A 57,463-nucleotide genomic window follows, 5' to 3' on the forward strand; every position below is an offset into this window, starting at 1 on the left:
TCAATTATTTGCGTGAACATATTATCCCGGAAGCAAGGATTCATTATGCAATCACGAATGCGGGAGGATATTCCCCAAATGTCGTCCAGGCAGAAGCGGAAGTCTTCTATTATATCCGTGCCCCAAAAGTTTCCCAAGCCAGAGACCTTTTCAAAAGGGTTGCCGACATTGCCAGAGGTGCAGCATTAATGACAGGAACGGAAGCGGTTATTCCTTCTATTAGCGGATTATCGAACCTTGTACCAAACACTGTATTGAATCAAGTGATGTTTACACAATTGGATGCGTATGGTGCTCCGGCCTATAATGCCATGGAGCAACAGTTTGCTAGAGAGCTTCAATCTTCTTTATCGAAGGAAGATGTGGAGTTCGATATTAAATCATGTAAAGAACTAAGAATGAAGGCGCTGTCCGACATGGTTGAACCGTTCGAGGAAACGGATGCATGCATGTTTGGTTCGACGGATGTGGGCGATGTCAGCTGGGTAGTCCCGACAGCTCAATGCAATACTTCCACGTGGGTTTTGGGGACGCCTGCCCATACTTGGCAGGTTGTTGCCATCGGAACCACTTCAATCGCCCATAAAGGGATGCTGCTGGCCGGGAAGGTAATAGCCGCTACAGCATTGGAAGTGCTTGAACATCCTGAAATAATTGAAAAAGCGAAGCAGGAATTAAATGAACGCCTAGATGGTGAATCCTATGTATCACCGCTAAGCGACGATGTCTATATGTATAAAAAAGGACAAAAGCAATGAACCATGCTTCCTTTAAGCTCTGTAACTGAAGAATAAAATAGCTATTGATTTTGTAAGCAATCGAATAGAGGAAGGCCTTATATCTGATAGAAAGCTCTTGAAGATTATAAGGTCTTTTTTATTGTTGTTTTTAAGTTGCCGCAAGCCCTTCAGGGTCTCATTTGCTCCTCTGATTCCGAAGTTGTCTCGTATCTTCCATGCTAATAACTAATAATGCTAGAAACTGAAAGGTGATATAATGAAATGTTCATACGATGAGAAAAGGAGTACGGGAAGATGGACAAAAACACGACAATAGCTCTTTTAAAGCAATTAAAAGAGCTAGAATGTTCGCTTGAAGGGGATTTAAGTCGAATCCGCCTTATGATTAACGAATTGATCCTACAGATGGAACTCGAAGATGGATTGACGACCAAAGAAAAGAAAGAAAGAATAAGTCAGACCGATATTGAAAAGGATGAACACATCCATTTCTTGACTGAAGTGAAAGAAAGAATGAGTACGAAAGTAAGCAAGCCAAGTTATGAGACCTGGCTGGCAAATCTTTCATTCGTTTCTATAGAAGGGAATAAACTGACATTTGGCACTCCGAATGAATTTGCAAGAGATTGGCTGGAGGGCAGGTATACGCAGCTTTTATTGAGTGTAATATATCAGGTGACAGGTAAGGAGTTTTCATTACAATTTGTCGTTGTATAAAGAGGAACCACTATCTTCTTAATAGATGTCATATTAAACTAAAAGGGTGGCCCTTGTCCAAGAAGAACAGGAGCCACCCTTTTTATCCTTTTTAAGGCTGTAAGAAGTCTTTATCATTATAAGCTGGGTTTGGATACGTATAGAATCCTTCACCGGAGGCTATTCCCATCTTGCCTTTGTCAATGAACTCTGTTTTGACAAGGTCGGCGATTGCTTTGTATCCTTTTTGTTCCGGATGCTGTGCGGCCTTGGTGCTGACGATGTTATAGACGGTCTGCAGTCCGACGATATCGATAATGCCGAATGGGCCCATCGGTGCGCCTGTAGCGATCATCCATGTTTTGTCGATTGTTTGCGGATCGGCAACGCCCTTGCCCCATAGTCCTTGTGCGGCATCCAATAGCGGAACAAGCAGGCTGTTGAGGATATAGCCGGGCTGTTCTTTTTTGATATGGAGCGGTACCATGCCGATAGCAGCTGCAAATTCAAGCACCTCTTCGACCGCCTTTGGATCGGTTCCGGCATGCTCCATGACCTCGCCTGTATTATTCATCCATACACGGTTCGCAAAGTGGAGTGCAAGAAATTTTTCAGGGCGTCCGGTATACTCTGCGAACTGGCTTGGCAGCATGGTCGAAGAGTTGGTTGCGAAGATGGTATGGGCCGGAGCTACTTTTGCCAGTTCTTTGTAGAAGTCCTGTTTGATCTTTTCCACTTCTGGAATGGCTTCAATTACAAGATCAGCTTGTTTGACAGCAACCGCAAGATCAGATGCATATTGAATGCGCGATGGAGCAGTTTGAACGGCTTCCTGCTCATTTTTAAAATAAGCGGCATATGTCTTTTCAAGGCCTGTAATACGTTCCTTCGCTTTTTCAATGGCTCCTTCATTGATATCATAAATGGTCACATTGAATCCTTTGAATGCTGTTTGGAAGGCGATTTGGCTTCCTAGTACGCCGCTGCCTGCGATGGTGACATGTTTGAATTCCATGATTTCTATCCCCTTTGTTTTTATATAGAATCTGTTCAAAAATACGGTTGAACAGATTGCTTCACCCTTTTTTGAATGCTTTCATTCGTTCTCCCAATACTTCCACTTGTTCGGTCCATTTTTCGATTTGTTTATCAGTGAACGGCTCAGTGACAAAGGTTTGCAGTTCTTTTACTTTCTCATTGATTCTTTCGCAAAGAGATGCCCCTTCAGAAGTCAAAGATAAGTATTTTTCCCGTTTGTCACGCCCGCTCGTGAATTGGAGCAGGCCTTGTTCCTTTAGCTTGCGGACATAGTATGAAACGGTCGGTTTTTCAACGGACCATTCGTTTACGATATCCTTGCTGGTGCAGCCTTCGTGAAGGGAGATGTGATACATCACCAGCCATTGGACGGGCGTTGTTCCATAATCGGAACAAATCTCCTGCAGCCTTACAACGTACCACTTGTTAAAACGGTAGACAGTAGAATAAAGATCCATAGCGGCTCCCTCCCTATTTTTGTAAGTGTTATTTACAACGTAATATAGTTAGAATTTCTAACTATATTATCGCGCCTTTTTCAGAATTTGTACAATTATTTGCTTGGCGAAATAATCTGCTTTTAATAAATAAATGCAGGAAAATATGACAGGAAGAAGGAAGTTATTAAGACAGTGAATGACAGGGCATGAAGCAGAAGGAGAGTACTCAGCAAGAATCCAATTTCTCGATTGTATTCATCACTTTTGTCTTTATCTTATTTGTATTGATTGGTCTGCTGGAAGGGTAACGCAAATAAGTTGTATAAAAAAGAAAGCAGGTAAAAACGTGAAACCATTACTAAAGGATACGATCGTATCTATCATAGGAGATATAACCGGAAGCCGTATGCTGCCCCAGCAAGGCTGCACTTCGGTAGTGCAAGTCTTAGAGACGGCAAAAGGGGCCTACTTACTGAAAAGCTCATATAAGCAAAAATATCGGGAGTGGCTGAAAGAGGAAGCTGATGTGCTTAACCGATTGGGGGGATCGAAGGATATTAACACGCCGGTCTATTATGGATACTTCGAGGATGACGATAGCAGCCATTTAATCATGTCTTATGAAAAAGGCGCCAATTTGACCGAAGCCTTAAAAATAGCAGAAAATCCTGAGGAAAGACATAGATTGATCAGAGGGTTTGGCAACCTGTTGCAGCAGCTTCACGAAACAGATACTGACCTTTTATCGCAGGAGGAAAACTGGCTGGAAGAGCAGCTATCCAAGGCAGAAAAGTACGTGCAGCTTGGCGAAGCAGATGGCGATATGGAGCTTTTGGAAACATTAAAATCCAACAAGCCAATGAGAGTCAAGCATACGGTTATACACGGTGATTGTAATACGGATAACGTCCTGGTCACCGATAGTGAGGTGAAGATGTTTATTGATGTCGCAGGAATGGCCTATGGCGACCCACGCTATGATGAGTCACTGGCTATCAGGAAATTCAGTGAAGAGGAACGGCAGTCCTTCTATGAGGGATATAAGCGATATAAAGTATCGGAGGAAGAGTTCACCTATTTTAACAATGGATTGTATGAATTCTTTTAATCAGAAAAAGGGAGCAGGGAAACGATCATCTGTATGTTTCCCTGCTACTGGTTTTGTTTTATGGTAACTAATTCACTAGAAACAAAGCACAAATAGTTATGAGGGCGACACGTTTTACTAGATTCATACATCCTCCAAAAGCAATAGAATAGAAAATCTTTCCGTTTCTGATTCCACAGTATTGTCTTCTCCAATTAATCTGCTATTTTACCTGGCTAGTTCAATCAATCGATGAACATTTTGGGCGCTGTTATATACCGTAACGGAAGTCATCAAAACGATGAGCCATATTCTGCTTTCCCACACGGCTTCCCACAAATTTTTGCCATTCCGATAATGATGAATAGTTAGCCAAGTGCAGAATGTTGCAATTGTATAAAAAAGACTATACGTCTCTTTTTCCTGATTTATGGCTTTCTTCATGTCATCGACCGATACATATTCATATTTGGACAGGTGGAGTGTATAGTGGTGAGTCTTCATACCGAACGTATTCATCTGTTGGACGCTAACCACTTCGTCATGAATTGATTCAATACGGTATCCTCCCGGCAGAATGCATAAAACTTCCATATAAACATAGAAAAAAAGGATGATGAAAAGGATCATCACAAAAGAGTGGATGAATGCAATAGGTTTGTATATAAGCATGTAGATGCTCCTTTTGTATGGAATTCTAGAACTTGCTAGCGAATGAAGTAGGTTATATGTATAAACACTTTAGACTGTATTCTATAATTATCCAAAAAATATAAAGCGATAATAGGGCGGGTGCTTTAATAAGGGTCTCTGACTATATTAACATATTTATCTTCGAATGGTATTTTTAGGGTGTTGAATACGTTTGTTCAGTCTTTTTCTAACATGGATCCTATGAATATGTTTTGCCTATAGAATACCGGGTAGAGTATTAGAAGCCACATGAAAAACATGTAATGAGGATCAAATTAACAATCTACTATAAATATGGAACTAGTGAAGTGAAAGGAGCAACTTACTTATGTTATTGCGTTATTTTTATGATGAAAAACTGGCACATGCCTCTTATATGGTCGCTTGTCAGGCTACAGGCGAAGCGATGGTCATCGATCCGATGAGACATATCGATCCTTATCTGAAGGTAGCGAAGGAAGAAGGATTTAAGATTACTGGTGCAGTCGAGACACATATCCATGCCGATTTTGTATCGGGATCTCGTGAATTGGCCCATCATTGCGGTTCGACATTATACTTATCGGATGAAGGTGGTGAGGATTGGTCCTACAAAAATCTTGATGGTCTAAACGTGCAATTGTTAAAGGATGGAGATACATTCCGTATCGGCAAGGTGAAGTTCGATGTGGTCCATACACCTGGGCACACACCAGAAAGTTTATCCTTCCTTTTAACGGACGAAGGAGGAAAAGCCGATGAACCGATGGGCATTTTTACAGGCGATTTCATTTTCGTTGGAGATATCGGACGCCCTGATCTGTTGGAAAAAGCGGCAGGAGTGAAGGACTCCTCGCGCAAAGGGGCGGAAGATATGTTCCGTTCCATCCAGAACAGCAAGGAATACGCTGATTTCCTTCAAGTATGGCCAGCGCACGGAGCAGGAAGCGCCTGCGGTAAATCCCTTGGGGCAGTTCCTTCATCGACGATCGGCTATGAAAGAAGATTCAATTGGGCATTTCTTAATAATCAAAAAGAAGCATTCATTGATAAACTCTTGGATGGGCAGCCGGAGCCTCCGCACTATTTTGCACAAATGAAAAAAGTGAATAAGGAAGGTCCGGCTTTGATCCGCTCGCTGCCGGAGATACATCTTTTCCATTCCTATCAGGAGCTCGATCAATTGCTTACCGGTGAGACACAGGTGATAGATATCCGGCCTTCAATAGATTATGCCCAAAAGCATATTCATGGAACCATCAATATTCCGTTGAATAAAGGGTTTGCCAATTGGGCTGGATGGCTAGTTGAATATGAGAAACCGCTTTGTATAATCGGCCATGTACAGGATTTGGAGGAAGTCCGCACCGCCCTTTATTCTATTGGGGCAGACACATTCATGGCGTTCGGAGACATTGATCGTCTGCTTGCCGTTGCTCCAACTGCCGAAAGCTACCGCAATGTGGAGCCTAAAGAAGTGGTAGAGGAGGTAGATGGGCAACAAATCAATGTATTGGATGTCCGGACAAAGGCTGAGTGGAATGAAGGACATATTATGGGAGCGCAGCATATCATGCTTGGCGATTTGCCTGATCAGATTCATTCGGTTAATCACGATAAACCGCTTATGGTTCAATGCGGATCCGGTGTCCGTTCAGCTATCGCAACATCTATCCTTCAGGCCAATGGAATCCATGACGTGTTGAATCAACGGGGAGGCTATGCACGCTGGATTCACGATACGGAGTAATAATCAGCCTTATCCCACTATATAAAATAAAGAATCCATAAAAAACAAGAATGCGCATGTTATGGCATTCTTGTTTTTTATGGGGACGGATTTTGTGATTCTGTTGGATGCGATTAGCCTGCTCATGGAATAGCGATTTTTTTTCGTACAGAAAAAATAGGGCGGATTCATATGGCTCAGTAATCGAATCGATTAGCAGATAAAAAATACCTTCAAGTCGAAGGAAAGTAGTGTTGTCTTATTGACCGTTGAAACGGTTACAGTTGTTCTGCTTCTCTCTTTGTATTCAATCGATCTTCTAATATTTGGATCATATAAAGGAAATGCCCTGCTTCTCTTACTACATGGTCGGCCAAGAGGGGATTAATGACGCTTTTAATTTGGCAGGTTTGGATTAACTCCAAGCCTGCTTTCTTGAATTCCTGTAATTCTGTAGTTGCATTTTCACTATCTTTATTCATTTTGCCGATAATGGGGTATGTAGGCTGCTTTCGATATAGCATGGATTCTACATCTCTTGCTTGATTTAATAACGTTTCAAAGTCATCCCCAAACTTGAGGGCGGTTTTCACTAGATTTCGTTCGGATTGATCTAGTAAAGAACCGATAAAACGGGAATGTTCCATCATGATCCGCAACCAGAAAACATTTTCATTGATAATGGCATCCTGAATAGGCTCAAGGATGCCTTTGTTGAATTTTTGAAGTGTTTTCATGAAGTACTCGGCTTCCCGGGCAATATGGTCGACAAGCAAAGGAAAATTAAAGCCGCTTACTTTGCAATTGATGATTAGGATTAGTAGATTTCGTTTGAAATTGCGGAAACCGTATACTAATTCGATGCTCTCTTCATTCAGTTTTCTGACTAATTCTACATTATGTGCTGTCTTATACGCTTTCTTTTCCTGTTGCTCAAAATAGTGGTAAAAGCGCTGTGCTTGTTGAATCAGATTCTTGTCTTTTTGATTAAATCCTTCCCCCAGGAATAAGGCATGTTCCTTCATGATCCGCAGCCAGAATTGATTTTCAGTCAGTGATCGTTCTATAAATAATTGTTCGGTGAGTGATTCGGGCTTTGCGGCAAATGATTCTGGAGCAATTAACATTTGATTATATTGCTGCTCTGTAATATGGCCGGGTATCGAACCTTGGTTTGGCATAGAATTCCTCCTTCGTTCTACATAGATGAAAAGAATTGCTCAACAACCCATTAAAAAGGAGATGAATGAAATGTATGGTTACAGCTATACAATGAATAGGGATGTCAGGCAAATGACGTCACTCTATTTTCATGTTATTAGCAGCTCAACTGTTTTAGACCTTTCTAAACAAGTGAGCCAGACCTGATTTTTTCCCATATAAGACTATTTCGCAACTATTTTCCTGATAATTGTAAATTCTATTTTAACAACTAGTTCATAAATTATTACATAACCTCTAAAGTGCCTCAACATGAGCCCTTTATCATAAAGTATGGAGATTCGCTCCGTTTCGGGGTGAAAGGAGGCAAAAAATGCACGTATGGGAATGGAAAAGCTATTGAAGGAAAGCAGATAGTTCCTGAATTGAAAGGGGTGTTTAGGAATGAAGTCTTTGATTTTGGAGAATTTGCGGAAGAAGTATGACAGTGAAGAAGTGATTAAGGGCATTGATGTAAGGATTGAAGCAGGGGAATTCTTTGTGTTGGTCGGTCCGTCCGGATGCGGGAAAAGTACAGTTCTGCGGATGATTGCCGGTCTTGAGGAGATTACCGATGGTTCCCTGTGGATTGATGGTACATATGCCAATAAGCTTCAGGCCAATAAGCGCCAGCTGTCGATGGTGTTTCAAAACTATGCGCTGTTCCCGCATTTGAATGTGGAGCAGAATATTATGTTCGGGCTGTATACGAAAGGTTTATCAAAGGTAGAGCAGAGAGGCCGATGTTTGGAAACGGCGGAACTGCTGGGCTTAAGTGAATTACTGAAAAGAAAGCCTCGCCAGCTGTCGGGCGGACAGCGGCAGCGGGTTGCACTGGCCCGGGCGATTGTCACACAGTCGCCGATTTGTTTGATGGATGAGCCTTTGTCGAATCTGGATGCGAAGCTGCGGGCAAAAATGCGCTCGGAAATCCGCCAAATCCAACGCCGGTTTGGCTTGACGATGGTTTATGTGACGCATGATCAGGTGGAAGCGATGACGATGGCCGATCGGATGATGATTTTAAATCATGGGGTTGTCCAACAGGTGGGCAAGCCTTTGGATATTTACAATGAGCCGGCCAATACATTTGTAGCGTCGTTCATTGGCTCCCCACCAATGAATTTGAGTGATGCAGCATTCGAGGAGGGGAGATGGCGGCTCCCCTCCGGACAGGCACTTTTGGCAAGCGGAAGGGCCGGGCAGCGCGGAAAGCTTGGCGTCCGCCCCGAGCATATTGTCCGTGCTGAGCAAGATGTAAGCTTTTTTGCCGAGCTCCTGAATGTGGAAGTGCTCGGGACAGAAACGTTAATCAGCTTTGCGATGGGGGATGAACAATGGATTGCCCGCTGGCCCGGCCAATGGAAGCTCTCTGTGGGACAGCGTGTGCCCTGCTATGTGGCGCCTGAGCATATCATTCTTTTTGATGAGGATGGGGATCGATATCGCGGAACTGCTAGCGGCAAGGAATTTGAAGACAAACAGGAGGATGCACTATGAAGGCGGAATTCGCTAAACAGCCAGCCATGAAAGCAGGTCGCACCAGCTTGTTCAGCCACTTTTCAGGGTGGCTGTACCTGGCACCTTCCATTGTTCTGTTTGGCATTTTCCTTGTCTATCCATTGGTCCGTACGTTTTATTTAAGTGTTTTTCGGACAGATACGCAGGGCAAGCCATTGTCGTATATCGGAGTGGATAATTATTCGCAGCTTTTTCATGACTCTGGATTTTGGCAAAGTGTGCAGGCAACAGTCGGATTCGTGCTTTACACAGTGCCTTTGACTGTGGTCCTTTCGCTTGTTTTGGCATTACTGGCCAATGAAAAACTGCGCGGCATCGGGCTGTTCCGTACCTTTTTTTCTTCAACGATGGGAATGAGTGTCGCAGCTTCTTCTGTTATTTGGATGTTCATGTACAATCCTTCTATCGGAGTTGTGAACAAGCTTCTGGAATTCTTCGGTTGGAGCGGCATACAATGGCTGCTGGATCCGAAGTATGCGCTCTTTTCGGTATCGTTGGCGACGGTTTGGATGAATCTCGGGTTCACATTTCTCGTTCTCCTCGGCGGATTGCAGAATATCGACCGGACACTCTATGAAAGTGCAAGGATTGCAGGGCCGGGCTATTGGTATCAATTGCGGAAAATCACTTTGCCGATGCTGTCGCCAACTTTGTTTTTCGTCATCATCGTGACGTTGATCAATTCATTCCAGACTTTCGGGCAAATCGATATTCTGACAAAAGGCGGGCCGACAGATGCGACCAATGTCATCGTCTACAGTATCTATAAGGATGCATTCATCAATTATAATGTCGGCGGAGCGAGCGCCCAGGCTGTTCTGTTGTTTGTATGCGTCCTTGTCCTGACTTGGCTGCAGTTCAAGATCGGTGAAAGGAGGGTCCATTATCAATGAGCATGGTCCGAAAAACAAGTGTCTACCTGTTGCTGGTTTTATGTGCCGTCCTAGTGATGTTTCCTCTTGTGTATGCCCTGTCCATTTCTTTCATGAACAGCGGGGAGGTTTTGCAGGGAAAGTTGCTGCCCAGCTCTTTTTCATTCGACAATTACAGCAAGGCATTTGAAAGGGTACCGCTGCTTCGTTATCTATTGAACAGCCTTGTGGTGTCGCTGATCGTCATGATTGGGCAGCTGGTATTATCCAGTCTTGCGGCTTTTGCCTTTGTGTTCATTCCGTTCAAGGGGAGGAACCTGATTTTTTTCCTGTTCGTGGCGACCATGATGGTGCCGTGGGAATCGACGATGGTGCCGAACTTTCAGACAATCCAAAGCCTCGGCTGGACGAATACGTATTTAGGTCTATCGGTTCCATTTTTTACATTGGCGTTTGGTACATTTCTACTTCGGCAAAACTTCAAGAGCATCCCGCATGAGCTTTATGAAGCGGCGCAGGTGGCAGGTGTCGGGCGTTTCTGCTTCTTTTGGAATGTAGTGCTGCCTGTATCGAAGACGAGCCTAGCCACATTGGCCGTTTATGGCTTCCTCACCACATGGAATATGTATTTATGGCCATTGCTTGTGACGAATACAGAGCAGGCCCGCACTGTTCAAATTGGGATTAAGCAGATGCAGTCGAATGAAATCGCCTCCGATTGGGGTGTTGTTATGGCGGCTGTCATCCTGATTGTTGTTCCGACACTTATTCTATTGTTCTTAGGGCAAAAACAATTGCAGCAAGGGCTGACACAAGGTGCACTTAAATAGGGAAAGCAATAACCAAAAAATGCTTGGAGGAAAAATGATGAAAATCAGTTGGAAAAAAAGGATTCTGGCAGGTCTTTTCAGTGCTGCTCTTATGCTGGCCGGTTGCTCGGGAAATGACACGAAGACGGAAGGGGAAGCCACGAAGACAAAGGATGGCAAGACGGAGGTTGTCTTTTGGCATGCGATGAGCGGAGATGCCGAGACGGCCCTGAAGGAACAAGTGAAGGATTTCAATGAATCGCAGGATACGTATGAAGTGAAATCGATTTTCCAGGGCACGTACGAAGAAGCGCTGACTAAATTCAATGCCGTCGCAGGAACGAAGGATGCCCCTGCGATTATGCAGACTTTCGAAGTAGGGACGAAATATATGATCAACAGCAAGAAAATCACCCCTGTACAGACCTTCATTGATAAAGAAAACTATGATACGTCCCAATGGGAAAAGAATATATCCAATTACTATCAAGTCGATGGCAAGCAATACTCTATGCCTTTCAACTCATCCACCCCGATTCTTGTCTATAATAAAGATGCATTCAAAAAAGCGGGGCTTGATCCGGAAAAGCCGCCCCGTACGTATGATGAGTTGAAAAAAGCGGCTAAAGCATTAACCATAAAGGATAAATCGGCAACAAAGCAATATGGTTTTTCTATCCTTAATTATGGCTGGTTCTTCGAGGAACTGGTGGCAGCACAGGGCGGCCTTTATGTGGACCAGGAAAATGGCCGAAGCGGCGACGCTAAGAAGGCTGTCTTTGATGGCGAGGAAGGAAGGAATGCCTTCAATCTGATTAAGGATATGTATGATGAAGGCACGTTCATGAATGTCGGCCAGAACTGGGATGATATGCGGGCTGCGTTCCAATCCGGAAAAATAGCCATGTTCCTTGATTCCTCTGCAGGGATCCGTGCACTAGCTGATAATTCGCCGTTTGAGGTCGGGGCTTCGTATTTACCGGTACCTGATGAAGGTAAACGGGAAGGAGTCGTGATTGGCGGGGCTTCACTATGGATGGGCTCCGGCATTTCCGAGGAAACGCAAAAAGGGGCTTGGGAATTCATGAAGTATGTAGCTACGCCGAAAGCGCAGGCTAAATGGCATGTAATGACAGGTTATTTTGCAATCAATCCGAAGGCGTATGACGAGGCTGTCGTAAAGGAAATGTGGGCAAAATATCCGCAACTGAAGGTTACAGTCGATCAATTGCATGATACGAAGGCAACATCTGCGACACAGGGCGCATTGATTTCCTCCTTCCCGCAATCGCGGCAAAGTGTTGTGTCAGCGATGGAAAGTTTATATCAGGGAACAAAGGTGAAAGACGCACTGAAGCGTGCGGCAGAGGAAACAACGAAATCGCTGGGGGAGGGCGCAAAGTGATGGAGCTATACGGCCATAGGGGATATAGCGCTAAATTTCCTGAAAATACGATGGCTGCATTCAAGGCCTCTGTTCCATACGCCGAAGGCATTGAGTTCGATGTTCAACTGTCCAAGGACGGCGAGCTGGTTATCATCCACGATGAAACATTAGACAGAACGACTTCTGGCAAGGGAATGGTCAAGGATGAAGATTATAACAGCATCAACTCGCTGACCATTAAAGGCGGGAAAGAAGATTACTATGTCCCAAGGCTGGTGGATGTTCTCGAATGGGCAAGGGATCTGAAGGATTTTACATTGAATATTGAGCTGAAAACAGACTTGATCCCATACGATGGCATGGCTGAAAAAGCATATGAGCTGGTGAAGGCATTCAATATGGTCGACCATACTGTATTCTCCTCCTTTAACCTGACAACTCTCGAGGAATTGCGTGAAGCGGCGCCGGATGCCCGGATCGGAATCCTTCTTCATCATCGGATACCCCGCATTGAACGATGGGTAAAGGAGCTGGATGCCGAGGCCATCCATTGCACGCCAGACTTTCCGTTTACAGAAGAAGCGCAAAGGCTCCGCCTGCACGGAACAAAGCTGCGGGTCTATACAGTGGACGATGTTGAAACGCTTGACCTGTTGAACGGCAAAGTGGACGTGATTATGACCAACGAAGTCAAGATGCTGAGGAAGCATCTCGATCAACAATAGTAAAAGGCAAATACCCCAGGTTTTGGGTATTTGCCTTTATTCATTTCTTGGAAAACAGGAGAAGCTTATCCGTATGCAGAAGAAAGTAGAGAATGGGAGGTGCGTGTTATGGTATATGGCATTGGGCTTGGGCTGCGGTTTCTATTGGAAATGTGCGGGCTTGCTGCATTAGCTTACGGGGGATTTTCGACTGGAAACAGTTATGTGTGGAAGCTTCTGCTTGGCATGGGAAGCCCGCTCCTGATGGCGGCCATATGGGGAATGTTCATTTCACCGAAAGCTGCGATTCCGGTGAAGGGGATGGTGAAATGGTTGCTTGAACTGCTTGTGTTTGGGCTGTGTACCTGTGCTTTATTGGCAGCGGGAAAGCCTCTGCTATCCATTGTTTTTGCTATGCTCGTTATGATCGATTGGCTCATTTTGTATGTGTCCAGGCCTGCTGCATAGGAAGGCAAAATAAAAGGAACTGTTCTGAAGGAATACAGACAGTTCCTGTTCATCTATAGCGTTTTGATCAGTATACTTGCTACCACTACTGAACCAATGGTGACGGTGGAAAAGCCGCCAACTAGCATCGGGGTTAAGATTTCATTGAAAATTTGTTCCTTTTCTTCCTTTGTCCTGCCGACACTGCGGCTGACTTCTTCACAGACAATATAATCCGCCGGAAAGCCGAATGTGGCAGTGAGTGCGACCGGTATGGCCTTTAAAGGATCCCATTTGAATAGCTTGGCCCCAATAAAGGAGCCTGCCATCAGGCCGATAATCCCAACCAGTAAAATCATAAATACTTCGGGAAGGCGGGCGATGAACATTTCAAATGTAATATCATTCATCATAGCAATGATGATCACTATGATGCCCGCCATACCGATTGTGAAACTGTTGGAGCGCTCCATGACTCTTTCAGGATAAAAGCCGATCAGCCTTCCGATAATCCCGATTGCCAAGCCCCATAAGCTGTACGGAATATTTGTGTAGTGTTCAAGTACAACAGCCAAAGACCCGCCAATAAACAGCATGAAAAGCAGGACAAGATTGCTTTGGTACTTTTCAGGGATAATCATTTTTCTTTTAGCGGGACCATTTTCTTCGTCATCCAAATCTCCTGTAATGGCAGTGGCTGCGACGAATTGCTTATTGTCTATGGCCGCCCGCATCTTTAATGCGTATTTACGCAATACAAAAGAGGCTAATGGGATGCCGACTAGCGATTGTAAGGCAATAATTAAGGCGGGAATCGTGACGAGATCTGAAAAACCAATGTTCTTTAAACCTTCGGAGGTTACCATGACGGCAATGATGCCTCCATTCAATGGACCTGTTCCAGCCACGGCTGTTTTATAATCGAATACGAGAGAAACAGTGGTTAGGATGAGTGTGGTCGCAATAACGATTCCGATAAGCGAGATGACAACAGCCCGCCACTGTAGCTTGACCATCTTGATTGGGATCAGAGTGCCCATATGGACCAGGATGGGAGCAGTACCCAAGACAGCGCCTACTGTCAGGAAAGTGGAGTCTTCAATCAATGTTTTGGGCATGATTCCCGTCCATATTAAGACAAGGTACCCCATTAATGCAATAAATAGCATAGGCACGCGCGCTTTAGTGATTATAGAAATAACTTCCCCGACTGCCACCAATCCCAAAATAACCATAGTGGCAATGATTGGTTCATGTATCATTATTTTTCCCCCATCTTCGCTTAGTGTATTTAGCAATGATATTAATTAGGCCATTTTGACCGGTTCTGCCAACAGCTTTAGAGAAGCGGCGATGAGAAGGTTTACCCCTATTTCAAGGGATGTTTCATCGATGCTGAAACGTGGATGGTGATGAGGGAAATTTAAGCTCTCATCTGAATGGGCGGCACCGATTCCGATAAAGCATCCGGGAACTTCCTGCAAGTAGGCGGAAAAATCCTCTCCGCCCATGAATGGGTCCACATGAAGAAGGTAGTCTGGGCCGAATTCATCCATGATGATTTCTTCTATTTTTTGGGTCAATACAGCATCATTAAAAACAGAGCTGTATCCAAAGGTGTATTCATATTCATAAGTGGCGTTATGGGCAATTGTCAATCCGGAGATAATCTGTTCAATTAATCGGGATGCCTGCAGTCGGACCTCCTGTGAAAAGCTTCTGATGGACCCGCCGATTGTAATCGTATCAGGCACAATATTCTTCGCAGTTCCAGCCTGGAATTCTGTAACACCCACAACTGCCTGGTCTTTTGGATTGATATTGCGTGCAATAATATGCTGGAGATTCGTCACAATCTGAGATCCGATGGCAATGGGATCTATTGTATCCTGAGGCTGTGAAGAATGCCCGCCCTTGCCGATAACCGTCAAATCGAATGTATCCGAGTTGGCGGTGAAATGCCCGGTGCAGATACCTATTTTTCCAGCAGGGATCATGGTGAACACGTGCAGGCCGATGATTTGGTCCACACCCTCCATGGCACCTGCAGCGACCAGCTCCTTTGCCCCGCCGGGAAACATTTCTTCGGCATGCTGGAAGATGAAACGAATTTCACCATGCAATTGGTGCCGATATTCTGTCAGCACTTTGGCAGCGCCTAGCAGCATAGCTGTATGGCAATCATGTCCACAGGCGTGCATCACGCCTGGATTATTGGAGGAAAAGGGGACATTAGCTTCTTCCTTGATAGGAAGGGCATCCATATCTGCCCGCAATGCAAGGGTCTTCCCTGGGTAGGCGCCTATTAGCCTGGCTATTACACTTGTCTTGGTTGGACGGGATATTTCTAAGCTTCCGAACGTTTTCAATGTGTCAAAGACATAGTTTGAAGTATTGAACTCCTGGTAGCTTAATTCCGGGTTTCTATGAAAATGGCGTCTCCATTGAATGACTTGGTCCATAAGGGTTTGGCTAACATTTTGCCGATCCATACAATAACCTCCTCGATTGTTATGACCATTGAATTAACGAATGATCTTTTAATAGAAACTGTGCAAGTTCTTCCATTTCCTCCGCTATAGCACGGTCTGTTTGCAGGGGAGGGCATATGTGCCTGATCCGTTCCAAATAGTTTCTTGTTGCTTGCGCCAGCTGGTTCTCAGCCTGTTCAAGATAAATAGCCTGGGAAGCACAGATCATTTCGATTGCAATAACACGTGCGGTATTATGGATGATATCCCGCGCCTGTCTGGCTGCTATAGTGCCCATGCTGACATGGTCTTCCTGATTTGCCGATGTGGGGATTGAATCGACGCTAGCCGGGTGTGCAAGTACCTTATTTTCGGAAACTAAAGAGGCAGCTGCATATTGTGCTACCATTAGGCCAGTCTCTAAGCCGGGATTTATCGCTAAGAAAGGAGATAAGCCGCTAAGCTGCGGATTGACCAGCCGTTCTGTCCGGCGTTCGGAGATATTGGCCCATTCAGCGGCAGCCACCTTCAGAAAATCCATGGAGAGGGCGATTGGCTGGCCATGGAAATGTCCTCCAGACAGAATCTCACCGCTTTCTAGGACGATAGGATTGTCTGTTGTTGAATTCATTTCAATCGCTAGGCGTTCATCCACGTAATTGAATGCTTGCCATGAAGCGCCATGTACCTGGGGGATACAACGGATTGAATAGGCGTCCTGTATCCGGATCTCCCCTTGGCGTGTTATTCTTTTACTCCCTTCAAGCCAGTTTCTCATCCTGTCGGCTACTGTTTCCAATTCGGGATGCGGCCGAACTGCTAGCAAATCTTTATCAAAGGCAGATATCACCCCATTCAATGCTTCCATAGTAAGAGAGGCAGCCATATCGGCTGCGACCCCAATCCTTTCTGCTTCATTCAAGGCAATTACCCCGACTGCTGACATAGCTTGTGTTCCGTTTATCAGGGCAAGGCCTTCTTTTGCTTCCAACGTTACGGGCAGCAGTCCGGCTCTCTTCAATGCTTCAGAACCTGTAAGGATTTCTCCTTTATATTCAGCCTTGCCTTCACCCACCAGAACGATGGCTATGTGGGAAAGGGGTGCTAAATCGCCGCTCGCCCCAACAGAGCCTTTACAAGGAACGATAGGGTGGACGCCTTTGTTGATCATGTCAATTAGCAGCTGAAGCGTTTCCTCTCTAATTCCAGAAAATCCTTTCGCCAAAGAATTGGCCCGAAGAATCATCATGGCCCGTACCACTGGTATAGGCAACGGTTCGCCGACGCCGACTACATCCGCGCGCAATAAATTCAATTGTAATTTGCAAATATCATCCTGCGGTATTTCAATATCACTTAATTTTCCAAACCCTGTGTTGACACCGTAAACGACTTTTCCTTCACGGATCTGTTTCTCAATTCTTTTTCTGCTTTCCTTTACACGAACCAAGCTTGAATCTGCAATTGAAATAGTCATCTTGTGATCCACTACTTTTTGAATCTTGTACCGGTCCAATGTGTACCCATCTATTTCCAGCAGTCCGGTTTTGAGAAGTTGATTGTCGGCCATAATGGTTATCTCCTTTTTGAAAATTCAGTTTATAACGAATGCGGGTTGGCAATAGCCGTTAAACCAGGATGACTGATTATTTATGGGAATCATGCCATTGTTCAATTAGGGCAGCGGTCAGCTTTCCAGTGTTTATTAAATTTTCGATGCTGATACATTCTCTGAAGGAATGAATATTTTGAAAACCAAGCCCGAGTGTAATACAGGTTAATCCATTCTCATTCAGTTTATTTGTATCTGCCCCACCCAAAGTTTCTGTTAAATAGGAAGGGACTGTAATGGAATGGCATGCTGATTCAACCGTCTTCACTAAGATATTCTCTGAAGGAATATCAAACCCTTCATATTTCTTTTCGAATCGAATCTTCACGCTTCCGCCTTTTTGCTCAGCTGCATGTTTCATTGCGTCTTCCATATGCTGCAACTGAGCATTCAGCTCCTCTTGGGAAAAGCTTCGTACTTCACCGGCTACTTGAACACTTCCTGGAATAATGGAAGTCAATTCCCCGGCGTTTATGATCCCGATATTGGCAACTGTGTTTTCCGATATCGAACCTAATTTCATATTGCCTATTCCAGCTGAAGCAATCAGAATGGCATTATTCCCTTCCTCAGCATTGAGGGCGATGTGGGCAGTGTTTCCTTCAACTTCAAAAAAAATCCGGCTGCTGTATGGACCTTTTAAGATAATCTGACCAACATCCCCGCTGCTATCGAAAATATATCCTGATTTGCTTTTTACCAGACTGTAATCCAGGAAATGGGCTCCTATGAGTCCAGGCTGTTCATTGACGGTTAAAATGAATTCGATTGGTCCATGGGGCAACCTATGATCAACAATGGTACGTATGGCTTCCAAGTATGCTGCCAAAGCAGCGCGGTCATCTGCTCCAAGTATGGTTGTTCCATCCGAATGGATCACGCCGTCCTTGATGACAGGCTTAAGGCCTTCTGTCGGCAGGACCGTATCCATATGGGTAGAAAAGAATAATGGGGGAATGGAAGGGTTGGTTCCTTCCAGATAAGCAACAAGATTGCCGACTTCTCCATTGAAATGATGGTGTGCTTCATCAAATTGCAGAGAAAACCCTAGCTCTGTTAGCATATTGGTCAAATAATCAGCCACTTTTTGTTCCTTTGTACTTGGTGCGTTGATTTTTGCTAATTCCAGGAATGTATCCATTAAACGATCAGTATTGATCAGCTTCGACGCTTTAGACAATTGATTAATGTTCATTCATATCACCTCATTATTTATATTGAAAGACTAATGCTGTACAACCACTTTCCCGCGTTTAATCACTGTTTCTACAATATTTGTGCCCAGTTCATAAGCAATATGTTTGTAGCCAGGGACATCCCAGATCTGGAGGTCTGCCAATTGCCCTTTTTCAATCCGGCCTCTGTCGCTCAAACCAAGAGCTTGAGCCCCCCCGTAAGTAGCTGCAAGAATAGCTTCTTCCACGGAGAATTGATATAAACGGCATGCTAAAACGATTACGAATTGCATGGAAGTGGTATAACAAGCAGGGCAAAGGTCGGTAGCAAGGGCAATACTCATGCCCATGTCCAGCATTTTCCTGGCATTGAAAGGTTTCTTATGGCGAACGGCAAAATCAAGAGCAGGCATAAGAACGCCTGTAACCTTTGCTTCTTTCAGCTTTTTCAATACTTCGTCGGGCGTATAGTTTAAATGATCGGCAGAGACCATGTTCATTTTGGCAGCCAAATCTGTCCCGCCGATATAGGAATAGGCATCTGCATGAATTTTGGGCTGCATGCCATATTTTAAGCCGGCTTGAAGGATGGTTTCGGATTCGTCTGCAGTAAAATATCCTTCGTCGCACCAAACATCACAAAATTCTGCCAGTTTTCGCTTTCCGATTTCAGGAATCATGTGATCGAGTAGGATTTTCATATACTCCTCTTTTGACGTATTTTCTGGAAAACCATGTGCCCCAAGAAAGGTGTTAAAGATATCTAAAGGTGTTTCTTGATCTAATTGCCTTCCAATTTCAAGGATTTTGATTTCGCTTTCAGTAGTCAGGCCATATCCGCTTTTGCTTTCAATGGTTGTAATGCCGCAGTCCAGCATGGCAAGGACTCGTTTTCGGGATTGTTGGTATAGGTCCTCAGATGGGGTGTGGCGTGTCAGTTCAACGGTTCTGGAAGGCCCGGTTGTGATACCAAGTTCCTTCAATTTTTCAGGACTTTCACCAGTCAACTTGGCTGCATATTCTTCCACGCGTGTACCGTAAAAGACGAGGTGGGTATGTGAATCTATAAACCCTGGAGCAATTACCTTCCCGGTGGCATCGATTGTTTTAGCATCGGAAAAATCGCAGAACTCACTTAGTTTTTCCTCCTTGCCGACGCCAACTATAACATCGTTATGGATGGCGATGGCTGAATGATGCAAGACACCAATGTCCCGCAGACCTGTTCCTTTGCACGTTATGATTTCATTGGCATTTTGAATGAGTAAGTCTACTTTTACCTTTGTTTTCGTGTTGGCCATAGCGATCATCCTCCTAAATAAAATTCAACGTTGCGAATACATGATTCAACTTACTAGGCACTCTCATACAAATAGAAAGGCGATAGGGGTTATGATGATTAGAGTCAATACAGTCCTTATGAACCAGATTCCCAGGATTTCACTGATTTTAATTGGTATTTCGGTTGACATGATGCATGGGATCAATGCCGAGAAGAATAAGATGGCAGAAATAGAGAGAGAACCAATGATGAATCTCGTTTCCAGGCTTGCTTTTAAAACCACTAATGAAGGCAGGAACATATCCACTAGATTAATAGCGGCCGCTTTGGCTGCGAGCATAGGTTCCGGGATATGCAATAAGAGTGTAAGTGGATAAAATAGATAACCGAAATAATCAAAGACCACTGTATGGTTGGCAAGTATGAGCCCCAATAAACCTATCGACATGATGGAAGGAAGAATCCCCATCGCCATCATAAATCCGTCCTTAACGTTCATAACAATATTCGTGCTGATCCGGGGAGATTGCTGAGCAGTCATCATAGCTTGTTCCCACGCAAATTTAAACCGTTTCTTTCTGATGATTACTTCCGGTGAACCCTCGCCAGAATAATACTCATTGCTCATATTGCGTAACGGCCATATTCGGACAGTCAAAGCGGTCACCAAAAAAGTGACCAAAAATGTCATCCAGAAATAGAGATTCCAAATCGGCATTAAATCTAAAGTTTTGGCGACCACAACCATAAATGTCGCCGAAACAGTGGAAAAACCGGTTGCAATGATAGCTGCCTCTTTCTTCGTATATTTGCCTTCCTTATAAATTCGGTTAGTGATCAATAGGCCAATCGAATAACTTCCGACAAAAGAAGCTACAGCATCTATGGCGGAACGGCCGGGTGTTTTCCAAATAGGGCGCATGATAGGCTGCATGAATACGCCGATAAATTCAAGCAACCCATAGCCGACAAGTAAAGCCAAAAATACACTGCCGATTGGAACTAAAAGGCCTATTGGGATCAGCAATTGATGGAACCAGTAGGGTCCCATATCATCAGCCAAGAGCCAGGAGGGTCCAATGTTACATAAAACAAGCACTGAAGCAACTGCTCCGATTACCTTAAAAAAGGTGATGGCCATATCTACTTTGCTTTTCTTCCATGTCTTATGATAAAAAGGTACGATCGCTCCTAAGAGCACGAGAATAATAGCATAATAGGAGGCGAAGGAACCAATATGATCTTTGATCCATGTAACAAAATGATCCAGTGGAATAGAACTCTTTTGGTTGAATTCTATCGGTATGAAAAACATAAAGACGCCAATTGAACTATAAATCAGGAATTTGAGTATATTTTGTATTGAATTCATAGAGGGCTTTGGCAACTGTTCCAGTTGACTATATTGATTATCTATCAACTCAGTGTTTCCATTATCCACGCTCAACACTCCTATCCATCATACGTCTTATTCCATCCATTAAGCCTTATGGGAAAGGTGAGCGATTGTAAATGCTCACCTTGTTCAATCAGTTCTTGACCTTCTTCAATGTACGATCTTCCGGGCCGAATGTAGCGTTTGGCGACCACCATAAAGGAATGCTGATACTTTCGGAAGTCAGTTTTCCTTTGCCGTTTGCTACAGCACGGGCTGTTTCGTAACCTGCCTGGGCATGGCGGACAACGCCTATTCCTGAATCGACTGTCATTGCCACTTCTAGCCTCATATCCGATTCTGCAGTGCCATCCGCTATCATCGTCACACCCGTATGGACTGCTTCCCCCATGGAGTAATTCGCTTGTAGGGCAATTAAATCACACATTCCCACAGCATTCAGAAGACCGTTCAAGACGGGCCAATCAGAGATTAGATCACTACCGTCCTTCATGTTTTCCGACTCGAATGTTGGATTGACGATTGATCCGGAATCGAGATTATCGCGTGAGAAGGCAACCGGTCCGGATAATTCGCCGCGGCGGATCATATCATTTACCTCCAATGCGAAAGCTTTCCGTTGGCCGAATCCCATATAACAGATGCGGGCAGGCAAGGCTTCAATCGGAATATGCTCTTTTGCAAGTGTGATCCAACGAGTGACAAGCAGGTCATCACTGAATTTTGCTAAAATCATGTCATCTATTTTTCGCAAGTCCTCTGCTTCTCCTGAAAGGCAAATCCACCGGAATGGTCCTCTTCCTTCGCAGAATAGGGGGCGCAGGTACTCAGCCACAAACCCAGGCAATCGCTTAGCCTCGCCTGCAGGCATGCCAGCATCCATGCATTCCTTTCGTATACTGGTTCCGTATTCAAATGAATGAACGCCAAGGTCCATAAAGCGAATCAACGCTTTTAATTCTCTGACCATAGTGGAACGGGCTTCTTTTAAATATAAATCACGGTCTGATTGGCGAAGTTCTTCCGCTTCTTCGATTGAATAGCCGGCAGGCAAATAGGAAATAGGGTCATGAGCAGGCGTCATGGATGTTGTGATGTCCGGAAGAAAGCCCTTTTGGAGCGCTTCTTCAAAAATATCGGCTGAATTTCCAGTAACAGCAATTCCACGGGGCTTACCTTCCGCTGCATATTGTTTCGCCATATTGATCGCTTCATCCAACGAGTCTACGCATACATCTATAAATCCCTTTTCGATACGTCTCTCAATAATCGCTTTATTGGAATCGCACAAAATGGCAACGCCGCCATGCATGGTCATTGCTCTTGTTTGGTTGCCTCCCATCCCGCCAGCTCCTGCCGTCAAAAGGATTTTTCCGGCAAGAGAATCATTGTAATGAAGCCGGGCAATCGCGGATAATGTTTCAAATGTTCCCTGGATTACCCCCTGTGTTCCAATATACTCCCAAGGAGCCGCTGTATAGTTTGCATACATCGTCAGATTTTTGTCTTGGAGGTCATAGAAGGTAGGCCAATCCGCTTTCATAATATTGGTGGTTGCCATTACAACGGTAGGTGCGTATTTATGGGTTTTAAATACAGCGACAGGCATTCCTGATTGGACGACTAGAGTTTCATCATCTTCTAAATCTTTCAATGATTGGACAATAGCGTGGTAGGATTCCCAATTTCGGGCTGCTTTACCGATCCCTCCATAAATAATTAGTTCTTCAGGCTTTTCTGCATTTTCCATATTGTTTTCCAGCATCCGCAGTATGGATTCCTGTCTCCATCCCTTGCAGCGCAGCGTACTGCCTCTTTGTGCTTTCACTGAATATAAAATGTCAGGCTTTGTCATTGTTTTTCCTCCTAGCATTCTTTTTTTGGCACTTGTAAAGGTAATTGCAAGTTCCTTGCCAAATATGCAACGCTGTACCTGTACTCCTCGAATAGTAGGTGAATCGGTGATGTAATGAGCACTTAAAAGCTCCAAGATAAGCAACATTCATTAAAAGGGAGATAAAAAAAGCAGATACATTTTGCATGAGGAAAAATAAAGTGCACATCAATAATGGGTAAATTGGGAAGGAAGGATGAAAATTCGGTTTTTCTTGTTTTAGTAAATAAGTGATTAGTAGTGCAGATGTATTTTGCATGTTGTCTGACCAATGCTACAAATGAAAAGCAGTGGAAGGGTGAAACGCATGCAGATATAATTTGCATACTGAATATTCAGTTAATTTATAAATGGTGATATAGTAAGAGAATAAACAAAGCAGAAGGAGGTAAGACCATGCTTGAATCTTCTATTGGTCAATTGATCAGAGATTTTGTAGATGGGGTAATTGTGTTGAATGAGCATTTCGATGTGATGTGGTATGACCTCTCGGAGGAGCTTCCTTTGCAGACGATAAATGAAATCTTGGCTTGTATAGAGATGCCTTTGATGTTCAATGATAAAACACCTCTTACGATTGGAAACAAAAAAATGTTTGTGGAAATGAAGGAATTTGTGTTTGAAGGCCGATTCATTGTTCTATGTATTGAGGATGCCACTGATATAACCGTTAATGCTAAAAACCGCCTATACTGTTTGGAAAGAATAATGGACTCTCTCGATGAAGGTGTCATGATGAGCGATTATAGCGGAAGAATGGTTTTATATAATAATGCACAGGAAAAAATGGAAGGGCTGAATAGCCAGGAACTATTGGGAAAGCACTTATGGTCAGTCTATAATTATAATCCTCAATATTCGGAGCACCAGCACACATTAAAAACGGGCAAACCCATCCTATCGCGGTATCGGGCCCATTCCAAAATTAATGGTGTGCCGAGATATGTTAATTACAGCACCTATCCTATAAAAAAAGAGGAGGAGACGATTGCGGTTTTTTCGATTAGCACAAACGAGTCGAAATTAAAGGATTTATTGCATCAAACTATTGAGCTGAAAAGGAATCGAACGCAGGAAGAAAGTGATGGTAAAAAAATCGATAATGGAACCATTTTTACATTTAATCATATTAAAGGAAAAAGCATGATGCTGAAAAATGTCATACAGGAAGCTCAGGCAATTGCCGTTCATAATACGAATGTCCTGATTGTTGGGGAAACAGGGACCGGCAAGGAATTATTTGCACAAAGCATGCATAATCACAGTTCGCGCTGTGCAAGTCCTTTTGTTGCCATCAATTGTGCGGCCATACCTGAAAACCTTCTGGAAAGTACATTATTCGGGACTGTTAAGGGGGCTTTCACTGGAGCCATCAATCAAGCAGGATTATTTGAATACGCTAAGGATGGAACATTGTTTTTAGATGAAATCAATTCAATGCCAATGAGTCTTCAATCGAAACTTATGAGAGTTTTGCAAGAAAAAACAATCCGGAAAATTGGTGCGCATGAAGATATACCCATTACATGTACAGTCCTCAGTTCAACCAATGAAGATCCGGAGGTCTTAATCGCTGAAGAGCGGATGAGGCTCGACTTGTTTTATCGGATTGCTCATTCAACCCTTTATTTGCCGCCACTAAGAGAGAGAACAGAAGATATTCCCTATTATTTGGATTATTTCCTTAAGACCTATAGTAAAACTTTCTCCAAGTTCATCCCGAAACTGTCAAAACCATTACTTTCCCTATTGATTGAATATCCATGGCCAGGAAATACACGGGAGTTAGAACATTTAGTTGAAAACATCATGATCCGCGTTAAAGAGAATGATGAAGTCATAGAAGTGGAACATCTGCCAGCATATATTAGGCGGAAAATCATCGGACAAACAGTGCCCCGCAAAGAAGTAACCACTCCATTCAAGGAACTATTCAAAAAGCCCCAGGAGCATTTCATCAAAACAACGTTAGAGCAAAGTGATTGGAATATCTCAAAAGCAGCTAAACTACTAGGTATTAAGAGGCAAAGCCTTCAATATCATATGAAAAAACTCAATATTTCGAAAGAGAATCAATGAATTAGAAGTAATGAAGGGAATGTCTATTGGGTTATCCATTAAAAGGATCTGTTAGCCTATCCCAAAACGTGAAAGATGTCCGGTTTATATCCATAATTATAATGTCTAAAAAGAATAACAGTGTTCAAAACGTCGCTCTTCTTGAAAGGGAAAGGATGGATACACTCTGTATCTTCCTCCATCGTCGAGCAAGGGATGTATTCTGCTTCTTTCAATGACTTCAGTTTCAGATTTGGGGACATTAATTAAAACCTTCAGCCCATTGGCTATTTTCCAATGGTGGTTATTGTAGGGCTTGAGTCTCCTCTCTCAATCTGTCCAATCATTGCTTTGCTTACGCCGCTTAATTGAGCATGGCCGTTTTATTGGTATATAGTCTATTTTCATTTTAATAGATTAACACGCTGTTGTAGGCTTGGTTTTTTCTTAGCAAGTCTGATTATATATAAAAAGATTCATAAGAAGGATAGTTAGTTAACGTTTCTTTTTTGCCACCGTTGCAGATTTGCAAAAGAAGGATTTGTCTATTCTTGAAAGAATTAATATATGTATTGAAGTAGGAGTAGTAGAGTGTAGCTTTAGTAATTGTTTTGAGTACCCTATTTTAGGAATAATGGAAATGACATTTGGAATCTTATAGCTTATGTTTGAAGTGGTTTGTCATAGGAGAGGAAATAAAAAAATGATTGAATTTCGAAAAATAACCGGAGATAACATAGATGAAGTAATAGCACTTGAAGTTGGAGAAAACCAGAAAGACTTAATAAATACTACTAACCTCAGAAGCATTGCAGACTCTCATATGTTGAACGCAGATGGAATACCAGCGAAACCCTTTGCCATTTATGATAATGAAGTTGCGGTTGGATTTATAATGTATATTTATGATACGTTGAATCATGAATCATTTGTAAACGAAGTTTTCTACGGAAAGAAGAGCTATTTTATTTGGCATATTATGATTGAAAAGAGTTATCAGGGGACTGGATATGGCAAACGAGCCCTTGAAAAAATGTTGAAGGATATTGAAACAATGCCTGATGGAGAAGCAGAATATATAACCCTCTTTTATCGAACAAGTAATATCAAAGCTAAAGCATTATACACGGCGTGTGGTTTCGTAGATACAGGCATCATACAGGATAATTCGATGTTGGCGATTAAAAATATAGATGGAGTCTCTCGGAAATGAAGAAAGATCCTATAACTCTTGAGGTAAAGATATTAAATATATAAAAATAGGATGGATACTATTTACTTATTGTTTAAAGCAAAGGGGGTGAGATTAAAATGAATGCAATGGATTTAATCATTTTACATTTTGAAGAAGTTAGACGCAGAAGTATAAAAGTTTGGAAAGCCATCCCCGAAGAAATGTTAAATTGGAAACCTGATGAAAATGCTCTTACCTGTGCTGAAATGATTAGGCATTTACTTGAAGGAGAGTTTCTTTATCACCAAATTCTTATAGGAAGAGGCAGTAACGCTTTAGCTAATCTATCTAATCCTTTTGAAGACAAAGCATTTACAACGGTAGACAATGAACTTGCATTCGCACAGCCATATCGAGATAATTTCTTGAAATACCTTAAGACAGTAAGCATAAGTGATTTAGAGAATATCGAAATAGACCGCTCTAATGTAGGTTATGTTAGAACACTTGGAGATATGTTATTACGCATTGCTTACCACGAATCTGTCCATACAGGCCAGTTGTTAGACTATATTAGAACTATGGGTATTGAACGTCCTATGATATGGGACTAACGATTATAAATAAATAACGTATTAACCAACTATTAGTTCTGATGTCTAATCTAATAGTTAGTTGTTGGATGAATATAATCAGAAAAGTAACAGATGGAATTATAGTGCAAGACTGTCATTGAGCAGTCTTTTTTTGTTATCTGAATTGTTTGATTTCTAATTCAGGATGGTTTTAAAGGTTGTAATCGTGGAGTGGTTCATCTAGTTCATAAAGACTTGAATAGAACAATTTCTATATTTAGAAATTAATCTAAGATATTAACTTAGATATTCACATTGCCCTATACGTATAATGGAACAGCATTTCAACAAGCAGTGAGGAGTGTGGAATGCTTTGTCCCATATTCCTATACGAATGTGCCGTTTATAATTGGCAAAGAAAAAGCTGTCAGAGCAGTAGGATCTGTAAACGTAGCTGTGTTTTGTTTGCTACTTTTATTATTATGCTGCTACCAGTGCGGGAAATTGATATATTTAATGGGAAAATTGATATTTTCCATTATTTTACTGTATTGTTATATGTATAGGAATGGGAGAAAGGAGGTGTAAGAGAGTGAAAATCTGGTGGGTTGTAAATGTTTTTTGGTTAGTCATTTTTACTATACTTGCTATCATTATTGGAACAAGACAAGAGGATGGTGCAGGGGCTGTTCAAACTCCTGAAATAAGAATAATTACATTTATTATTTGGGGTATTGCCTTTGTGTTTATCCTTATCATACAGCTAATCTGGTTTTATATTGTTCGTAAAAGAATACGATTGTCTTAGCTGTCCTTATATATATCCACAATAGCATACGAACTGAGCTGTTTTTTAGACGGTTTTTTCTTGCTAACGGTGCAAGTCAGCGGCATAAGGCTTTATGTCATCCGAAAGGACCATTTTGTTTTATTGATAAGGGTTAAGTTGATTCCTTTTAATGGAAGTGCAAAAACTCTTCAATTTAATCGAAATTAGGTGAATTTTTATGAATCTTGTTTTTTATGAGATAGGTACTATAAAGGAAGAAGAACTTAGGTTTGCGGTCATTAGTGCCATTTATCAGAATAAATGGGTATTTGTTAGGCATAAAGATCGAATGACTTGGGAAATCCCAGGTGGCCATAGAGAAATAGGTGAAGATATTATGAAAACAGCAAAAAGGGAGTTGTTTGAAGAAACAGGTGCTGTAAGGGGAGAAATCATCCCACTTTATGACTATTGTATAAATGATTCTTCTGAAAAACTATTTGGAAGGCTATTTTTCTCAAAGATAATCGAGTTAGACCAGTTGCCTGAATCGGAAATTAGTGAAGTGAGTTTTTTTGAAATGCTCCCAGGGAATCTAACATATGCGGAAATTCAACCCCTTCTATTCAGAAAAACGATGGAGTTCATGAAATCAAAAAAAGATAATTAATAGAAACTGAAAATAATTACACCTAAACTAATAGTAACGATGATCCTATAAGGATACACAGATCTCGCATTACTCTGTAATCCGTTTCTTTTTTATGCTGCTAACGGTGCAGGATAGTAGTAGAAGGGTTTTGGAAGTTAGTGTAGAATACATGACCATCTGAGGTCTAATAGTGGTGTAATCTTTACATAGAAATCGGGAGGAGTAAAAATGTCATTGAAAGTGGGAGACATAATTACATTTGAACGAACTTTTACGGTAAGGGATGTTGAATTATTTACGGAGATTTCAGGTGATGAAGGAATTCACCATATAACCCCTGATGAACAAGGAAGGCTTGTCATTCAGGGATTATTAACAGCAACGTTACCAACAAAAATAGCTGGAGATAATAACGTACTAGCTCGTAGTACCAGTTTTGAATTTTTAAGACCGGTTTTTACGGGAGATACAATCGTTTGTAAAGTTAAAATTGAGAAATACGAAAAGCGAGATAATAAAAGAACGTCTTTCGTTGCATCGTTTATATGTAAAAATCAGAATGAAAAAGAAGTATTGAAAGGAGATGTATCAGGCGTAATTCTTTAAACCATCAGCTTATTTAGCAGTAGATCATGGCTATCATTTGATGGTCTTTTTCTAATGTAGCTACTTGGCAAGAAGTTCAATAAAGATTGGATAAAATTGTTTAAATATAGTTATGTCTTTTTCTAATAATATTAATTTGAATAGACACTATGAAACAAAAATGAACTGTACTCGGATGACAGTTCATTTAATAGGCAGATATTATTTCGCATTCTTTAGAGGGGAAAGTACTTTGTTATAAAAAAAACGTTCCCATTGAGCTAACAAACCGGTCCCATTTTCACCACGTTGAATGTCAATTTCGTGTTTTGTGTGAAATTCTGTTATTCGTTTATTATGCTCTTTGTGCCATTGATGGAGAGCAGTTTGTTTCATTTATTATTCCTCCTTTTGGTTCACTTCCTCATTATATATCCCAGATTGATTATAGCAAAGTGAAATTATGCAGAAGAAAACCATCCGTATGTATCCGGATGGCTTTCTTGATTAACAGCAGCGGTTCACTTTGCCGCTTTCATACCGTTCTTTCAAGGCATACAGATAGTATTCCTTTTCGCTCATGACAGACTTGTTGGGATGCTTCCTCTTTTGATGGTTAAGATATAATTCATAATTAGGGAGCCCGAAGATGACTTTTATGCTATAGCTTGTTTTTTTTAGAAATTGCTTCAGTTTCAGCATTTTTTACCCTCCAATGCCTGTATTGTTCATTTGTGATTGGACGAATGGCGTTTCGTGCAGGACTGGTTTCTTTTTCTTCACTAGGATTTGATACCATACTTTAAACGAGGCGATGGTCATCAATAGGACGATTGCAATGAACACAATCGTTAAAATGGCGTCCATCCGGTCATTGAATACAATCTGTTTCATGACATCCATATCTGTCGCAGGGGCGACGACTTTGCCTGCATCGATGCCATCCTGATAGATTTTTGCATGTGAGAAGAAGCCGATGGCGGGTACACTGGAGAAGAGCTTCATGAAAGCGGCTGTCAACGTCGTAACGGTAAGAAAGACAAAGGGAATAAGTGTGACCCAGGAATGCCTTGCCTTGCCCATCTTAATGAGGATTGTGGTCGCAACTGCGAGAGCGATGGCGGCGAGCATTTGGTTGCTGATCCCGAATAAGGCCCATAGTGAGTTGATGCCTCCGAATGGATCGATAGCCCCTTGGTAGGTGATGTACGCCCAGCCGACTGTGATCAGAGCGGAAGCGATGATGTTGGCAAACAGATTATTTGTTTTGGCAAAAGGCTTATAGAAGTTGCCGACCAGATCTTGAAGCATGAATCGTCCAATCCGAGTGCCTGCATCGATGGTCGTTAGTATGAATAAGGCTTCGAACAGGATAGCAAAGTGATACCAAAAGGCTTTGGCTCCTGCAAGGAAGCTGGTGAAGATTTCAGCCATCCCCACTGCAAGGGTAGGGGCACCTCCAGTTCTTGACATAATGGTCGTTTCGCCAATATCTTTCGCCGCATTCGTTATTTCCTGGGGAGTGACGGTGAATCCCCAGTTAGAGATGACAGAAGCTGCTTGGGCTGCATCTGTTCCGATGGCAGCTGCAGGAGCATTCATGGCAAAATACAGGCCGGGATGCAAGGAACAGGCCGCGATCAATGCCATAATGGCAACTCCTGATTCCATCAACATTCCCCCAAAGCCAATGAAGCGGGCATGGCTTTCTTTTTCAATCATTTTAGGCGTTGTACCCGATGAAACAAGCGAGTGGAATCCGGAAACAGCACCGCAGGCGATTGTTATGAATAGGAACGGAAATAGATTTCCGGCGAATACAGGTCCTGAACCGTCGATGAATGTACTGATTTTTGGCATATGCAAATCGGGCAGTACAATAAGAATACCGGCAGCCAATAGGAAAATGACGCCCACTTTCAGAAATGAGCTTAAATAATCCCGTGGGGCAAGCAATAGCCAAACAGGCAGAATAGACGCGACAAATCCGTATATGCCGATCATGATCGCCAACTGGGCGCCAGTAAATGTGAATATTTTTGCCAATTCAGGGGTTTCAGCTACATGTTGGCCGCCCCATAAAGCAAGCATCAGTAAAATGAAACCGATAATAGAGCCCTCCAGTATTTTGCCCGGGCGGATGAAGCGCATGTAAATGCCCATGAGGAAGGCGATTGGGATGGTTGCAGCAATAGTAAAAACACCCCACGGGGAACCCGCAAGCGCTTTCACAACGACAAGAGCTAAAACAGCCAATAAAATCATCATAATGACGAGGATGCCAAGGGAAGCAATGATTCCACCAAATGCACCGACTTCTTCCTTGGCCATTTGGCCGAGCGAATTGCCATTTCGGCGCATAGAAGCCATCAAAATGACTGAATCCTGGACGGCTCCAGCGAGAACAACACCTATAATGATCCATAATGTGCCGGGCAAGTACCCCATTTGCGCGGCCAGGATCGGCCCTACAAGCGGCCCGGCACCAGCTATCGCCGCAAAATGGTGTCCGAACAAGACCCATTTATTGGTCGGCACAAAATCCTTGCCGTCGTCATTGATTTCTGCAGGCGTTGCACGTTGGTCATCTAATTTAAACAATTTATAAGATATGAATTTACTATAAAAGCGGTAAGCAACTGCATATGTGCAGACAGCAGCGATCAAAAGCCAAGCAGCGGATATCGTTTCCCCGTTCGCAAGGGCCAAAAGGGCAAATGCGGCGCCGCCGGCAACGGAAATGACAGCCCAAATCAGAATGGATAGCCATTTTTTATTCATTGTATAACCTCTCCTTTCTTTTTGCCATGCATTGAACCTCCATTCTTCCGATATTTTGAATTTTTTGAAATTCAATCACATCATAACCGAGCAAGGCTATTTAATCAATATGCTTCTAGCCATATATTTATTTTTCATAGGTTCTTTTGAAAAAGGAATTGTACAAAAACCGTTATAATAATAGAATAAATATTTACTTTATATGAAACTTTCATATCAGTAAGACGTAAATAGTAGAAGAGGTGACAATATATGTATTTGGACATACCAGAGCCGACGAGGCGAATTTCTAAGAAAGCAGTAGCTGTATGGCGTCTTACCGGTACCCTTTCTTTTATCCTTTGGACGTTCGCGCTTAGCGCATTATTATTCTTCGATCATACGTATCATTGGTATGATTGGATTGGCATTATTATATATATCGCGATAGCGATTAATAGTCTGTTTGGTGTATACGAGATTGTTTTTAAGCCCTATTATTTACATAAGACGTGGCGTTATGAAATCAATGAAGAGTTTATTCATCTGAAAAACGGGCATCTGATTGAGGAAAATACATTGCTCCCCATGACAAAGGTAGAGTATGTATCAACTTCCCAAGGCCCTTTTTTGAGAAAGTATCACTTATATAATGTGAATATCGGGACAACGGCTTCCATCCATACCATTCCAGCCATAATGGAAGAGGAAGCCATTGCCCTTACCCATCAGATTGCCCGTTATGCGAAGGTGAAGGATGAATTCGAAGAGGAGAAAGCTGAACATGATGAACGAAAGGCATAGATTCCATCCTGCTTGGATGCTGTTTGAAATGTGGTCTTACGTGAAAGGCACCTTCTTCATTATTCTGTTTTTGTTCATTTTCCGGTTTGATGAAAATACCGGGTGGGTTTTGTGGGCTAAATATGGATATATTCTTCTGTCTCTTTGGATGGCCATCTACATCTTTCTGAAATGGACAAGGCTGCAATATGCATTCAAGAAACAGGTTATTGTTTTTTATGAGGGTGTTTTTGTACGGAAGGAAAGAACAGTGCCTATTGATAAAATCCAAAACCAACATACCCAGACGAATATTCTCCACCGATTATTAGGCTTAACATCGCTGACGATTGAGACAGGAACGACGGCAGGCGAATCTTCCATCGAGTTTAAGGTCATTTCAAAGAATGAATATGAAAAAATCATGGAATATCTTCTTATGCTTGAAGGGAACGGTGTGGAAAATCAGCCTCAAAAGCCTGAAGCAGCCATCCTGTTCAGGTCGACGATGAAGGATAATGTGAAAGCGTCGTTTACTTCCTTAAGCTTCTTGGCCATTTTCCCCATCCTTCTAGCAATTTATTCGAAGGTGGCTGACATCGTTGACTTAGACCAAAAGGCTGAATCCGTTTTTGCTTATTTTGGACAGCATCTCTGGTTTTTAGTCCCGTTGGCAATCATTGCATTGATGTTATCGTCGATTATCGGCTTTGTGCAGACGTTGATCAAATATGGCAATTATGAGATTTCCAGCGATAAGGAGCGCATTTACCTGCAAAAGGGGATGCTGCGCTACAGTTCTTTCTCGATTCAAAAGGATCGGGTGCAGGCCATTGAAATCCGCCAATCCTTATTAAAGCGACTGTTCGGCATGGCTGAGATTAAAATGATTTCTGCAGGGAATACGGGAAATGATGACAATGAAACAAATTCCTTATATCCCTTTATGCCGAAGAATGAGGCATATAAGCTCGTCAATGAGTTGTTGCCCATGTATGAAATAGAAGAAGATATGTTGACGCTGCCGAAGAAAATCCTCTGGCTGCGCCTATTAAGGCCGTACTATGTGACGTTTATTGCTTTGGCGATTACAGGGATTTGGTTCCCGGCATGGCTTTGGATACCGGGTGTGTTATTCATGTTAGCGATCATATCGCGTGTGCTTGATTTTATGTGGACGGGTTACAGTCAGAATGGGGCATTCATGCAAATCAGAAAAGGCGGCTTTACAAACGAAACGTTCCTGACAAGAGTAGAAAAGATACAGGAAATCGAGGTCCGACATTCCTGGCTTCAACGTCTGTTTCATGTAGCCACTATTGAATTCAACAATCGGGCGAAGCCGATCAGGGTCAACGAATTGAAAGATTTGTCTGCAGAAGAGGCAAATGAATTTTTCCAATGGTTCCGACAGTCGATTGAAATAAGAAAAAAGCCATCTGATAGACTCTCCAGATAGGTAAATCAACTGTCTGGCGGCTGCATGTTTATGTATTCATGTTTGTAACGATTCGTTTTATATCGAAACGACAAAAGGTGATCCCTCAAATGGGGTCGCCTTTTTGACTTTTATCTATGATTTTGGCAGTTCCGGAAAAGATGGAATGATATTTGTGGTAAAATTATACATACATTCTATTTGGGGGGATCTTAATGGAGAAACTCTTGGTAAAAACAGCTCTCTATACATTTGTCGTTTCTTTCTCAATCATGCTGGTTTTGGTAGATAGAGTGAGAGTGACAAAAGATGTTACTGGCATGTATTCAAGTGAAGCTTATACATATCCAGACTATTTTTTTATGCTAATCAGATATTCTCTCATTCTTACATTCATTGCTGTTTTAATCGTGATTTTGAAAAAGGGGTGGGTGAAATATAAAGGTCAGAAATAATCCTTCATTCTGAAACTAATAGTATACTCTCTTTAGTCATTCATAAATAAACACCGCAAAAGTTATAGTGGATTCTAACTTTTGCGGTGCCGCGATTTTGCTCGGCCTTTTTGCAGCCAAGCTGATGGAATGTTTTGAGAAAGGTGTGTCTTTTTTACTTGGAAAAACGTGAATGAATGTTGTTTTTCTTATAGGTGCCTGACTCACTGAATTCAGCGATTTCCATCGAGAGGGCCAAATACCTGTCAGTAAACAGACCTTCAAAGTGTGTGCACATCATATTGAAAAGTTCATTACATACTTTCTTTTTCTGTTCCTCGGTCCGGCCTGCACCCATTTTGAACGTAGCATGCACGAAGGCGTCGTCTTCCTTTCCGTCTGCAATGCAATAGTCCTCCAGTCCGATTGCGCGCGAACGGATGCCTCCTTTCGGAAATATATCGGCGTTTTCCATAAGGATCAGATTTACTTTTTTGAGCAGTTCCGGAATATAAGCTTCCGTTTTGATATTGTTTGTATATTCCACAATAAAATGGGGCATAGTGACCTCCTTGTTATTCAGCAGCAATTGTATTCATCAATGCACCGATTCCTTCTATTTCTGTCACGACAACATCTCCGGATTTTGTATCTGCCAAGCCCTCGGGTGTTCCCGTCAAAATGATATCATCCTTGTTCAGCGTCATGAATGAACTGATATATTCGATCAAGCGAGGTATGGTGAAGATCATATCCTTTGTTGAACCTTCCTGAGTCTGTTTACCATTGATAAACGTCTTTAAAGTAAGATTCATTGGATCTTCGATATCATCTCTATCCACAAGCCAAGGACCGATTGGTGTGCAGCCATCTCTATTTTTGACACGCAAATTCGGCCGATAATAGTTTTCTAGATAATCACGAATGGCATAGTCATTGGCGATTGTGTACCCTGCAATATATTGATAGGCATCCTCTGCCTTTACATCGCGTGCCTGTCTGCCAATGACAACCGCCAACTCGCATTCATAGTGCATATTGGCCGCATCATTCGGACGGTATGTTATTCCCCGGTGGCCAATGAATGTGTTAGGGCCCTTCAAGAAAATTAACGGCTCAGCAGGGGCATTGAATGCCAGTTCCTTTGCGTGGTCGGCATAGTTCAATCCAAGTGCGAGAACCGTCCGTGGTTCAACCGGAGGAAGCCAAACAACGTCTTCCTCATTTACTTTATTGCCATTAGGAAGAAGAAGCATGCCGTCTTCTTCAATGGCTGTATAACGGTAGCCATTATACATAACTCTTGCCTGTTTCATCCTTTTGCCTCCTTGTTGCCCATTGGTTGTTTATGCAAAAGATAGTTTTGCAATGTACCTATGCCTTCGATTTCAATCTCAATCATGTCGCCGTCACGGGCGATGGGCTGGTTTTCAGGAATGCCGACAAGCAGTATGTCACCCTCCGCCAATGTCATGAACTCTGTGACGTCCTCAAGCAGCTGTTCAACAGGACGGATGAGATTGGATGTATGGTTTTGCTGCCTGATTTCTTGATTGACCGTCACGGTGATGGAGACATTATTTGGATCAGCCAAAGAATGTGCATCGATGATCCAAGGGCCTACAGGGCAGAAGCCATCCCTTGCTTTCTGCTTGATTGCCGGACGGTAATAGCTATCGTGGGGGATACTGACATCGTTCACGATCGTATACCCTTTTATAAAGTTTAGCGCTTCCTCCTTCTTAATCTTGCTGGCCGTTTTCCCGAAGACAATTCCGAGAGCGGCGCCGATTTGTACTTCTTCATAATCGGAAGGCAACGGAATATCACAGTTATGGCCGATTACTGTATTTCTGGGTTTGATATACAGGATGGGTGCTTTAGGAGGTGACTGATAAGGCTTTGAACCCATTTTAGGCTGGAGGGATTCATATTCTCCCTTGTAGTTTAATAGTGTCCCGTATACAGTTCCCTCTACAGGCGGTTGCAGCATTACTCCAGAAGCCGATGCCATACCTGTTTCAAGGGCCAGTTCATTCGTTCCGGGAAAAATGGTTATGCATCTTTCTTCTTTGAATCCATTTAAGCGGACAAATGCATTGCTCAAAAAAATCACTCCTTTTAAAGTCATTAGGGCTATATATACATTTAATTGGACAGCGAAGATGAAGGCATTGTGCGGAATAGTTCAATAAAGCGTTGTGTACTTTTACTGATGTAGCGGTCCTTAAGCCAAACGAGCGCAGCTTCAGCCATTATGTGGGCGTCTTCCAGTTCAAGAACAATGGTGTTTTCCAGCTGGAAGGAAAGAAGGGTCGATTTTGGGACGATGGTGGCACCGATGCCGGCAGAAACGAGTGAAAGCAGGATGGAGGCATCGGGGCATTCACCGATGATGGAGGGCTCGAATCCATGCCTTCTGCATTCATCCACGACAACTTCGAATTGGCCCTTGCCATTAATCCGGTGAAGCAATAATAGAGGCATCTGTTTAATTCTGTTCATTTTTATGCTGGTCTTCCCTTGGGCATGATCCTTCCAAGCTGCCGGGATGACCAGCATATAAGGCTCCAAGGGAAATGAAATCATATGGAGATTGTCCAATTCGATAGGCAGTCGGATAATGCCTAATTCAATATCACGGTTCTTCAGTAGCTGGCTAATATAGGATGTATCTCCCTCGCGCAGGCGATAGGTGACTAGAGGATAGTGATCGTGGAAGATTTTCATACGCTGCGGCAGATAGGAAAAGCAGGATTTGCTTGCACCGATACTGAGAACACCTTGTATGCCGGCATCCGTTTCCTTTACTTCTGATTTTGCTTCGGAGACTTGCTCGAGAATGAACCTCGCCTTTTCATAAAGGACCCTCCCCGAATTCGTCAGCTCCAGATTCCTGCCGATTCTTTCGAACAGTTTAACGCCAAGCTCAGCCTCCAATTGTTTCAGCTGCTGGCTGAGAGGGGGCTGTGCCATATGCAGTTTTTTCGCTGCACGGGTGATCTGCCCTTCCTGGACAATGGTACAAAAGTAATGAAGCTGTCTAATGTCCATTTATCATCCTCCTGAAAGTTTCATATGTTTTTCATATGGAAAAGGAATATTATCAATATTTTTTATATACCTTATCACATGGTACATTGATAATGGAAGGGTTTTCAGTAAAAAATTTACAATTGTATATTTGAAACAAATGAAAGGCGGGAAGTGAAATGGAAAGGTATTCTGAGGCAAAGAAAAAACTGAGAGGGTCGATTGCTCCGGTCATTACACCGTTCCATGAGGATGGAAGCATTGATTTTCCTTCCTTTGAGGCATTGATAGAGTGGCATATTGCGAGTGGCAGCCATGGTATCTCTGTAACAGGGACGACTGGCGAACCTAGTTCCTTGACGGTTGAGGAACGGATTAAAGTGATGCAAACAGCTAAAGCAGCCATCAATGGACGTGTTCCGTTCGTGCCAGGAACAGGCTCTACGAATCATCAGGAAACACTCCATTTGACAAAAAAAGCAGAGGAAATGGGAGCCGATGCAGCCTTGGTCATCGTACCTTACTACAATAAACCTTCACAGCACGCACTCTTCAAACATTTCAAAGCGGTGGCGGACTCCGTTGAATTGCCAATCATCCTCTATAATATCCCCGGGCGGACCGGTGTCAATCTGGAAGCCGACACTATGGCACGTTTAAAACAAAGCTGCCCGAACATCATCGGTGTAAAGGAATCGAACAAGGATTTCGAGCATGTCAATCGTGTACTCCTGAAATGCGGCAGGGATTTCAACCTCTATTCGGGAATTGAGCTTCTTTGCTACCCGATGCTTGCCATCGGAGGGGCCGGGCATATATCAGCAACTGCGAATATTGTTCCCGACAAGGTTGCAGCGATATATGATGCATGGATTGAAGGAGACATCCAAAAGGCGCTTGACCTTCATTTTGACTTGATGGAATTGAATGATGTTCTGTTTACGGATACGAATCCAGCACCTGTGAAAGCAGCGCTTGGAATGATGGGCAAAATCAAGCCGGTTCTCCGCATGCCGATGGATGTCCCTAAGAAGGAAATCCAGGATGAAATCGAACGGATCTTAAAAACCCATGTACATTTGGCGGATAAGGCAATGACCCAATCGTAAAAAACTGAAACCTAAATAAAGAGGTGGCAAACATGCAAGACCATTTGACAGCCGATAAAAAATCGCATCAGCAAACAGAAGATGTACAGATGTATATAAACGGCCAGTTCGTACCGGCCAAGTCTGGGGAAACCTTTAGCAACAGGAACCCATACTCAAAAAAAGTGATCAATGAAGTGGCAAGCGGCGGCAAGGAGGATATTGACGAGGCTGTATCGGCTGCCAAAAGAGCCTTTAATGAATCTTGGAAACATTTGAAGCTTGCAAAGAGGCTTTCGTATATGGAAGCAATTGCTGATGCCATTGAGGGTGAAATCGAAGAAATCGCCTATTTAGAATCATTGGATACAGGGCTTCCAATAAGCCAGACGAGAAAGCAGGCGGCACGTGCAGCAGCCAATTTCCGTTTCTATGCTTCGATGGTGGAGAGCAAGCTTCATGGAGAGGCCTATCAGGTTGACAGTGAATTCATTAATTATACGGTTTATAAACCGTTGGGTGTCGTTGGTTTAATCACACCTTGGAATGCACCTTTCATGCTGGAAACGTGGAAAGTGGCACCGGCGCTTGCTACCGGGAATACGGTGGTGCTTAAACCGGCAGAACTTTCTCCCTTAACAGCCAATAAACTGGCTCAATTGATCGAGAAGGCTGGATTGCCGAAAGGCGTTTTCAATGTTGTTCACGGTTTTGGTGAACAGGCTGGTGCGGCACTTGTTTCACATCCTGATGTAAAGGCGATTTCATTTACTGGCGAAACTGTAACAGGAACAGAAATTATAAAAAATGCCGCTGTATCGTTAAAGAAAACATCTATGGAGCTTGGCGGGAAATCACCGTTTATCGTGTTCGGCGATGCCGATGTGGAAAGGGCGCTCGATGCCGCCCTATGGGGGATATTCTCTTTTAATGGCGAACGCTGCACGTCCAATTCCCGGGTTTTCCTTCATACCTCCATAAAAGAAACATTCATCAAAAAACTGAAGGAGCGGGTAGACCATATCAGGATAGGCGATCCGCTTGATCCAGACACGGAATTAGGGCCATTGATCGAGGAAGCTCATTATGAAAAAGTGAATTCATATATTGAACTGGCAAAGGAAGAAGGCTGTGCTGTTTATCAGGGAACGGTTCCTGAAGCATACAAGCAGGGGAATTACGTTCCGCCGACAGTTTTGCTGAATGCCAAAAACGATATGAAGGTGTGCCAAGAGGAAATATTCGGCCCTGTCATGGCTGTCCTCGAATTTGAAGAGGAAGAAGAAGCCATCGCATTGGCGAATGATGTGAAATATGGCCTGGCTGCCTTTGTGTGGACGAATGATATTAAACGTGCCCATCGTGTAGCCCAGGCAGCAGAGGCAGGCATGGTCTGGATTAACTCCCATAACACCAGGGATCTGCGCATCCCCTTTGGAGGAACAAAGGCGAGCGGGATAGGAAGGGAAGGGGGGCATTATGCCTTCGAATTTTATACCGAGCCATCCGTAATCCATGTGGCTACTAGCGACCACCATATACCACAGGTAGGCAAGAAAAAGTCTTAATAGGGGGAAACAGTTATGGGAGCAAAAACAGGGAAAGAGTATAAAGACCGTCTGAAGAAAGCAAACAACAATATATATGTCCATGGGGAAAGAGTGGATGATGTCACTGAGCATCCCGCATTCAAAGGGGTTGTCCAATCGATGGCTGATCTGTATGATCTCCAATTTGAAAAGAGCGACAAAATGCTTTATACGTCTCCTACAACAGGCTCGAAAGTAGGAAAGACATTCCTGCAGCCGAAAACAATTGATGATTTGATTATGCGCCGTGATGCCATCCAGGAATGGGCGTTGACATCAGGTGGAATGATGGGCCGCTCGCCGGATTATTTAAATGCAGAAGTTATGGCGATGGGTGCCTCCAATGAATTATTTGCCGAAGCAGATCCAAAGTTTGCCGAAAATGCAGCGAAGTATTACGAATTTGCCCGCGAGAATGATATCAGTCTTACACATACATTGATCCATCCCCAAGTGAACCGTGCAAAAGCCCAGCATGAACAAAAGGATGCCAACGTTGCCTTGCATCTTGTCGAAAAGAAAGCGGACGGAATCGTTGTCGACGGCATCAGGCTGTTGGCGACACAAGGCGGCATCACCGATGAACTGCTTGTTTTTCCTTCTACTGTAAAAAAGGCCGGAGAGCTTGACGACCCTTACTCGATTGCTTTCGCTATTCCGAATAATACAGATGGTCTGAAGTTCATCTCACGAGAATCGTTCGATTATGGAAAAAATGCATGGGATCATCCATTGTCATCAAGGTTTGAAGAAGGTGATGCCATTGTTTCATTTGAAAACGTCTTTGTACCGTGGGAACGGGTATTTGTCTGTGGGAACTCCTCTATTTGCAACCGGACATTCCGTGAAACGAACGCGGTTGTCCATATGTCACATCAGGTTGTATCCAAGAATATCATAAAAACAGAATTCCTTCTGGGCGTCGCCCTATCCATAATGGACAGCATCGGAATCGACCAATTCCAGCATGTGCAGGATAAAGGAACAGAAATTATGCTAGCGCTAGAAACGATGAAATCCCATCTGTACCGGGCGGAGCACAATGCGAAACTGGATAAATGGGGAACAATGACGCCTGATTTCGATGCTTTGGATGCCGCGAGAAATTGGTATCCGCGCGTATATCCGCATATGGTGGAACTTGTCAGGATTTTGGGTGCATCCGGCTTGATGGGCATTCCAACCCAAGCAGATTTCAATCATGAAGAATTGGGCGACATCCTTCACCGCGGCCTCCAGGGCAAAAATGTGCAGGGATATGAGCGTGTACAGCTTTTTCGTTTGGCATGGGACTTGACCATGAGCTCTTTCGGCAGCAGGCAAACCCATTATGAATATTACTTCTTTGGCGATCCGGTCCGCATGGGGATGACCTATTTCGAAAATTATAGCGCGAAGGAAGAACTGAAGGCGAGAGTGAAGGATTTCTTGGGGAAAGCGGCTTCCAACACCCGTTCGTCCTTCCAGAATGTTTAAGGGGGAACAGGGAATGAACGCTGATATAATCCGTGCCGCCCGGGCGGTCCTGCATGTGAAAGACCTTGATGAATCAAAAGCTTTTTATGTGGATGCCCTTGGGTTTATTGAAACAGAAAGAACGGAAGATGCATTATATCTACGAGGACTGGAAGAGCATTGCCATCATTCACTCGTGCTTAAAAAGGCGGATGAGGCTGCGCTGGAAGCGATGGGCTACAAGGTCCGCTCAGAAGAAGAACTCGATGCGTTGGCGTCTTTTTTTGAAGCAAAGCATATGAAGGTGAAATGGATGGGAAAGGGAAGCCAGCATGCTTTGGGGCGGGCATTCCGTGTTCAGGATATCTGCGGGCTGCCGCTTGAATTTTTCGTGGAAATGGAAGGTGCCGAGAGAATGCTGCAGCGCTATGATCTATACCGTGGAGCTAAAGTGCAGCGGATCGATCATTTCAACAATCAAGTATGCGATGTTGAGAAAGCGTATGACTTTTATATAAAGGAGCTTGGTTTCTCCTGTTCAGAATATACAGCGGATGAGGATGATAAAATATGGGCCGCTTGGCTCCACCGCAAGCCGAGTGTACACGATGTCGCTTTTATGAATGGAGTGGGGCCAAGATTGCATCATATCGGTTTTTGGCTGAGCGATCCAATGAGCTTGATTAATGGCTGCGATGTACTAGCTTCATTGGGCTATTCACACTGTATAGAAAGAGGTCCCGCACGCCACGGATTATCCAATGCCTTTTTTCTCTACTTGCGTGATCCCGATGGCCATCGAATCGAATTATATAATGGCGATTATTTGACGAGCGATCCGGATTTCAAGCCAATACGCTGGGAATTGAATGACAAGAGGAGACAAACATTCTGGGGAGCGGAGGCGCCGGACTGTTGGTTTAATGAAGCGTCTACTGTCTTAGATGTACATACCGGGGGCAAAGTGGAAACAGCGCCCGGTAAATTAAAGCAGCACAAACCCATATTTGTGATTTAAGGTTGGCATTATCTATTATAGAAGGGACCTGATCTCTATGGAACAAGTGGCAGAACCTAACCGAACTAAAGGATCTCCTGCATCAGGAAGCCTCTCAGAAAAGGAGTGCGTGAAAGAAATGGATGATCAAATGTTCCGTAAAGCAATGGGGCAGTTTGCAACAGGAGTCACGGTCATTACTACGAGTATAGGCGATAAACCATTCGGGATGACGGCCAATGCATTTATGTCGGTCTCTTTATCCCCTAAACTGGTACTTGTATCGATCGGAGAAAAGGCGAAAATGAAAGGATATATAGATGAAAGCGGTTTGTTTGCCGTCAATGTGCTGAACGAGGATCAGAGGGATATATCCATGCTGTTTGCTGGACAGTTGAAGAAGGAACGGGATATATCCTTTGTATGGAAGGATGGACTGCCGCTTATCCCCCATTCCCTCGTCAGCCTTACTTGCAAGGTTGTCCAAGCGCATGTTGCGGGAGACCACACACTGTATATCGGCGAAGTGACGGGGTTGGAACAGAAAGAAGGAAAGCCGCTATTATTTGTTGGAGGAAAGTATAATCAGTTATCCTAAATGTTAAGATGGAAGGCTGCTTTCTTAATAGATTGCAGCTTTTTATGGTTATGATCCTAAAACAATTGTTATTCTGTGATTCATGGCACAAAAAATGTTCTTGATTTTTATAAATAATTGAATAACAACTAATACACAAACAAGCCAATCCTGTTGAGTATTGGCTTGTTTTAAAAATATCAATTACGTTGCGTTGTCTAAAATGTTCAGCTTTGTTGGTGAAGCATAAATTGCTCATACACTTCCTTCGGATAAAAACAATGAATGAACAATTCGGCAAGTTCTGGATTGCGCGGGTATAGGTAATCCAGTATAGTTGGGAAAATTGGATTTTTTCTCAAATAAGGGTTGTTCAATTCATTTGAATATAAAATACTTAATTGGTCCAGGAGTGCATCGACATGGTCTTCCGGAAAATAATATTTCCACATTTCGATTCGTTGTCCTGCTGATAAGCGGTCATTGGTCATTTTTTTATAGGTGCGGGGATTAACGGACATGCAAATACCTCATTCCAAAATAGTAGTTGTTATTATTGTAATAACCAACTGTGAGAACAAAGTGAAAAACATGTAGATATTTATCAGTTGTTTCAAGAACTTACTATTTAGACTTATGGCTTCTTCGAGTGTTTTCTTGTGGCTTCTGATGCCAGTAAAACCTCATCGAGTGATTTTCCCATGCCGGCTTCGACAGCGGCGACATAGCCTCCTTCGATAAATGGGGCATCAGCAATTTTAATGGAATCATCATCAGCTAATTCGACAGCCATTTCAGCGTTCATAAGGGAGCTTCCTAGGTCAAAAAGAAGCAATGTACCTGCAGATGAGTGCACTTCATCAATTGCTCGCTGGATTTTTTCCAAGCTTGTACCGAGTTTGCCTTCATCTGTGCCTGCTGCAATGGCTACTGCACTGTTTTTGACTGCTTGTGAAATAAGCTCTTTCAAGCCTAGAGCTATCTGTTCGCTATGGGAGATTAAGACAATCCCAACCTGGCTCATGATAAAGCACCATCTTTCTCTATAATGTCAGCGAGAGAGCTTAAGATATAATAGGAAGAAACTGCTCCGGGATCCAAATGCCCGATGGAGCGTTCCTTCAGATAAGAGGCTCTTCCTTTCGTTGCTTTCATTTCTTTAGTGCTCTCCATCGCTTCTTTAATTGAAGCATTGAATCCAGCAGAATCAAACGTATCATGTTGTTTCATAAATTCGAGTGCTGGCGACCAGACATCAATCATTGTTTTTTCATTTTCTTCTGCTTTTCCTCTTTTCTTGATGCCTTCAAGCGCACTTTGGATACTGGCTTTTAAGGACGTATAATCCACTTCGTTTATGCCTTTCAATGACATTGCCATTTTCAAGAAGGCAGTACCGTATAATGGACCGGATGCACCGCCAACTTTGGATATCAAAACCGTGGAGAAATCTCTCAGTATATCCGCTGGGGTATCATATACTTGCTGAGCTATTCTTTTTCTGCCTTCTTCAAATCCTCTTGCCATATTAAACCCATGATCTCCATCACCGATAGCTTGATCCAAATCGGATAATCTGACCTTGTTTTCTTGAATTTTTTCGTTACAGCTTAATAGCCATGTTTTTATGTGTTGTACGTTCAAAGTCATTCAAAACCCACCTTTTCTCTTTGTGTTTATACCCGGAAATGCAATGCATCTGAAGGGGCATCAAGCAACTCTTTCAATTCTTCGTCCAACTTCAGCATTGTGACCGAACAACCGGCCATATCAATAGCCGTCATATAATTACCCACAAATGTCTTATAGATATGGATCTTTTTTTCAGCCAACATTTCCTGCACTTTATTATTTAGGATGTATAGCTCCATTAGAGGTGTTGACCCCATGCTGTTCAGTATGAGAGCGATTTCATCGCCCTCTTTATAGATACCCTCCTGTAAAAGTGGCTGCAATAGATCTTTGGCAATGTCGTCCGCTGAACCCAACTGCATTCGCTTAATTCCCGGTTCTCCGTGGATCCCCATTCCTAGCTCCATTTCATCCTCGCCGATTTCGAAGCCAGGTTTTCCTGCAGCAGGGACCGTACATGGCGTTAAAGCCATACCCATCGAACGCGTATTGGCAACTGTTTTTTTAGCGACTCGTTTTACCTCCTCAAGGGTTGCTCCATTTTCCGCCATAGCTCCCGCCAGCTTATGTACAAAAATGGTACCTGCAATCCCTCTTCTGCCTGATGTATGTGTACTGTCTTCCACTGCTACATCATCATTGACAATGACTTGTTCAACCTTAATGTCATCCATTTCCGCCATTTCTGAGGCCATATCGAAGTTCATTACATCACCTGTATAGTTTTTTACGATTAAAAGGACGCCTTCTCCACCGTCAACTGCCTTTATGGCTTCCAGCACCTGATCCGGCGTCGGAGAGGTGAAGACTTCTCCACTGACTGCGGCATCAAGCATTCCTTTTCCGATGTATCCTGCATGTGCGGGTTCATGTCCGCTGCCGCCGCCGCTAACTAATCCGACTTTTCCGCTGACAGGCGCTTCTTTTCTTGCAAGCACTGAAGTATTAGGCAATTGTTTCAACTTGTTTCCATGGGCTAAGACCATGCCGCTTACCATATCCTGGACTACCTCATTCGGATTGTTAATCATCTTTTTCATCAATATTCCTCCCAACGTATATTTGCTTCCTATACATGTCCTATGAATCTATACCCGATACGATGACAAAAATGATGGCTTAGCAAAAAATATTCTTCTATGAAAACAGACGGAAAGGGGATGGCTAAATAAATGTTAATGGCAGATGATCATACTCAATCGGTAAATTCTTCTATTAATAAATGAATCAAGTGAATTTCTTTATTTGAATGTAGGTGAAGGTAATGGGGTACCTGATATAAAACAGAAAGAAGCTAGCTATGCATAATAGAGTAGATTGGAAAACTGTGCAGTCGATCATAAAGGACTGCACATGCAATATATATCTAATATGTGTAGTCCTTTATTTATTTTCTTATTGAACTAACACATGCGTTAAGTTGTTATATGTTATCATTTTAAATAAATCATTTGTAAGGAGAATAGGAATGAAAGTAGAACATATTGCAATGTATGTAAATGATTTAGACGCCACAAAAGATTTCTTTGTTACGTTTTTTGGTGCCGCATCTAACGCCAAATATCACAATCCCAAAACTGGGCTAGAAACGTATTTCTTATCATTTGAAGATGGTGCAAGACTTGAAATTATGAAACGTCCAGAAATGGATTCTCCTGAAAAAACAGTAACTAGAACAGGATTTATACATATAGCGTTTAGCGTTGGCAGTAAAGAGAAAGTGGACACATTGACAAGGCAACTATCGCAAGCAGGATATGAAACAATTAGTGGGCCCCGCACAACAGGAGATGGCTATTATGAAAGTTGCATATTAGGCCCAGAAGGTAATCAAATCGAAATTACTGAGTAATTATCTTGAATAACAAAAAAGACTGGTTCATTAAAATAGGTATAAGAATTATAGTTGTCTAAAGTAGCCTGTATCATAGATTACCTAGTAATCTATGATACAGGCTACTTTTTGTTGCACAAACGAATCCGATTCTTCAAGAATATTGATCATAAACGAAAATGGTCATTATAAACTATTCATTCTTTATAGGGATGAATCTCTACTTAAAAAATGTATTTATTTATAATACGGTCCGTCGAATCTACTAATGACATTCAAAAGAAAAAAGTGATTCCTTATTTTAGGAGGCAATCCAGTTTGATCAATACATTTCTATCCTTAATGGGTATATATTTTATCTTTAAGAGAGTACCTCTAACCAAGTGTTACTTAGTATTGTCTTCGTATCGATGCTGCGTCCCAATGCTTAGTTGAGGCAGGTTGATTAAGGGATTAAATATTCAGAAAATTTATTGAATTTAAAATAAGAGTGTGATACTATTGGTTCATTCTCGGATGAAGGCTTTCCTTCTTTTGATTAAAAATAAAGTAAATACTTCATATTTATGGAAGGATGGCTATTTATATGGATATTCATTCAATCACAATGGAGATGTATCCAAAATTGTCAACTAGCCAAAAAAAAGTGGCTAAATTCCTGTTGGATCATTCTCATAAATTTGCTATTGCCTCTGCTCAGGCAATTGGAAATGAAATAGGTGTAAGCGAAACGACAATTATCCGCTTTTGCTATGCCCTTGGGTTTAAGCGGTTCAGTGAGCTGCAGGCGCATTTGCGCGAACAATTTTTTTCACGTGCCAGTTCGCTCAATGTTTATCATTCCGCAAAATTGGAAGCAGCCGAATCCCCGAATTTCCTGGAAAGAGTGATGGGGCAGGATGCGGATAGCATCCAAAAAACGATCAATCAATTGTCTGTCGATGATTTCAATAAAGCCATTAATCATTTAGCGGAAGCAGATCAGGTGTTTATTTCCGGTCAACGATTATCGTATGCGGCAGCACATTGGTTCTCATTTACGTTGCGTTTGGTGAAAGAAAAAGTGCAATTATACAGGTCTGATTATGATGATTTTTTTCATTTTCTCGATGCTGTCAATGACCGTACCGTTTTCGTGTCTTTATGCTTTCATAGATATGTGAAGGAAACGGTGAAACTGACTGAAATGATGAAAGAAGCAGGTGCATTTGTCATCGGCATTACTGATTCCAAATTGGCCCCTATTGCTGAATTCAGTGATGCGCTGCTGACTGTCAAAGCTTCCAAATCGTCAACAATCGATACGGCCCCTGCGCTTTTTTCCTTGTTGAACAGCATGGTGGCCGGTGTATCAGTCAAGGATGAGGCAGCTTTTAAAAAACGGAAAGAACAATATGATTCCTTTAATAAGGATGATTTTTTTTATTAGCAGAGAAGGAGGGTGCGAGCATGGACATAAAAAAAGGGCTGGAATCATTGAAACCAGAAATTAATAGCATTTATAAGCATTTGCATGAGCATCCGGAAATCAGCTGGGAGGAACATGAAACAACCGCTTTTATAGTTGATTTATTGGCACAATATCCTTGCCAAATCCAAACTTTTGATGACTGCACCGGTGCGGTTGCCGAGTTTGGCAATGGAGAATACACCATTGGTATAAGGACAGATTTGGATGCACTATGGCAAGAAGTGGATGGTGCATTCAAAGCGAACCATTCCTGCGGGCATGATGGCCATATGACAATAACTCTTGGCGTTTTTCTGTTGCTTAACAGATTGGGGTACAAGCCAGATGGGAAGCTGAAAGTCCTTTTTCAGCCGGCAGAGGAAAAGGGCACTGGAGCTTTGAAGCTTATTGAAAAAGGAATTGTGAATGATATCGATTTTTTATATGGTGTCCATCTGCGGCCAGACTAAGAAGTGCCTGATGGTTATGCAGCCCCTGCAATCCTGCATGGAGCTGCTCAGTTCCTAAAAGGGGAGATTATCGGAACCGATGCCCATGGGGCAAGGCCCCATCAGGGACAGAACGCCATAGAAATCGGGGCGGAATTCATGACAATGATAAACAGCATCCATTTGGATCCGTCTGTACCGTATTCCGCAAAAATGACTCAATTTCAGGCAGGTGGGGAAAGTACGAACATTATTCCCGGCAAGGCTACTTTTTCATTGGATGTCAGAGCACAGAACAATGAAGTGATGGAGCAGCTTAAGGAAAAGCTTTTTTCGATTTCAAGAGCACTGTCGGTGGTCCATGGTGTCGAGATCCATCTAGAATCCGGTGCGTATGTGGCTGCCGCTGTAGCAAATGAAGAAGCCCAATCATTTATGGCTGCGGCCATCAAGGAAACAATGGGGGATAGCCAGTTGGTCCCTCCGGTTGTCACTACGGGCGGTGAGGATTTTCACTTTTATACACTCAAACGTCCGGAACTAAAAGCGACGATGTTGGGGTTAGGATGTGGGCTGGCTCCTGGGTTGCATCATCCAAATATGAGTTTTAACCAAGAAGCGCTTTTTGACGGTATCGAAATTTTGGCTAGAACCATCATCAAAACATTTGAAACGTATGGAGATGGTACAAATGGAAAATGAATTCAAGATCAAGTCCTTAACCACTTTACCTGAACTGGAACAAGTCCAGCAACTAGAGCAGCTTGTTTGGGGAATGGGCGCAATCCCGACTCATCAGACCTTGACGGCTGTCAAAAATGGCGGCCTAGTGCTTGGCGGATTCAAGGACGGTGAATTAGTTGGATTTCAATATAGCTTCCCCGGTTTTCGGAATGGGGAGCCCTATCTTTGCTCGCACATGCTTGCCATTCATCCAAATCACCAAAAAAAAGGCTATGGCAGGCTGTTGAAACAGGCTCAAAAAGAAGAAGCCTTGAAGAAAGGCTATCGATTGATTACATGGACATACGATCCTCTTGAAAGTGTAAATGCCACCTTGAATATAGGGAAGCTAAAGGCCATTTGCCGTACTTATATGGAAGATTGCTATGGCAAATTGGAGGGACTGAACGCTGGCTTGGCAACGGACCGCTTCCTAGTCGAATGGGAAATAGGCAAAAAGGAACAGCGTATCCATGTAAATGAGGCACATGCCTATAAGGCGGCAGAGGTGGGGGATAAAGCTGGATTCCCTGAAATCACTCATGTTGAATTAAATGAGGATTTTGAGACTGTTCTTGTACCTATTCCGACTGCTTTTCAACAAATCAAGAAGGAAGAGCCACAGCTAGCCATTGATTGGCGTATGAAAACAAGGGCCATCTTTCAATTCTTATTCCGAAAGGGCTATATGATCGTTGATGTCGACAGAAGCAGAGAAGAAGGCCTGCTCTATTATATATTGGGCAAACAAACAAATAATGGGGGAATGGAAGATGAAGATTAAAGAAGTTGTATTGCGCCAGTTAAAGATGGATTTGATCGCGCCTTTTACGACCAGCTTCGGCACGTTTGTCGATAAAGATTTTATCCTGGTTGAGGTGAAGAATGAAGAAGGACTATCCGGTTGGGCTGAATCGGTCGCTTTTGCTGCACCTTGGTACAATGAAGAAACGATCAAAACCAATTGGACAATTCTTGAGGACTTTTTGATTCCGATCGTTCTGGAACAGGAAATCAAGCATCCCGATGAAGTAAATGGCTTGTTTTCGCATATACGAAAAAACAATATGGCGAAATCAGCTATTGAAGGAGCCATTTGGGACCTTTACAGCAAAGAACAGGGAATTACACTCAGCGAGGCTCTGGGAGGCGAAGCAAAAAAAATTGATGTCGGAATTAGTATCGGCATCCAAAAAACAGTCCCGGATTTGATCAAAAAAATTGAGAATGCTCTAGAGAATGGCTATAAGCGGATCAAAATGAAAATACAGCCAGGATGGGATGTCGATGTGATCCGCCAAGTCAGAAACAAATTCCCTGAAGTGCCGATCATGGCAGATGCCAACTCGGCATACCGATTAAAGGATACAGATTTATTGAAAAAATTAGATCGCTTTCATTTGATGATGATAGAGCAGCCATTGTCTTCGGATGATATTATAGACCATGCTACACTGCAAAAAGAACTAGAAACACCCATTTGCCTAGATGAGAGCATCCATTCAGCTGAAGACGCGAGAAAAGCAATTGAACTTGGAAGCTGTCAAATAATCAATATCAAAATTGGCCGTGTAGGCGGCTTGTCAGAAGCGAAAAAAATCCATGATTTATGCAAAGTAAAGGGAATTTCTGTTTGGTGCGGCGGCATGCTTGAGTCCGGTGTAGGGCGTGCGCATAATATAGCTTTGACAACGCTCAGCAATTTTGTTTTGCCTGGCGATACGGCAGCTTCGGCAAATTATTGGCATAAAGATCTTATCATGCCGGAAGTAACCGTGGATGATGGTGTGATTACAGTGCCGCAGAGTCCTGGCATTGGCTATGAAGTGGATTATGGGGCTGTAGATGAATTCACGTGCTTCAGCAAAAAATATCGGGCATAGTAAAAAGGCCTTCCAGATGAATGTACATGGGAGGCCTTATCCTATAAGGGCTATCGTTATAAAATGTCAGAATAATCAATAATTTATCCGACAGGAGGGGCAATCATGAAGAACAGTATCAACTTAGCGGGAGCGTATATTGGGATCATCATTGGTGCGGGATTTGCGTCAGGGCAGGAGGTCCTGCAATTTTTCACGAGCTTTGGCGCTTACAGTATATTAGGGGTCGCAGTCGCTGCCATGTTATTTGCATTTCTGGGAATGCAGGTTACTCAATTGGGAAGCAAACTTCAAGCTGTTTCACATAAAGGCATAATCAATCACATATGCGGCCGATATGCTGGACCGATAGTCGATATTGCTATCAGCTTCTTTTTATTTGGAGTGACAGTGGTTATGATAGCCGGTTCCGGCTCGATTTTTGAAGAACAATTTGGCATTCCTTCTATTGTGGGTGCTGCTGCCATGACTATATTGACCATTGGGACTCTATTGCTGAATGTGAAAAAAATAATGACAATCATATCGGCTGTAACTCCATTTTTGTTCATCATCATGATTATTATAGCCTGTTTTTCTTTTTTTTCCTCTGATCTTAGTTTGACGGAAATGATGCATTCATCCAGCAAAAGCACAGCTGCAACAGACAACTGGCTGATCGGATCACTATTATATGTCTCCTATAACGTCACTGCCGGCATCTCTATGCTTGCTGTTATGGGAGGAACATTGAAAAGCCCGAAGGAAGCGGGCAGAGGGGGATCCTCGGTGGAATTGGTTTAGGGATATTGCTGTTATTGATCAATATAGGGATGCTGTCTGATTTACAAGGAATTAAAGACGTCAGCATGCCGACGTTATTTCTTGCAAATGAAATCTCGCCATTGCTCGGTCACTTATTGGCAATTGTCCTACTGGGCATGATTTATAATACAGCAGTCGGTATGCTTTATGCGTTTACCGCCAGATTTGTTCCGGCTGAAACAAAGGCGTTCAAATGGTCTGTGGTCGCAGTGGGAATCGTTGCTTTCTTGGCAAGCTTTGTCGGCTTTATTACGTTAGTAGGCACGGTCTATCCAATCACCGGTTATCTTGGCTTCTTTATTATTGCCGCATTGATCTATTCTTTGATCCGTGTGAAAGTCGGTAAAAGGGTATCCAAGGTGGAGTTGGCTGACTAGCAGGCTGTATTAGATTCCTATTCATGGCGTTATGCTTGGACTAAAAGAGTCCAGGTTTTTTTTGAATAATTGTATTCGGGGTTGTTGGTAATGGTTTTGTATGGTCCATTGAGTTTTCAATTGAAAATATATACCTCTATTTTAAAGTAAACAAAAACAAAGTTAAATAAAAATATTCAAAAGGATAAGAATATAATGTAAGATGAGGATATATGTAAAATTATTCAATTTGATTGGACGATTATGAATGTAGGAGTGGGCAACATTTTTAAGCAAATATCTAAAGAAGGAGAGTGATTATATGTTAAAAGGCATTCCGGCATCCATTTCACCTGATTTAATGAAGATATTAATGGAAATGGGACATGGAGATGAGTTGGTAATAGCAGACGGAAATTTCCCTGCTGCCTCTTGCGCAAATCGTTTAGTACGGCATGATGGACATGGAACAATTCCTCTGTTGGAGGATATCTTAACTCTATTCCCGTTGGATGAATATGTGAACGCTCCTGCTATTTTAATGGCAGTGGAAAATGGTGATACTCAGCCACCTATATGGGAAGCATATCATTCTATTATTAGCAAGCTATCAGATGATCTTGCTGCTATTGCTTATGTCGACCGTTTTTCTTTTTATGAAAGAGCCCGAAAAGCGTATGCTATTATTGCCACAAGCGAAAAAGCATTATATGCGAATATTCTGTTGAAAAAAGGTGTAATTTCATAAAAGAGATGAGGCGAGGCTAGCAAGTAGAGTTGCACTAGTAAATGGGTCGGCAAGTTAACCTATGATTAATTTTATAGATAAGTAGGAGGCACCATTATATGCTTGTAGCAGAAAGGCATGCTAAGATTGTAGCAATTGTGAATAAGGAAGGAAGTATACGAGTTTCGGAACTAAGCAGGATGTTTAAGGTAACTGAAGAAACCATCAGGAGAGATCTAGAGAAACTTGAAAACGATGTGAAGCTTTGCAGAAGCCACGGTGGGGCAGTAAGTTTAAATGACAGTAGTTATGAGCCTTCATATTTAGAGCGGGAGATTATGAATGTCGAGCAAAAAAGAGAAGTAGCCAAAACAGCTTTGCAATTTATTGAACCAAATGATCGAATCATTCTTGATGCAAGCTCTACTGCATGGTATATGTCAAAAATACTACCGGATTTCCCATTAACAGTCTTGACAAACTCTATGAAGGTCGGTTTAGAATTAGCGCAAAAAGAAAAAATTTCTGTAGTGATGACCGGGGGAAGTTTACAATCCAAATCATTATCTTTTGTTGGTCAATTAACCGAAAAAGCTTTAGATTCCTATCATGTCAATAAAGTATTCATGTCATGTAAAGGACTGCATCCCGAATGGGGTATAAGCGATTCAAATGAAATGCAGGCGCTTGTCAAAAAAAAATTTATAGACGTTTCGGATACTGTCTATTTATTGGTTGATCATAGTAAATTTGGCGTAAAGTCTTTTTCGCGTGTTGCTTCAGTGAGTGAAATAGACGTCATGATTACTAATTCTGCAACAAATAATCAAGTTATACAGCAATATAAAATAGATTCTGTTTCAATTCTTTGCTCTAAGTCTACAAGAGGTACATTAACATTATAAATATGATTAAAAATGCGGCCGTAAAGGGCCGCTTTTTTAATCAGAGAAATAATTTTACTAGTATACCGTCAAAATTCTAATTTTTATAAAAATTAGAATTTTTTGTATTTTTATATTGAAGCATTTGTCAAAAATGATTATAATCAATACAAATAAACAAAAACAAAGATAAAAACATACATTCACAAAGGATGTGGAATTAAACAGAAATATATGTGTGAAAATAATTCTGAATAATTAATCATTTATTAGATTTCCTTATTCTGAGAAAATCACATGCTAAATTGGAGGTAAATATGGATTCTATCTTGTTAAAAATGAAAGGTATATCCAAAAGCTTTCCTGGAGTTCAAGCATTGTCAGATGTCCAATTTGAACTTGAATCTGGAGAAGTACATGCTCTTATTGGCGAAAATGGAGCGGGTAAATCCACATTAATGAAAGTTCTTACAGGTATTTATCAGAAAGATGAAGGCAGTATTATATATCAAGGAAATGAAGTCGAGTGTTCAAGTACCAAGGAAGCACAAAAAATTGGAATTAATATTATTCATCAGGAATTGAACTTAATGCCAGATTTAACGGTTGCTCAAAATATTTTTATCGGCCGAGAGCCTCGATATGCATTTTCATTATTGATTAAGGAAAAAGAATTGAATAGAAAGGCTCAGGAGTTATTTGACCGGCTGCAGATTCATTTGGATCCCCAAGAGAAAGTAGGGAATTTAACAGTGGCCAAACAACAAATGGTGGAAATAGCCAAAGCGTTATCTTTTAATGCTAGTATTCTTATAATGGATGAACCTACAGCTGCCTTGACAGATAAGGAAATAGCCATGTTGTTTGATATCATACATAAATTAAAAAAACAAGGGGTAGCCATTGTCTATATTTCACACAGAATGGAGGAATTAATGCAAATATCCAGCCGCATAACAGTCATGAGGGATGGACATTATGTGGATACTCTATTCACAAAACAAACAACAATTGATCATATTATATCGCTAATGGTAGGGCGGCAAGTCTATCAGGCAGCAACTCCTCAAACTAGGCTAATCAATGAAGAAAGGGTATTGGAAGTGAAAGGCCTTAATAGAGGAAGAGAATTAAAAGAAATTACCTTTCATTTAAATAAAGGTGAAATCCTAGGTTTTGCTGGACTTATGGGTGCCGGAAGAACTGAGGTGGCGAGAGCTGTTTTTGGTGCGGATTCAATTGACTCAGGCCAAATTTATATTCATGGTAAACCAATAAAAATTAAGAATCCGAATGATGCAGTTAAAAAAGGAATCGGCTATCTTTCCGAAGATCGGAAACAATTTGGTTTGATGACTGACATGGATGTCAAAACGAATCTTGTTGTTGCATCTTTTAATCGTTTTTTAAAGCCGCCAGGATGGGTTAATAACAAAAAAATAGAAGAACAGGCTGAAAAAATGATAGATTCTTTAAATATAAAAACCCCTAGTGCAAACCAAGAGGTTAAATACTTATCAGGTGGAAACCAGCAGAAGGTTGTTATCGGGAAATGGTTGACTAGAGATTGTGATATTCTTATTTTCGATGAACCAACTAGGGGAATAGATGTCGGTGCCAAAGCAGAAATCTACAAATTGTTGAACGATCTGACGAAACAAGGAAAGTCCATAATTATGATTTCTTCGGAGCTACCGGAGCTTCTAAGGATGAGCCACCGAATTACAGTTATGTGTGAAGGGAGAATTACTGGAGAACTTACTAATATGGAAGCAACACAAGAAAAAATAATGGCACTTGCCACAAACCGTATAAAATAGAGATCTAAACCGATTGGGTGTAAGCAAGATAAACAGCTATATTAACGTAAAGAATAAAAAGGAGGGAGAAAATTGAAAACGGTTACAAATAACGAGGTTTTAAAAAAGAATACGTTCTCGATTCAATCAGGTGCGATGCAACAAATATTAGCGTTTGCAAGTTTAATTATTTTAGTAATTATTTTTTCGATAGCATCAAGCAATTTTCTGCAATTTTCAAATGTGATGGGAATATTGGTATCAACAGCAGTAATTGGGATTCTTGCATTGGGGGCAACATTTGTCATTATAACCGGTGGGATTGATTTGTCAGTAGGCACTGTCATGACATTATGTTCTGTCATGACGGGTGTTTACATAACGGTGTGGGAACTTCCCACTGTAATTGGGGTTCTCCTTGGCATTTTAACAGGTGCATTTTGTGGTATGCTCTGCGGGATTGTTATTGCAAAACTTAAAATACCCCCATTCATTGCCACACTGGCAATGATGATGATCGCGAAAGGTTTGGCACTTGTCATTTCAGGTACAAAACCTATCTATTTTACGGCTTCTCCTGAGTTTTCAAAAATTGCATTGGGCTCCATATTGCCTGGTTCCAATATTCCTAATGCCGTTTTTATTTTTTTTGGAATAGCTATAATTGCCGCACTCATTCTTAGCAAAACGATAATTGGGCGTTATAATTTTGCTCTTGGAAGCAATGAAGAAGCAACCAGGCTGTCAGGTGTTAATGTGGATCGTTGGAAAATTATCATTTACATGCTTGCAGGTGTATTTACTGGTATTGCTGGTGTACTGATTGCTTCAAGATTAAACTCCGCCCAGCCTGCATTAGGTTCAGGATATGAACTGGAAGCGATTGCGGCGGTAGTAATTGGAGGGACTTCTTTAAGCGGAGGGAAAGGAACGATTGTCGGCACAGTTATAGGTGCATTGATTATGAGTGTTCTTACTAATGGACTTAGAATTTTGTCTGTGCCGCAGGAATGGCAAACTGTAGTTGTAGGTTTTGTTATTATATTAGCTGTTTATACAGATATATTGCGCCGTAGAAAACAATGATGAGCAGGGTATTTTCTCGGTTATAGAGTGAAATACATTATTTTAGTTCAAAGGGGAGAAAGAAATGAAGAAGAAGCTATTAGTTCTTGCGCTACTGGGAATTCTGACTTTATCTATTCTGAGTGCGTGCAATTCGAATGATGATTCAGCATCTGGTGAAAAGGTTGAAAAGAAAAAAGATGAAATCTATATTCCGATTATTTCAAAGGGGTTTCAGCATCAATTTTGGCAAGCTGTAAAACAAGGAACTGAAAAAGCGGCCAAGGAATTTAATGTAAAAGTAACTTTTGAAGGTCCAGAAACCGAGGAACAAGTGGATAAGCAAATTGAAATGCTTCAGGCGGCACTCGATAAAAATCCAAGTGCCATAGGATTTGCGGCATTAGATAGTCAGGCAGCCATTCCTTTGCTGCAGCAGGCGAATGAAAAAAACATTCCAGTTGTAGCCTTTGACTCCGGTGTAGAAAGTGATATTCCTGTTGCAACAGCTGCAACTGATAATATAGCGGCATCTGCTCTTGCTGCAGATAAAATGGCCGAATTAATTGGAGGAAAAGGTAAAATTGCAATGATCGTCCATGATCAAACAAGTAAAACGGGAGTTGATCGGCGAGATGGTTTCAAAAAAGAAATTGAAAAGAAGTATCCGGATATAAAAATTGTGGATATTCAATATGGAGCAGGAGACCACTTGAAA

The 57,463-nt window shown here is 42.2% G+C and carries 57 protein-coding genes and 2 pseudogenes (2 of these 59 cut by a window edge); 36 read left to right on the top strand and 23 right to left on the bottom strand.

Going from position 1 to position 57,463, the window contains the following annotated elements; translation table 11 throughout:
* Positions 1 to 758, top strand: the 3' portion of a protein-coding gene (locus ABC357_RS06050; RefSeq protein ID WP_412886639.1) for a M20 family metallopeptidase. 661 nt of this gene lie to the left of the window's left edge; only the last 758 of its 1,419 coding nucleotides appear in the window; the start codon falls outside the window, past its left edge; its stop codon occupies positions 756 to 758.
* 276 nt (positions 759 to 1,034) lie between these two features.
* Positions 1,035 to 1,457, top strand: coding sequence for a DnaA N-terminal domain-containing protein (locus tag ABC357_RS06055; RefSeq protein ID WP_412886640.1), 423 nt, complete (start codon positions 1,035 to 1,037; stop codon positions 1,455 to 1,457).
* A 91-nt stretch (positions 1,458 to 1,548) separates the two neighbouring features.
* On the opposite strand, the gene ABC357_RS06060 is transcribed toward ABC357_RS06055, so the two are convergent.
* Positions 1,549 to 2,451 (bottom strand): 3-hydroxyacyl-CoA dehydrogenase, encoded by a 903-nt coding sequence (locus ABC357_RS06060; RefSeq protein ID WP_412886641.1) that lies wholly within the window; start codon positions 2,449 to 2,451, stop codon positions 1,549 to 1,551.
* Positions 2,452 to 2,512: 61 nt separating this feature from the next.
* Positions 2,513 to 2,932, bottom strand: a complete 420-nt coding sequence (locus tag ABC357_RS06065) for a MarR family winged helix-turn-helix transcriptional regulator (RefSeq protein ID WP_412886642.1) — start codon at positions 2,930 to 2,932, stop codon at positions 2,513 to 2,515.
* 328 nt (positions 2,933 to 3,260) lie between these two features.
* Between ABC357_RS06065 and ABC357_RS06070 the strand changes: the two genes are divergently transcribed.
* Positions 3,261 to 4,022, top strand: coding sequence for an aminoglycoside phosphotransferase family protein (locus ABC357_RS06070; RefSeq protein WP_412886643.1), 762 nt, complete (start codon positions 3,261 to 3,263; stop codon positions 4,020 to 4,022).
* Positions 4,023 to 4,229: 207 nt separating this feature from the next.
* On the opposite strand, the gene ABC357_RS06075 is transcribed toward ABC357_RS06070, so the two are convergent.
* Positions 4,230 to 4,673, bottom strand: coding sequence for a hypothetical protein (locus ABC357_RS06075; RefSeq protein WP_412886644.1), 444 nt, complete (start codon positions 4,671 to 4,673; stop codon positions 4,230 to 4,232).
* 349 nt (positions 4,674 to 5,022) lie between these two features.
* On the opposite strand from ABC357_RS06075, the gene ABC357_RS06080 reads away from it, so the two are divergent.
* Positions 5,023 to 6,423, top strand: a complete 1,401-nt coding sequence (locus ABC357_RS06080; protein WP_412886645.1) for an MBL fold metallo-hydrolase — start codon at positions 5,023 to 5,025, stop codon at positions 6,421 to 6,423.
* A gap of 257 nt (positions 6,424 to 6,680) precedes the next feature.
* Here the strand turns inward: ABC357_RS06080 and ABC357_RS06085 are convergent, their stop codons facing one another.
* The gene (locus tag ABC357_RS06085) at positions 6,681 to 7,583 is read right to left on the bottom strand and encodes a DUF2935 domain-containing protein (protein WP_412886646.1); all 903 of its coding nucleotides are present in this window, start codon (positions 7,581 to 7,583) and stop codon (positions 6,681 to 6,683) included.
* A 424-nt stretch (positions 7,584 to 8,007) separates the two neighbouring features.
* On the opposite strand from ABC357_RS06085, the gene ABC357_RS06090 reads away from it, so the two are divergent.
* The 6 genes from ABC357_RS06090 to ABC357_RS06115 all read left to right on the top strand — a co-directional run bounded on the left by ABC357_RS06090 (position 8,008) and on the right by ABC357_RS06115 (position 13,363).
* Positions 8,008 to 9,102 carry an ABC transporter ATP-binding protein gene (locus ABC357_RS06090; RefSeq protein ID WP_412886647.1) on the top strand — a complete coding sequence of 365 codons (1,095 nt, stop codon included), beginning with the start codon at positions 8,008 to 8,010 and terminating at the stop codon, positions 9,100 to 9,102.
* A 26-nt stretch (positions 9,103 to 9,128) separates the two neighbouring features.
* Positions 9,129 to 10,016: a carbohydrate ABC transporter permease gene (locus tag ABC357_RS06095; RefSeq protein ID WP_412888590.1), complete on the top strand. Its 888-nt coding sequence runs from the start codon at positions 9,129 to 9,131 to the stop codon at positions 10,014 to 10,016.
* Entirely contained in the window at positions 10,013 to 10,825 is an 813-nt protein-coding gene (locus ABC357_RS06100; RefSeq protein WP_412886648.1) for a carbohydrate ABC transporter permease, read from the top strand. Before ABC357_RS06095 ends, ABC357_RS06100 begins: the two co-directional genes overlap by 4 nt.
* A 37-nt stretch (positions 10,826 to 10,862) precedes the next feature.
* The gene (locus ABC357_RS06105) at positions 10,863 to 12,209 is read left to right on the top strand and encodes an ABC transporter substrate-binding protein (RefSeq protein WP_412888591.1); all 1,347 of its coding nucleotides are present in this window, start codon (positions 10,863 to 10,865) and stop codon (positions 12,207 to 12,209) included.
* Positions 12,209 to 12,916 (top strand): glycerophosphodiester phosphodiesterase family protein, encoded by a 708-nt coding sequence (locus ABC357_RS06110; RefSeq protein WP_412888592.1) that lies wholly within the window; start codon positions 12,209 to 12,211, stop codon positions 12,914 to 12,916. The genes ABC357_RS06105 and ABC357_RS06110 overlap by 1 nt, the downstream gene beginning before the upstream one ends.
* 108 nt (positions 12,917 to 13,024) lie before the next feature.
* The gene (locus ABC357_RS06115; protein WP_412886649.1) at positions 13,025 to 13,363 is read left to right on the top strand and encodes a YrdB family protein; all 339 of its coding nucleotides are present in this window, start codon (positions 13,025 to 13,027) and stop codon (positions 13,361 to 13,363) included.
* A 53-nt stretch (positions 13,364 to 13,416) separates the two neighbouring features.
* Here the strand turns inward: ABC357_RS06115 and ABC357_RS06120 are convergent, their stop codons facing one another.
* The 7 genes from ABC357_RS06120 to hutU all read right to left on the bottom strand — a co-directional run bounded on the left by ABC357_RS06120 (position 13,417) and on the right by hutU (position 23,133).
* The gene (locus tag ABC357_RS06120; protein ID WP_412886650.1) at positions 13,417 to 14,604 is read right to left on the bottom strand and encodes a hypothetical protein; all 1,188 of its coding nucleotides are present in this window, start codon (positions 14,602 to 14,604) and stop codon (positions 13,417 to 13,419) included.
* Positions 14,605 to 14,649: 45 nt separating this feature from the next.
* Positions 14,650 to 15,834, bottom strand: coding sequence for an amidohydrolase (locus ABC357_RS06125; protein ID WP_412886651.1), 1,185 nt, complete (start codon positions 15,832 to 15,834; stop codon positions 14,650 to 14,652).
* Positions 15,835 to 15,853: 19 nt separating this feature from the next.
* Entirely contained in the window at positions 15,854 to 17,383 is a 1,530-nt protein-coding gene (gene hutH / locus ABC357_RS06130) for a histidine ammonia-lyase (RefSeq protein WP_412886652.1), read from the bottom strand.
* Between the two features lie 76 nt (positions 17,384 to 17,459).
* Positions 17,460 to 18,620, bottom strand: coding sequence for a M20/M25/M40 family metallo-hydrolase (locus ABC357_RS06135; RefSeq protein ID WP_412886653.1), 1,161 nt, complete (start codon positions 18,618 to 18,620; stop codon positions 17,460 to 17,462).
* 30 nt (positions 18,621 to 18,650) lie between these two features.
* A complete protein-coding gene (gene hutI / locus ABC357_RS06140) occupies positions 18,651 to 19,901 on the bottom strand; it encodes an imidazolonepropionase (RefSeq protein ID WP_412886654.1) in 1,251 nt (416 codons plus the stop codon).
* A gap of 63 nt (positions 19,902 to 19,964) precedes the next feature.
* Positions 19,965 to 21,254, bottom strand: coding sequence for a YjiH family protein (locus tag ABC357_RS06145; RefSeq protein ID WP_412888593.1), 1,290 nt, complete (start codon positions 21,252 to 21,254; stop codon positions 19,965 to 19,967).
* A gap of 157 nt (positions 21,255 to 21,411) precedes the next feature.
* Positions 21,412 to 23,133, bottom strand: a complete 1,722-nt coding sequence (hutU, locus tag ABC357_RS06150; protein WP_412886655.1) for an N-tau-methylurocanate hydratase — start codon at positions 23,131 to 23,133, stop codon at positions 21,412 to 21,414.
* Between the two features lie 435 nt (positions 23,134 to 23,568).
* Here hutU and ABC357_RS06155 point away from each other — a divergent pair, with 435 nt between their 5' ends.
* A complete protein-coding gene (locus ABC357_RS06155) occupies positions 23,569 to 25,251 on the top strand; it encodes a sigma-54 interaction domain-containing protein (protein WP_412886656.1) in 1,683 nt (560 codons plus the stop codon).
* Between the two features lie 123 nt (positions 25,252 to 25,374).
* Here the strand turns inward: ABC357_RS06155 and ABC357_RS06160 are convergent.
* Positions 25,375 to 25,604, bottom strand: a pseudogene (locus ABC357_RS06160) (helix-turn-helix domain-containing protein); the annotation flags it as partial.
* A gap of 329 nt (positions 25,605 to 25,933) precedes the next feature.
* Between ABC357_RS06160 and ABC357_RS06165 the strand changes: the two are divergent.
* The 5 genes from ABC357_RS06165 (at position 25,934) to ABC357_RS06185 (ending at position 29,006) form a co-directional block, all read left to right on the top strand.
* A complete protein-coding gene (locus ABC357_RS06165) occupies positions 25,934 to 26,443 on the top strand; it encodes a GNAT family N-acetyltransferase (protein ID WP_412886657.1) in 510 nt (169 codons plus the stop codon).
* A gap of 98 nt (positions 26,444 to 26,541) precedes the next feature.
* The gene (locus ABC357_RS06170; RefSeq protein ID WP_412886658.1) at positions 26,542 to 27,018 is read left to right on the top strand and encodes a DinB family protein; all 477 of its coding nucleotides are present in this window, start codon (positions 26,542 to 26,544) and stop codon (positions 27,016 to 27,018) included.
* Between the two features lie 553 nt (positions 27,019 to 27,571).
* Entirely contained in the window at positions 27,572 to 27,787 is a 216-nt protein-coding gene (locus ABC357_RS06175) for a DUF3923 family protein (protein WP_412886659.1), read from the top strand.
* A 199-nt stretch (positions 27,788 to 27,986) separates the two neighbouring features.
* Positions 27,987 to 28,418 carry an NUDIX hydrolase gene (locus tag ABC357_RS06180; RefSeq protein WP_412886660.1) on the top strand — a complete coding sequence of 144 codons (432 nt, stop codon included), beginning with the start codon at positions 27,987 to 27,989 and terminating at the stop codon, positions 28,416 to 28,418.
* A 210-nt stretch (positions 28,419 to 28,628) separates the two neighbouring features.
* Positions 28,629 to 29,006, top strand: coding sequence for a hotdog family protein (locus ABC357_RS06185; RefSeq protein ID WP_412886661.1), 378 nt, complete (start codon positions 28,629 to 28,631; stop codon positions 29,004 to 29,006).
* 201 nt (positions 29,007 to 29,207) lie between these two features.
* On the opposite strand, the gene ABC357_RS06190 is transcribed toward ABC357_RS06185, so the two are convergent.
* The 3 genes from ABC357_RS06190 to ABC357_RS06200 form a co-directional block, all read right to left on the bottom strand.
* The gene (locus ABC357_RS06190) at positions 29,208 to 29,381 is read right to left on the bottom strand and encodes a hypothetical protein (RefSeq protein ID WP_412886662.1); all 174 of its coding nucleotides are present in this window, start codon (positions 29,379 to 29,381) and stop codon (positions 29,208 to 29,210) included.
* Between the two features lie 111 nt (positions 29,382 to 29,492).
* Positions 29,493 to 29,687: a YbdD/YjiX family protein gene (locus tag ABC357_RS06195; protein WP_412886663.1), complete on the bottom strand. Its 195-nt coding sequence runs from the start codon at positions 29,685 to 29,687 to the stop codon at positions 29,493 to 29,495.
* 3 nt (positions 29,688 to 29,690) lie between these two features.
* Positions 29,691 to 31,766, bottom strand: a complete 2,076-nt coding sequence (locus ABC357_RS06200) for a carbon starvation CstA family protein (RefSeq protein ID WP_412886664.1) — start codon at positions 31,764 to 31,766, stop codon at positions 29,691 to 29,693.
* Between the two features lie 252 nt (positions 31,767 to 32,018).
* Here ABC357_RS06200 and ABC357_RS06205 point away from each other — a divergent pair, with 252 nt between their 5' ends.
* The 3 genes from ABC357_RS06205 to ABC357_RS06215 all read left to right on the top strand — a co-directional run bounded on the left by ABC357_RS06205 (position 32,019) and on the right by ABC357_RS06215 (position 34,421).
* A complete protein-coding gene (locus ABC357_RS06205; RefSeq protein ID WP_412886665.1) occupies positions 32,019 to 32,549 on the top strand; it encodes a PH domain-containing protein in 531 nt (176 codons plus the stop codon).
* Complete coding sequence (locus tag ABC357_RS06210) at positions 32,530 to 33,987, top strand: PH domain-containing protein (RefSeq protein WP_412886666.1); 1,458 nt, start codon at positions 32,530 to 32,532, stop codon at positions 33,985 to 33,987. The genes ABC357_RS06205 and ABC357_RS06210 overlap by 20 nt, the downstream gene beginning before the upstream one ends.
* A 194-nt stretch (positions 33,988 to 34,181) precedes the next feature.
* Positions 34,182 to 34,421, top strand: coding sequence for a hypothetical protein (locus ABC357_RS06215; RefSeq protein WP_412886667.1), 240 nt, complete (start codon positions 34,182 to 34,184; stop codon positions 34,419 to 34,421).
* A gap of 154 nt (positions 34,422 to 34,575) precedes the next feature.
* Here ABC357_RS06215 and ABC357_RS06220 read toward each other — a convergent pair whose 3' ends face one another.
* The 4 genes from ABC357_RS06220 to ABC357_RS06235 are packed head-to-tail and all read right to left on the bottom strand — an operon-like array spanning position 34,576 to position 37,454.
* On the bottom strand, positions 34,576 to 34,962 hold the full coding sequence (locus tag ABC357_RS06220) for a 5-carboxymethyl-2-hydroxymuconate Delta-isomerase (protein ID WP_412886668.1): 387 nt from the start codon (positions 34,960 to 34,962) through the stop codon (positions 34,576 to 34,578).
* 13 nt (positions 34,963 to 34,975) lie between these two features.
* Positions 34,976 to 35,716 carry a fumarylacetoacetate hydrolase family protein gene (locus tag ABC357_RS06225; protein WP_412886669.1) on the bottom strand — a complete coding sequence of 247 codons (741 nt, stop codon included), beginning with the start codon at positions 35,714 to 35,716 and terminating at the stop codon, positions 34,976 to 34,978.
* Complete coding sequence (locus ABC357_RS06230) at positions 35,713 to 36,516, bottom strand: fumarylacetoacetate hydrolase family protein (RefSeq protein ID WP_412888594.1); 804 nt, start codon at positions 36,514 to 36,516, stop codon at positions 35,713 to 35,715. The genes ABC357_RS06225 and ABC357_RS06230 overlap by 4 nt, the downstream gene beginning before the upstream one ends.
* 32 nt (positions 36,517 to 36,548) lie before the next feature.
* On the bottom strand, positions 36,549 to 37,454 hold the full coding sequence (locus ABC357_RS06235) for a LysR family transcriptional regulator (protein ID WP_412886670.1): 906 nt from the start codon (positions 37,452 to 37,454) through the stop codon (positions 36,549 to 36,551).
* 158 nt (positions 37,455 to 37,612) lie between these two features.
* Here ABC357_RS06235 and hpaI point away from each other — a divergent pair, with 158 nt between their 5' ends.
* The 5 genes from hpaI (at position 37,613) to ABC357_RS06260 (ending at position 43,160) form a co-directional block, all read left to right on the top strand.
* Complete coding sequence (hpaI, locus tag ABC357_RS06240; RefSeq protein WP_412886671.1) at positions 37,613 to 38,542, top strand: 2,4-dihydroxyhept-2-ene-1,7-dioic acid aldolase; 930 nt, start codon at positions 37,613 to 37,615, stop codon at positions 38,540 to 38,542.
* Between the two features lie 32 nt (positions 38,543 to 38,574).
* The gene (gene hpaE, locus ABC357_RS06245) at positions 38,575 to 40,089 is read left to right on the top strand and encodes a 5-carboxymethyl-2-hydroxymuconate semialdehyde dehydrogenase (RefSeq protein ID WP_412886672.1); all 1,515 of its coding nucleotides are present in this window, start codon (positions 38,575 to 38,577) and stop codon (positions 40,087 to 40,089) included.
* Between the two features lie 15 nt (positions 40,090 to 40,104).
* Positions 40,105 to 41,586, top strand: coding sequence for a 4-hydroxyphenylacetate 3-monooxygenase, oxygenase component (gene hpaB / locus ABC357_RS06250; protein WP_412886673.1), 1,482 nt, complete (start codon positions 40,105 to 40,107; stop codon positions 41,584 to 41,586).
* A gap of 13 nt (positions 41,587 to 41,599) precedes the next feature.
* Entirely contained in the window at positions 41,600 to 42,583 is a 984-nt protein-coding gene (gene hpaD, locus ABC357_RS06255; protein WP_412886674.1) for a 3,4-dihydroxyphenylacetate 2,3-dioxygenase, read from the top strand.
* Positions 42,584 to 42,701: 118 nt separating this feature from the next.
* Positions 42,702 to 43,160, top strand: a complete 459-nt coding sequence (locus ABC357_RS06260) for a flavin reductase family protein (protein ID WP_412888595.1) — start codon at positions 42,702 to 42,704, stop codon at positions 43,158 to 43,160.
* 206 nt (positions 43,161 to 43,366) lie between these two features.
* On the opposite strand, the gene ABC357_RS06265 is transcribed toward ABC357_RS06260, so the two are convergent.
* The 4 genes from ABC357_RS06265 to dhaK all read right to left on the bottom strand — a co-directional run bounded on the left by ABC357_RS06265 (position 43,367) and on the right by dhaK (position 45,811).
* Positions 43,367 to 43,660 carry a hypothetical protein gene (locus ABC357_RS06265; RefSeq protein WP_412886675.1) on the bottom strand — a complete coding sequence of 98 codons (294 nt, stop codon included), beginning with the start codon at positions 43,658 to 43,660 and terminating at the stop codon, positions 43,367 to 43,369.
* Between the two features lie 113 nt (positions 43,661 to 43,773).
* On the bottom strand, positions 43,774 to 44,163 hold the full coding sequence (gene dhaM / locus ABC357_RS06270; protein ID WP_412886676.1) for a dihydroxyacetone kinase phosphoryl donor subunit DhaM: 390 nt from the start codon (positions 44,161 to 44,163) through the stop codon (positions 43,774 to 43,776).
* A complete protein-coding gene (dhaL, locus tag ABC357_RS06275) occupies positions 44,160 to 44,789 on the bottom strand; it encodes a dihydroxyacetone kinase subunit DhaL (protein WP_412886677.1) in 630 nt (209 codons plus the stop codon). The genes dhaM and dhaL overlap by 4 nt, the downstream gene beginning before the upstream one ends.
* Before the next feature lie 26 nt (positions 44,790 to 44,815).
* The gene (dhaK, locus tag ABC357_RS06280; protein ID WP_412886678.1) at positions 44,816 to 45,811 is read right to left on the bottom strand and encodes a dihydroxyacetone kinase subunit DhaK; all 996 of its coding nucleotides are present in this window, start codon (positions 45,809 to 45,811) and stop codon (positions 44,816 to 44,818) included.
* A gap of 428 nt (positions 45,812 to 46,239) precedes the next feature.
* On the opposite strand from dhaK, the gene ABC357_RS06285 reads away from it, so the two are divergent.
* The 12 genes and pseudogenes from ABC357_RS06285 to ABC357_RS06340 form a co-directional block, all read left to right on the top strand.
* A complete protein-coding gene (locus ABC357_RS06285; RefSeq protein WP_412886679.1) occupies positions 46,240 to 46,623 on the top strand; it encodes a VOC family protein in 384 nt (127 codons plus the stop codon).
* A 568-nt stretch (positions 46,624 to 47,191) separates the two neighbouring features.
* Positions 47,192 to 48,034: a MurR/RpiR family transcriptional regulator gene (locus ABC357_RS06290; protein ID WP_412886680.1), complete on the top strand. Its 843-nt coding sequence runs from the start codon at positions 47,192 to 47,194 to the stop codon at positions 48,032 to 48,034.
* A gap of 26 nt (positions 48,035 to 48,060) precedes the next feature.
* Positions 48,061 to 49,206 (top strand): annotated as a pseudogene (locus tag ABC357_RS06295) (M20 peptidase aminoacylase family protein).
* Positions 49,196 to 50,011: a GNAT family N-acetyltransferase gene (locus ABC357_RS06300; protein ID WP_412886681.1), complete on the top strand. Its 816-nt coding sequence runs from the start codon at positions 49,196 to 49,198 to the stop codon at positions 50,009 to 50,011. The pseudogene ABC357_RS06295 and the gene ABC357_RS06300 overlap by 11 nt, the downstream one beginning before the upstream one ends.
* The gene (gene menC / locus ABC357_RS06305) at positions 50,001 to 51,110 is read left to right on the top strand and encodes an o-succinylbenzoate synthase (RefSeq protein ID WP_412886682.1); all 1,110 of its coding nucleotides are present in this window, start codon (positions 50,001 to 50,003) and stop codon (positions 51,108 to 51,110) included. The genes ABC357_RS06300 and menC overlap by 11 nt, the downstream gene beginning before the upstream one ends.
* A gap of 105 nt (positions 51,111 to 51,215) precedes the next feature.
* Positions 51,216 to 51,893 (top strand): YkvI family membrane protein, encoded by a 678-nt coding sequence (locus tag ABC357_RS06310; protein ID WP_412886683.1) that lies wholly within the window; start codon positions 51,216 to 51,218, stop codon positions 51,891 to 51,893.
* Positions 51,894 to 51,907: 14 nt separating this feature from the next.
* Positions 51,908 to 52,291: a hypothetical protein gene (locus tag ABC357_RS06315; RefSeq protein WP_412886684.1), complete on the top strand. Its 384-nt coding sequence runs from the start codon at positions 51,908 to 51,910 to the stop codon at positions 52,289 to 52,291.
* 301 nt (positions 52,292 to 52,592) lie between these two features.
* On the top strand, positions 52,593 to 53,018 hold the full coding sequence (locus ABC357_RS06320; protein WP_412886685.1) for an RbsD/FucU family protein: 426 nt from the start codon (positions 52,593 to 52,595) through the stop codon (positions 53,016 to 53,018).
* A gap of 98 nt (positions 53,019 to 53,116) precedes the next feature.
* Entirely contained in the window at positions 53,117 to 53,902 is a 786-nt protein-coding gene (locus tag ABC357_RS06325; RefSeq protein WP_412886686.1) for a DeoR/GlpR family DNA-binding transcription regulator, read from the top strand.
* Positions 53,903 to 54,198: 296 nt separating this feature from the next.
* Positions 54,199 to 55,701, top strand: a complete 1,503-nt coding sequence (locus ABC357_RS06330) for a sugar ABC transporter ATP-binding protein (RefSeq protein ID WP_412886687.1) — start codon at positions 54,199 to 54,201, stop codon at positions 55,699 to 55,701.
* A gap of 135 nt (positions 55,702 to 55,836) precedes the next feature.
* On the top strand, positions 55,837 to 56,766 hold the full coding sequence (locus ABC357_RS06335; RefSeq protein ID WP_412888596.1) for an ABC transporter permease: 930 nt from the start codon (positions 55,837 to 55,839) through the stop codon (positions 56,764 to 56,766).
* A 64-nt stretch (positions 56,767 to 56,830) separates the two neighbouring features.
* Positions 56,831 to 57,463, top strand: partial view of an ABC transporter substrate-binding protein gene (locus ABC357_RS06340; RefSeq protein WP_412886688.1) — the 5' portion only. Its footprint extends 354 nt past the window's final position; only the first 633 of its 987 coding nucleotides appear in the window; it begins with the start codon at positions 56,831 to 56,833; the stop codon falls past the right edge of the window.

Origin of the sequence: Bacillus kalamii (assembly GCF_047238185.1) — a bacterium.
Taxonomy (GTDB): Bacteria; Bacillota; Bacilli; order Bacillales; family DSM-1321; genus Bacillus_AD.

Bases quoted from the DNA above. Each gene is read 5' to 3' on its own strand.
- ABC357_RS06055 (WP_412886640.1), top strand. From the start codon at position 1,035: ATGGACAAAAACACGACAATAGCTCTTTTAAAGCAATTAAAAGAGCTA.
- ABC357_RS06060 (WP_412886641.1), bottom strand. From the start codon at position 2,451: ATGGAATTCAAACATGTCACCATCGCAGGCAGCGGCGTACTAGGAAGC.
- ABC357_RS06065 (WP_412886642.1), bottom strand. From the start codon at position 2,932: ATGGATCTTTATTCTACTGTCTACCGTTTTAACAAGTGGTACGTTGTA.
- ABC357_RS06075 (WP_412886644.1), bottom strand. From the start codon at position 4,673: ATGCTTATATACAAACCTATTGCATTCATCCACTCTTTTGTGATGATC.
- ABC357_RS06080 (WP_412886645.1), top strand. From the start codon at position 5,023: ATGTTATTGCGTTATTTTTATGATGAAAAACTGGCACATGCCTCTTAT.
- ABC357_RS06085 (WP_412886646.1), bottom strand. From the start codon at position 7,583: ATGCCAAACCAAGGTTCGATACCCGGCCATATTACAGAGCAGCAATAT.
- ABC357_RS06090 (WP_412886647.1), top strand. From the start codon at position 8,008: ATGAAGTCTTTGATTTTGGAGAATTTGCGGAAGAAGTATGACAGTGAA.
- ABC357_RS06095 (WP_412888590.1), top strand. From the start codon at position 9,129: ATGAAAGCAGGTCGCACCAGCTTGTTCAGCCACTTTTCAGGGTGGCTG.
- ABC357_RS06100 (WP_412886648.1), top strand. From the start codon at position 10,013: ATGAGCATGGTCCGAAAAACAAGTGTCTACCTGTTGCTGGTTTTATGT.
- ABC357_RS06105 (WP_412888591.1), top strand. From the start codon at position 10,863: ATGAAAATCAGTTGGAAAAAAAGGATTCTGGCAGGTCTTTTCAGTGCT.
- ABC357_RS06110 (WP_412888592.1), top strand. From the start codon at position 12,209: ATGGAGCTATACGGCCATAGGGGATATAGCGCTAAATTTCCTGAAAAT.
- ABC357_RS06115 (WP_412886649.1), top strand. From the start codon at position 13,025: ATGGTATATGGCATTGGGCTTGGGCTGCGGTTTCTATTGGAAATGTGC.
- ABC357_RS06120 (WP_412886650.1), bottom strand. From the start codon at position 14,604: ATGATACATGAACCAATCATTGCCACTATGGTTATTTTGGGATTGGTG.
- ABC357_RS06125 (WP_412886651.1), bottom strand. From the start codon at position 15,834: ATGGATCGGCAAAATGTTAGCCAAACCCTTATGGACCAAGTCATTCAA.
- hutH (WP_412886652.1), bottom strand. From the start codon at position 17,383: ATGGCCGACAATCAACTTCTCAAAACCGGACTGCTGGAAATAGATGGG.
- ABC357_RS06135 (WP_412886653.1), bottom strand. From the start codon at position 18,620: ATGAACATTAATCAATTGTCTAAAGCGTCGAAGCTGATCAATACTGAT.
- hutI (WP_412886654.1), bottom strand. From the start codon at position 19,901: ATGGCCAACACGAAAACAAAGGTAAAAGTAGACTTACTCATTCAAAAT.
- ABC357_RS06145 (WP_412888593.1), bottom strand. From the start codon at position 21,254: ATGAATTCAATACAAAATATACTCAAATTCCTGATTTATAGTTCAATT.
- hutU (WP_412886655.1), bottom strand. From the start codon at position 23,133: ATGACAAAGCCTGACATTTTATATTCAGTGAAAGCACAAAGAGGCAGT.
- ABC357_RS06155 (WP_412886656.1), top strand. From the start codon at position 23,569: ATGCTTGAATCTTCTATTGGTCAATTGATCAGAGATTTTGTAGATGGG.
- ABC357_RS06165 (WP_412886657.1), top strand. From the start codon at position 25,934: ATGATTGAATTTCGAAAAATAACCGGAGATAACATAGATGAAGTAATA.
- ABC357_RS06170 (WP_412886658.1), top strand. From the start codon at position 26,542: ATGAATGCAATGGATTTAATCATTTTACATTTTGAAGAAGTTAGACGC.
- ABC357_RS06180 (WP_412886660.1), top strand. From the start codon at position 27,987: ATGAATCTTGTTTTTTATGAGATAGGTACTATAAAGGAAGAAGAACTT.
- ABC357_RS06185 (WP_412886661.1), top strand. From the start codon at position 28,629: ATGTCATTGAAAGTGGGAGACATAATTACATTTGAACGAACTTTTACG.
- ABC357_RS06190 (WP_412886662.1), bottom strand. From the start codon at position 29,381: ATGAAACAAACTGCTCTCCATCAATGGCACAAAGAGCATAATAAACGA.
- ABC357_RS06195 (WP_412886663.1), bottom strand. From the start codon at position 29,687: ATGCTGAAACTGAAGCAATTTCTAAAAAAAACAAGCTATAGCATAAAA.
- ABC357_RS06200 (WP_412886664.1), bottom strand. From the start codon at position 31,766: ATGAATAAAAAATGGCTATCCATTCTGATTTGGGCTGTCATTTCCGTT.
- ABC357_RS06205 (WP_412886665.1), top strand. From the start codon at position 32,019: ATGTATTTGGACATACCAGAGCCGACGAGGCGAATTTCTAAGAAAGCA.
- ABC357_RS06210 (WP_412886666.1), top strand. From the start codon at position 32,530: ATGATGAACGAAAGGCATAGATTCCATCCTGCTTGGATGCTGTTTGAA.
- ABC357_RS06215 (WP_412886667.1), top strand. From the start codon at position 34,182: ATGGAGAAACTCTTGGTAAAAACAGCTCTCTATACATTTGTCGTTTCT.
- ABC357_RS06220 (WP_412886668.1), bottom strand. From the start codon at position 34,962: ATGCCCCATTTTATTGTGGAATATACAAACAATATCAAAACGGAAGCT.
- ABC357_RS06225 (WP_412886669.1), bottom strand. From the start codon at position 35,716: ATGAAACAGGCAAGAGTTATGTATAATGGCTACCGTTATACAGCCATT.
- ABC357_RS06235 (WP_412886670.1), bottom strand. From the start codon at position 37,454: ATGGACATTAGACAGCTTCATTACTTTTGTACCATTGTCCAGGAAGGG.
- hpaI (WP_412886671.1), top strand. From the start codon at position 37,613: ATGGAAAGGTATTCTGAGGCAAAGAAAAAACTGAGAGGGTCGATTGCT.
- hpaE (WP_412886672.1), top strand. From the start codon at position 38,575: ATGCAAGACCATTTGACAGCCGATAAAAAATCGCATCAGCAAACAGAA.
- hpaB (WP_412886673.1), top strand. From the start codon at position 40,105: ATGGGAGCAAAAACAGGGAAAGAGTATAAAGACCGTCTGAAGAAAGCA.
- hpaD (WP_412886674.1), top strand. From the start codon at position 41,600: ATGAACGCTGATATAATCCGTGCCGCCCGGGCGGTCCTGCATGTGAAA.
- ABC357_RS06260 (WP_412888595.1), top strand. From the start codon at position 42,702: ATGGATGATCAAATGTTCCGTAAAGCAATGGGGCAGTTTGCAACAGGA.
- ABC357_RS06265 (WP_412886675.1), bottom strand. From the start codon at position 43,660: ATGTCCGTTAATCCCCGCACCTATAAAAAAATGACCAATGACCGCTTA.
- dhaM (WP_412886676.1), bottom strand. From the start codon at position 44,163: ATGAGCCAGGTTGGGATTGTCTTAATCTCCCATAGCGAACAGATAGCT.
- dhaL (WP_412886677.1), bottom strand. From the start codon at position 44,789: ATGACTTTGAACGTACAACACATAAAAACATGGCTATTAAGCTGTAAC.
- dhaK (WP_412886678.1), bottom strand. From the start codon at position 45,811: ATGAAAAAGATGATTAACAATCCGAATGAGGTAGTCCAGGATATGGTA.
- ABC357_RS06285 (WP_412886679.1), top strand. From the start codon at position 46,240: ATGAAAGTAGAACATATTGCAATGTATGTAAATGATTTAGACGCCACA.
- ABC357_RS06290 (WP_412886680.1), top strand. From the start codon at position 47,192: ATGGATATTCATTCAATCACAATGGAGATGTATCCAAAATTGTCAACT.
- ABC357_RS06300 (WP_412886681.1), top strand. From the start codon at position 49,196: ATGGAAAATGAATTCAAGATCAAGTCCTTAACCACTTTACCTGAACTG.
- menC (WP_412886682.1), top strand. From the start codon at position 50,001: ATGAAGATTAAAGAAGTTGTATTGCGCCAGTTAAAGATGGATTTGATC.
- ABC357_RS06310 (WP_412886683.1), top strand. From the start codon at position 51,216: ATGAAGAACAGTATCAACTTAGCGGGAGCGTATATTGGGATCATCATT.
- ABC357_RS06320 (WP_412886685.1), top strand. From the start codon at position 52,593: ATGTTAAAAGGCATTCCGGCATCCATTTCACCTGATTTAATGAAGATA.
- ABC357_RS06325 (WP_412886686.1), top strand. From the start codon at position 53,117: ATGCTTGTAGCAGAAAGGCATGCTAAGATTGTAGCAATTGTGAATAAG.
- ABC357_RS06330 (WP_412886687.1), top strand. From the start codon at position 54,199: ATGGATTCTATCTTGTTAAAAATGAAAGGTATATCCAAAAGCTTTCCT.
- ABC357_RS06335 (WP_412888596.1), top strand. From the start codon at position 55,837: ATGCAACAAATATTAGCGTTTGCAAGTTTAATTATTTTAGTAATTATT.